At 49.6% G+C, this 57,671-nt stretch carries 56 protein-coding genes and 3 pseudogenes (2 of these 59 cut by a window edge); 44 read left to right on the top strand and 15 right to left on the bottom strand.

All coding sequences use genetic code 11. The features are described from left to right. Together KI215_RS08745 and KI215_RS08740 are read left to right on the top strand one after the other, a co-directional pair. Positions 1–67, top strand: the 3' end of a protein-coding gene (locus tag KI215_RS08745; RefSeq protein WP_212772378.1) for a DUF456 domain-containing protein. The gene continues 434 nt to the left of window position 1, outside the view; 67 of the gene's 501 nt are visible here — the last part of the coding sequence; its start codon lies off the left edge, out of view; its stop codon occupies positions 65–67. A 37-nt stretch (positions 68–104) separates the two neighbouring features. Then, positions 105–1,082, top strand: coding sequence for a LacI family DNA-binding transcriptional regulator (locus KI215_RS08740; protein ID WP_212772377.1), 978 nt, complete (start codon positions 105–107; stop codon positions 1,080–1,082). 143 nt (positions 1,083–1,225) lie between these two features. On the opposite strand, the gene gltP is transcribed toward KI215_RS08740, so the two are convergent. Continuing rightward, the gene (gene gltP, locus KI215_RS08735; protein ID WP_212772376.1) at positions 1,226–2,497 is read right to left on the bottom strand and encodes a glutamate/aspartate:proton symporter GltP; all 1,272 of its coding nucleotides are present in this window, start codon (positions 2,495–2,497) and stop codon (positions 1,226–1,228) included. Positions 2,498–2,787: 290 nt separating this feature from the next. Between gltP and KI215_RS08730 the strand changes: the two genes are divergently transcribed. The 7 genes from KI215_RS08730 (at position 2,788) to KI215_RS16320 (ending at position 8,726) form a co-directional block, all read left to right on the top strand. Next, the gene (locus tag KI215_RS08730) at positions 2,788–3,177 is read left to right on the top strand and encodes a MerR family transcriptional regulator (RefSeq protein ID WP_212772375.1); all 390 of its coding nucleotides are present in this window, start codon (positions 2,788–2,790) and stop codon (positions 3,175–3,177) included. A 53-nt stretch (positions 3,178–3,230) separates the two neighbouring features. Next, positions 3,231–4,568, top strand: a complete 1,338-nt coding sequence (gene glnA, locus KI215_RS08725) for a type I glutamate--ammonia ligase (RefSeq protein ID WP_212772374.1) — start codon at positions 3,231–3,233, stop codon at positions 4,566–4,568. 262 nt (positions 4,569–4,830) lie between these two features. Next, positions 4,831–5,658 carry an ABC transporter ATP-binding protein gene (locus KI215_RS08720; RefSeq protein WP_212772373.1) on the top strand — a complete coding sequence of 276 codons (828 nt, stop codon included), beginning with the start codon at positions 4,831–4,833 and terminating at the stop codon, positions 5,656–5,658. Between the two features lie 66 nt (positions 5,659–5,724). Beyond that, positions 5,725–6,192 carry an acyl-CoA thioesterase gene (locus KI215_RS08715; protein WP_212772372.1) on the top strand — a complete coding sequence of 156 codons (468 nt, stop codon included), beginning with the start codon at positions 5,725–5,727 and terminating at the stop codon, positions 6,190–6,192. 369 nt (positions 6,193–6,561) lie between these two features. Then, positions 6,562–7,473, top strand: a complete 912-nt coding sequence (locus KI215_RS08710; RefSeq protein ID WP_212772371.1) for an aldo/keto reductase — start codon at positions 6,562–6,564, stop codon at positions 7,471–7,473. A gap of 584 nt (positions 7,474–8,057) precedes the next feature. Next, entirely contained in the window at positions 8,058–8,405 is a 348-nt protein-coding gene (locus KI215_RS08705; RefSeq protein WP_338048341.1) for a VOC family protein, read from the top strand. Positions 8,406–8,486: 81 nt separating this feature from the next. Next, positions 8,487–8,726, top strand: coding sequence for a VOC family protein (locus KI215_RS16320; protein ID WP_420830099.1), 240 nt, complete (start codon positions 8,487–8,489; stop codon positions 8,724–8,726). Between the two features lie 730 nt (positions 8,727–9,456). Here the strand turns inward: KI215_RS16320 and KI215_RS08695 are convergent. After that, a complete protein-coding gene (locus KI215_RS08695) occupies positions 9,457–9,807 on the bottom strand; it encodes a hypothetical protein (protein WP_212772369.1) in 351 nt (116 codons plus the stop codon). Continuing rightward, positions 9,804–10,055, bottom strand: a complete 252-nt coding sequence (locus tag KI215_RS08690) for a hypothetical protein (protein ID WP_212772368.1) — start codon at positions 10,053–10,055, stop codon at positions 9,804–9,806. Before KI215_RS08690 ends, KI215_RS08695 begins: the two co-directional genes overlap by 4 nt. A 536-nt stretch (positions 10,056–10,591) precedes the next feature. Between KI215_RS08690 and KI215_RS16110 the strand changes: the two genes are divergently transcribed. From KI215_RS16110 to KI215_RS08655, 7 genes are all read left to right on the top strand, one after another. After that, positions 10,592–10,741 carry a recombinase family protein gene (locus KI215_RS16110; RefSeq protein WP_275956692.1) on the top strand — a complete coding sequence of 50 codons (150 nt, stop codon included), beginning with the start codon at positions 10,592–10,594 and terminating at the stop codon, positions 10,739–10,741. 216 nt (positions 10,742–10,957) lie between these two features. Next, complete coding sequence (locus KI215_RS08680) at positions 10,958–11,491, top strand: hypothetical protein (protein WP_212772366.1); 534 nt, start codon at positions 10,958–10,960, stop codon at positions 11,489–11,491. Positions 11,492–11,813: 322 nt separating this feature from the next. Then, entirely contained in the window at positions 11,814–13,052 is a 1,239-nt protein-coding gene (locus KI215_RS08675) for an ABC transporter substrate-binding protein (protein WP_212775137.1), read from the top strand. A 66-nt stretch (positions 13,053–13,118) separates the two neighbouring features. Further along, the gene (locus tag KI215_RS08670; RefSeq protein WP_212772365.1) at positions 13,119–14,090 is read left to right on the top strand and encodes a carbohydrate ABC transporter permease; all 972 of its coding nucleotides are present in this window, start codon (positions 13,119–13,121) and stop codon (positions 14,088–14,090) included. Beyond that, a complete protein-coding gene (locus KI215_RS08665; protein ID WP_212772364.1) occupies positions 14,087–14,908 on the top strand; it encodes a carbohydrate ABC transporter permease in 822 nt (273 codons plus the stop codon). The genes KI215_RS08670 and KI215_RS08665 overlap by 4 nt, the downstream gene beginning before the upstream one ends. 121 nt (positions 14,909–15,029) lie before the next feature. Beyond that, on the top strand, positions 15,030–15,278 hold the full coding sequence (locus tag KI215_RS08660) for an NUDIX domain-containing protein (protein ID WP_212772363.1): 249 nt from the start codon (positions 15,030–15,032) through the stop codon (positions 15,276–15,278). A 16-nt stretch (positions 15,279–15,294) separates the two neighbouring features. Then, entirely contained in the window at positions 15,295–15,585 is a 291-nt protein-coding gene (locus KI215_RS08655) for a hypothetical protein (RefSeq protein ID WP_212772362.1), read from the top strand. On the opposite strand, the gene KI215_RS08650 is transcribed toward KI215_RS08655, so the two are convergent. After that, positions 15,565–15,795, bottom strand: a complete 231-nt coding sequence (locus KI215_RS08650) for a hypothetical protein (protein WP_212772361.1) — start codon at positions 15,793–15,795, stop codon at positions 15,565–15,567. The two genes, KI215_RS08655 and KI215_RS08650, sit on opposite strands and share 21 nt — an antisense overlap. 9 nt (positions 15,796–15,804) lie before the next feature. Here KI215_RS08650 and KI215_RS16315 point away from each other — a divergent pair, with 9 nt between their 5' ends. The 7 genes and pseudogenes from KI215_RS16315 (at position 15,805) to KI215_RS08615 (ending at position 22,524) form a co-directional block, all read left to right on the top strand. Then, the gene (locus tag KI215_RS16315) at positions 15,805–15,903 is read left to right on the top strand and encodes an LPXTG cell wall anchor domain-containing protein (protein WP_212775136.1); all 99 of its coding nucleotides are present in this window, start codon (positions 15,805–15,807) and stop codon (positions 15,901–15,903) included. Between the two features lie 744 nt (positions 15,904–16,647). Beyond that, positions 16,648–17,073, top strand: a pseudogene (locus KI215_RS08640) (DUF2935 domain-containing protein). Between the two features lie 800 nt (positions 17,074–17,873). Continuing rightward, entirely contained in the window at positions 17,874–19,166 is a 1,293-nt protein-coding gene (asnS, locus tag KI215_RS08635) for an asparagine--tRNA ligase (protein ID WP_212772360.1), read from the top strand. A 72-nt stretch (positions 19,167–19,238) separates the two neighbouring features. Then, complete coding sequence (locus KI215_RS08630) at positions 19,239–19,964, top strand: DnaD domain-containing protein (RefSeq protein WP_212772359.1); 726 nt, start codon at positions 19,239–19,241, stop codon at positions 19,962–19,964. A gap of 216 nt (positions 19,965–20,180) precedes the next feature. Beyond that, complete coding sequence (locus KI215_RS16105; RefSeq protein ID WP_212772358.1) at positions 20,181–20,552, top strand: glycosyltransferase family 4 protein; 372 nt, start codon at positions 20,181–20,183, stop codon at positions 20,550–20,552. Continuing rightward, the gene (locus KI215_RS08620) at positions 20,549–20,953 is read left to right on the top strand and encodes a glycosyltransferase family 4 protein (RefSeq protein ID WP_212772357.1); all 405 of its coding nucleotides are present in this window, start codon (positions 20,549–20,551) and stop codon (positions 20,951–20,953) included. The genes KI215_RS16105 and KI215_RS08620 overlap by 4 nt, the downstream gene beginning before the upstream one ends. A gap of 269 nt (positions 20,954–21,222) precedes the next feature. Then, positions 21,223–22,524, top strand: coding sequence for an ammonium transporter (locus tag KI215_RS08615; protein WP_212772356.1), 1,302 nt, complete (start codon positions 21,223–21,225; stop codon positions 22,522–22,524). 203 nt (positions 22,525–22,727) lie between these two features. On the opposite strand, the gene dhaM is transcribed toward KI215_RS08615, so the two are convergent. From dhaM to dhaK, 3 genes are read right to left on the bottom strand one after another with little or no spacing between them, the layout of a single operon-like run. Continuing rightward, positions 22,728–23,123, bottom strand: coding sequence for a dihydroxyacetone kinase phosphoryl donor subunit DhaM (gene dhaM, locus KI215_RS08610; protein ID WP_212772355.1), 396 nt, complete (start codon positions 23,121–23,123; stop codon positions 22,728–22,730). 16 nt (positions 23,124–23,139) lie between these two features. Further along, the gene (gene dhaL, locus KI215_RS08605; RefSeq protein WP_212775135.1) at positions 23,140–23,742 is read right to left on the bottom strand and encodes a dihydroxyacetone kinase subunit DhaL; all 603 of its coding nucleotides are present in this window, start codon (positions 23,740–23,742) and stop codon (positions 23,140–23,142) included. A 48-nt stretch (positions 23,743–23,790) separates the two neighbouring features. Then, entirely contained in the window at positions 23,791–24,786 is a 996-nt protein-coding gene (gene dhaK / locus KI215_RS08600; protein ID WP_212772354.1) for a dihydroxyacetone kinase subunit DhaK, read from the bottom strand. 330 nt (positions 24,787–25,116) lie between these two features. Here dhaK and KI215_RS08595 point away from each other — a divergent pair, with 330 nt between their 5' ends. The 8 genes from KI215_RS08595 (at position 25,117) to KI215_RS08560 (ending at position 37,339) form a co-directional block, all read left to right on the top strand. After that, entirely contained in the window at positions 25,117–27,663 is a 2,547-nt protein-coding gene (locus KI215_RS08595) for a beta-mannosidase (protein WP_212772353.1), read from the top strand. Between the two features lie 237 nt (positions 27,664–27,900). Further along, on the top strand, positions 27,901–29,364 hold the full coding sequence (locus KI215_RS08590; RefSeq protein WP_212772352.1) for a PTS mannitol transporter subunit IIBC: 1,464 nt from the start codon (positions 27,901–27,903) through the stop codon (positions 29,362–29,364). A gap of 54 nt (positions 29,365–29,418) precedes the next feature. Continuing rightward, positions 29,419–31,566 carry a BglG family transcription antiterminator gene (locus KI215_RS08585; RefSeq protein ID WP_212772351.1) on the top strand — a complete coding sequence of 716 codons (2,148 nt, stop codon included), beginning with the start codon at positions 29,419–29,421 and terminating at the stop codon, positions 31,564–31,566. A gap of 20 nt (positions 31,567–31,586) precedes the next feature. Next, positions 31,587–32,024 carry a PTS mannitol transporter subunit IIA gene (locus tag KI215_RS08580; protein ID WP_212772350.1) on the top strand — a complete coding sequence of 146 codons (438 nt, stop codon included), beginning with the start codon at positions 31,587–31,589 and terminating at the stop codon, positions 32,022–32,024. A 1-nt stretch (position 32,025) separates the two neighbouring features. After that, a complete protein-coding gene (locus tag KI215_RS08575) occupies positions 32,026–33,204 on the top strand; it encodes a mannitol-1-phosphate 5-dehydrogenase (protein WP_212772349.1) in 1,179 nt (392 codons plus the stop codon). Between the two features lie 409 nt (positions 33,205–33,613). After that, complete coding sequence (locus KI215_RS08570; RefSeq protein ID WP_212772348.1) at positions 33,614–35,146, top strand: spore germination protein; 1,533 nt, start codon at positions 33,614–33,616, stop codon at positions 35,144–35,146. After that, the gene (locus KI215_RS08565) at positions 35,127–36,224 is read left to right on the top strand and encodes a GerAB/ArcD/ProY family transporter (RefSeq protein ID WP_212772347.1); all 1,098 of its coding nucleotides are present in this window, start codon (positions 35,127–35,129) and stop codon (positions 36,222–36,224) included. The genes KI215_RS08570 and KI215_RS08565 overlap by 20 nt, the downstream gene beginning before the upstream one ends. Next, the gene (locus KI215_RS08560; protein WP_212772346.1) at positions 36,221–37,339 is read left to right on the top strand and encodes a Ger(x)C family spore germination protein; all 1,119 of its coding nucleotides are present in this window, start codon (positions 36,221–36,223) and stop codon (positions 37,337–37,339) included. Before KI215_RS08565 ends, KI215_RS08560 begins: the two co-directional genes overlap by 4 nt. 36 nt (positions 37,340–37,375) lie before the next feature. On the opposite strand, the gene KI215_RS08555 is transcribed toward KI215_RS08560, so the two are convergent. Beyond that, on the bottom strand, positions 37,376–38,824 hold the full coding sequence (locus KI215_RS08555) for a UDP-N-acetylmuramoyl-tripeptide--D-alanyl-D-alanine ligase (protein WP_212772345.1): 1,449 nt from the start codon (positions 38,822–38,824) through the stop codon (positions 37,376–37,378). A 327-nt stretch (positions 38,825–39,151) separates the two neighbouring features. Between KI215_RS08555 and KI215_RS08550 the strand changes: the two genes are divergently transcribed. The 6 genes from KI215_RS08550 to KI215_RS08525 are packed head-to-tail and all read left to right on the top strand — an operon-like array spanning position 39,152 to position 43,704. Beyond that, a complete protein-coding gene (locus tag KI215_RS08550; protein ID WP_212772344.1) occupies positions 39,152–39,895 on the top strand; it encodes a sugar phosphate nucleotidyltransferase in 744 nt (247 codons plus the stop codon). Next, positions 39,892–40,899 carry a dTDP-glucose 4,6-dehydratase gene (gene rfbB / locus KI215_RS08545; protein ID WP_212772343.1) on the top strand — a complete coding sequence of 336 codons (1,008 nt, stop codon included), beginning with the start codon at positions 39,892–39,894 and terminating at the stop codon, positions 40,897–40,899. The genes KI215_RS08550 and rfbB overlap by 4 nt, the downstream gene beginning before the upstream one ends. After that, positions 40,896–41,753, top strand: coding sequence for a dTDP-4-dehydrorhamnose reductase (gene rfbD / locus KI215_RS08540; protein ID WP_212772342.1), 858 nt, complete (start codon positions 40,896–40,898; stop codon positions 41,751–41,753). Before rfbB ends, rfbD begins: the two co-directional genes overlap by 4 nt. Beyond that, entirely contained in the window at positions 41,750–42,205 is a 456-nt protein-coding gene (locus KI215_RS08535; protein WP_212772341.1) for a dTDP-4-dehydrorhamnose 3,5-epimerase family protein, read from the top strand. The genes rfbD and KI215_RS08535 overlap by 4 nt, the downstream gene beginning before the upstream one ends. Positions 42,206–42,264: 59 nt before the next feature. Next, positions 42,265–43,182: a glycosyltransferase gene (locus KI215_RS08530; protein WP_212772340.1), complete on the top strand. Its 918-nt coding sequence runs from the start codon at positions 42,265–42,267 to the stop codon at positions 43,180–43,182. After that, complete coding sequence (locus KI215_RS08525) at positions 43,183–43,704, top strand: glycosyltransferase family 2 protein (RefSeq protein WP_212772339.1); 522 nt, start codon at positions 43,183–43,185, stop codon at positions 43,702–43,704. A 173-nt stretch (positions 43,705–43,877) separates the two neighbouring features. On the opposite strand, the pseudogene KI215_RS16310 reads toward KI215_RS08525, so the two are convergent. Next, a pseudogene (locus KI215_RS16310) lies at positions 43,878–44,048 on the bottom strand (glutamate ligase domain-containing protein); the annotation flags it as partial. Between the two features lie 364 nt (positions 44,049–44,412). Here KI215_RS16310 and KI215_RS08515 point away from each other — a divergent pair. The 5 genes from KI215_RS08515 (at position 44,413) to KI215_RS08495 (ending at position 52,635) form a co-directional block, all read left to right on the top strand. Then, positions 44,413–44,892, top strand: coding sequence for a hypothetical protein (locus KI215_RS08515; RefSeq protein WP_246512292.1), 480 nt, complete (start codon positions 44,413–44,415; stop codon positions 44,890–44,892). Between the two features lie 458 nt (positions 44,893–45,350). Further along, positions 45,351–46,052, top strand: coding sequence for a DUF4912 domain-containing protein (locus KI215_RS08510; protein ID WP_212772337.1), 702 nt, complete (start codon positions 45,351–45,353; stop codon positions 46,050–46,052). 2 nt (positions 46,053–46,054) lie between these two features. Continuing rightward, positions 46,055–48,889 carry a 1,4-alpha-glucan branching protein domain-containing protein gene (locus KI215_RS08505; protein WP_212772336.1) on the top strand — a complete coding sequence of 945 codons (2,835 nt, stop codon included), beginning with the start codon at positions 46,055–46,057 and terminating at the stop codon, positions 48,887–48,889. A gap of 54 nt (positions 48,890–48,943) precedes the next feature. After that, positions 48,944–51,337, top strand: coding sequence for a sugar phosphate nucleotidyltransferase (locus KI215_RS08500; protein ID WP_212772335.1), 2,394 nt, complete (start codon positions 48,944–48,946; stop codon positions 51,335–51,337). Positions 51,338–51,645: 308 nt separating this feature from the next. Further along, complete coding sequence (locus KI215_RS08495) at positions 51,646–52,635, top strand: glycoside hydrolase family 15 protein (RefSeq protein ID WP_212775134.1); 990 nt, start codon at positions 51,646–51,648, stop codon at positions 52,633–52,635. A 72-nt stretch (positions 52,636–52,707) separates the two neighbouring features. On the opposite strand, the gene KI215_RS15950 is transcribed toward KI215_RS08495, so the two are convergent. The 4 genes and pseudogenes from KI215_RS15950 to KI215_RS08485 all read right to left on the bottom strand — a co-directional run bounded on the left by KI215_RS15950 (position 52,708) and on the right by KI215_RS08485 (position 54,774). Beyond that, positions 52,708–52,953: an ATP-binding protein gene (locus tag KI215_RS15950; protein WP_246512291.1), complete on the bottom strand. Its 246-nt coding sequence runs from the start codon at positions 52,951–52,953 to the stop codon at positions 52,708–52,710. Then, positions 52,866–53,843: a histidine kinase dimerization/phospho-acceptor domain-containing protein gene (locus KI215_RS08490; protein ID WP_246512064.1), complete on the bottom strand. Its 978-nt coding sequence runs from the start codon at positions 53,841–53,843 to the stop codon at positions 52,866–52,868. Before KI215_RS08490 ends, KI215_RS15950 begins: the two co-directional genes overlap by 88 nt. 38 nt (positions 53,844–53,881) lie before the next feature. After that, positions 53,882–54,097 carry a hypothetical protein gene (locus tag KI215_RS15945; protein ID WP_246512063.1) on the bottom strand — a complete coding sequence of 72 codons (216 nt, stop codon included), beginning with the start codon at positions 54,095–54,097 and terminating at the stop codon, positions 53,882–53,884. Next, a pseudogene (locus KI215_RS08485) lies at positions 54,094–54,774 on the bottom strand (response regulator transcription factor). Before KI215_RS08485 ends, KI215_RS15945 begins: the two are co-directional and overlap by 4 nt. A 559-nt stretch (positions 54,775–55,333) precedes the next feature. Between KI215_RS08485 and KI215_RS08480 the strand changes: the two are divergent. Next, positions 55,334–55,621, top strand: a complete 288-nt coding sequence (locus tag KI215_RS08480) for a hypothetical protein (protein ID WP_212772334.1) — start codon at positions 55,334–55,336, stop codon at positions 55,619–55,621. A 399-nt stretch (positions 55,622–56,020) separates the two neighbouring features. Continuing rightward, positions 56,021–56,248: a hypothetical protein gene (locus KI215_RS08475; protein ID WP_212772333.1), complete on the top strand. Its 228-nt coding sequence runs from the start codon at positions 56,021–56,023 to the stop codon at positions 56,246–56,248. Positions 56,249–56,368: 120 nt separating this feature from the next. On the opposite strand, the gene KI215_RS08470 is transcribed toward KI215_RS08475, so the two are convergent. Further along, positions 56,369–57,448 carry a M42 family metallopeptidase gene (locus tag KI215_RS08470; RefSeq protein WP_212772332.1) on the bottom strand — a complete coding sequence of 360 codons (1,080 nt, stop codon included), beginning with the start codon at positions 57,446–57,448 and terminating at the stop codon, positions 56,369–56,371. Between the two features lie 128 nt (positions 57,449–57,576). Further along, positions 57,577–57,671: the 3' end of a transcriptional regulator gene (locus KI215_RS08465; RefSeq protein WP_246512290.1), read on the bottom strand. Its footprint extends 238 nt past the window's final position; only the last 95 of its 333 coding nucleotides appear in the window; its start codon lies off the right edge, out of view; its stop codon occupies positions 57,577–57,579.

Here is a 57,671-nt window from a genome sequence, read left to right as displayed (position 1 = left end):
CGGCATCTTCTTTAAAGGTTTGATCATGGTGGTGATGATCGTCTGGTTCCTGATCTTGGTGTTATGAGGAGGATGTAAGACGTACTTCCGGGGAGTGTGGAAACATGGCCAACATCAAACAGATCGCTGAAATGGCCGGGGTGTCTGTAGCGACGGTATCGCGCGTATTGAACAACCGGCCATATGTGAGCGAGGAAAAGCGAAAAGCCGTGATGAAAGCTGTCCGGGAGTTGAACTATAAACAAAACATTCACGCCATCCATCTCAAAACGGGGAAGACCCAAACAGTTGGTGTGATTCTCCCGTTTGTCAACCATCCCTACTTCGGGGCGATCTTGGAAGGGATTGCAAGTGAAGCGCTGAAGGCGAACCACCGCTTGATCGTGTGTCAAACCAACTATGATCCCGATGAGGAAATCGGGCTGCTGGAATCACTCAAAATGAAGCAGATGGACGGTGTCATCATCTGTTCCAAAGCCGTCGATTGGGATCGCATCGAACCATTTGCGGTTCACGGGCCGATCGTGGCTTGTGAAGATACGGGCAATAGAGCCATCTCATCGGTATACATTGATCATTACGGCGGTTTTATGACGGGGATGCGGTATCTGATTGAGAAAGGGCACCGTCGCATCGGTTACTGTATCGGGCGCGGACATAGCTTCAACAGCCGAAACCGAAAACGGGCCTTTCACGACGCGTTGGAACAAATCGGGGAGGTTCCCCGCCGGGAGTGGATGTTTGAGCAGTGTTTGACGATCGAAGACGGGGTACGGGTTGTCCATGATTTGTCCGAAATGGAGGAACGCCCTTCGGCATTGTTGGTTTCATGCGATCAGGTGGCCGCGGGGATCATCATGGAGGCTCGCCGTCGGGGATGGCGGATTCCGGGAGATTTGGCGGTGATGGGATTTGATAACCATCCGATCGCACAAGTATTAGATTTGACCACGATCGAACACCCCGGACGCCGGATGGGGGAACACGCTTTTCGCTTGTTACTGTCCAGAATCGAGAAAGAACCATCGGAACCCGAGCGCGTCGAACTTCCCTACCGGTTGATCGAGCGAGGAACGGTATGAAGCGCCATCAAAAAGGCCGTTACCGAGCCGGATTACGTCCAGCTGGTAACGGCTTTTGTCTCTGAACGCTCCAATTGGGAAGAACATTGTATAGACAGGCTCAAGGTGAATCGAGATGCTCGTCAATTGAGCTGGCCAGTCGTTCACGCCGCTTGTTTTACTTCCTCCCAATATGCTTCCGCTTGTTTTTCATCGTACTGTTTCTCCCATTTGGACATCACAACGGCCGCCAGCGAATTGCCGCAGACGTTGACTGCCGTCCGGGCCATATCCATCAGTCGGTCGACACCAGCGATGAAGGCCAGCCCTTCCACCGGCAATCCCATCGCACCCAACGTAGCCAAGAGGACGACGAACGAGACGCCCGGTACGCCTGCGATCCCTTTGGAGGTGACCATCAAGGTCAGGAGCAAGGTGATTTGTTCACTCAACGACAGGTGAATGCCGTACATCTGGGCGATGAAGATGGCGGCAATCGCCTGATACAGTGTGGAGCCGTCCAAGTTGAATGAATATCCGGTCGGGATGACGAAGGATGTGATGGCCTTCGGACAACCGAATTTCTCCATTTTCTCCATCAGCTTCGGCAGTACCGTTTCCGAGCTGGCGGTGGAATAGGCCAAGATCAGCTCATCCTTCAGAATACGGATGATCCGGAAAATGCTCGTGCCGGCGATTTTGGCCGTCACGCCCAGTACGACCAAAACGAAGAAAATCATCGATGCGTACACGAGCAACACCAATTTGCTCAGCGGCACCAACGAATCCACGCCGAATTTGGAAACGGTAACCCCGATCAGGGCAAATACGCCGAACGGCGCAAATTTCATCACCTGATTGGTCACGTAGAACATCGCTTCAGCAGTTCCTTGGAAGAACTTCAATACCGGTTTTCCCTTGTCTCCGATGGCTGCCACACCCAATCCGAACAACACGGAAAAGAAAATGATGGACAACATGTGGCCTTCCGCCAGGGAGGTAAACAGGTTTTCCGGTACGATGTTAACGAAGGTATCGACAAACCCGTGATCTTCCACTTCCTTGGTGGTGGTTACATATTTTTGGATGTCTTCCTTATGCAGCGATTTCATATCCACGCCTGCACCGGGTTGGAATACATTTGCAGCAAACAGCCCAATAATCAGCGCGATTGTGGTGATGATTTCGAAATACAAAAGTGTTTTTCCGCCTAATTTTCCTAATTTTTTCATGTCCCCGACACCGGCGACGCCAACGACCAGGCTGGAGATGACGATCGGGATCACGATCATTTTGATCAACCGAATGAAGATGTCACCGATCGGCTTCAGATATTGTTCGACGGCAGGGTTTCCATAAAAAACAGCGCCTACCGTTATACCCAAGATTAATCCGATCAAGATTTGCCACGCGAGCCCCAGTTTCCGTTTTGCCACATTCTCTCCCTCCCGTTTGTCGACATGATCCTCTATTTTTACCGTGGGCAAAAAAATATTGCACACAATATAACATGTTAAATCAATTTTGGCTTTTGATCAAGCGAGGGGTTCTCCATCCCCCTTCCATTCGGGGATCGGCATGTGATAATGTGGGATCACAAGGCAGGAGAACGCTCCGGACAAAAAAGGATCAGTTGATTTTATGTCATTTTTTCTAACACCCATTGACAAATGAAATTGACATTAATACAATAGCAGTAAAGTCATGCAAGAGAGGAGGCGCCCACATGCGAGATGAGATCCGTAGGAACATGCCTCTGTTTCCCATGGGCATCGTGACGAAATTGACGGAACTCACTCCGCGGCAGGTGCGCTACTACGAGCAACAGGGTTTGATCCGACCTGCTCGGACAAAAGGAAATCAACGCCTGTTTTCCTTCAATGACGTTGATCGCTTGTTGCAAATCAAAAGCTTGATGGAAAAAGGCGTAAACGTAGCCGGCGTCAAGGAAGTGCTGTTGAAACAGACGGCGGAATCGACACAGCCTTCCAAAGAGAAACGTCGTCACGACATCACTGATGCCGAATTGCGTAAATTGTTGAAACGGCAACTGACTGAGTTGCGTCCGGGTCAAGCGCATTTGATCCAAGGAGAACTTTCCCGGTTTTTCCACTGATACCAACAAGCCATATGGCTTACCATAAACACATCAACAAAGGAGCGTTCTCTATGCCTCGATTCACACGTGAAGATATTCTGAAGTCTGTAGAAGAGAACAACGTCCAGTACATCCGCCTTCAGTTTACGGATCTGTTGGGCACGATCAAAAACGTGGAAATCCCGCGCAGCCAGCTGGAAAAGGCACTGGACAACAAAATGATGTTCGACGGTTCTTCGATCGAAGGATTTGTGCGGATTGAAGAATCCGATATGTATCTGTATCCGGATTTGGACACGTGGGTGATTTATCCATGGAGCTCGGGGTCTGAAGGGAAAGTGGCCGGACTCATTTGTGATGTTTATCTGCCGGATGGCAATCCGTTCCCGGGAGACCCGCGCGGCATCCTGAAAAAAGTGCTGAAAGAAGCCGAAGAAATGGGCTTCACTTCGTTCAACGTCGGTCCGGAACCGGAGTTCTTCCTCTTCAAAACCAACGAAAAAGGCGAACCGACGATGGACTTGAACGACAACGGCGGCTACTTTGACTTGGCACCCCTGGATCTGGGCGAAAACTGCCGTCGTGACATCGTCGTGACACTGGATAAGATGGGCTTCGAAGTGGAAGCTTCCCACCATGAAGTGGCGCCCGGTCAGCATGAAATCGACTTCAAATATGCCAACGCGGTGCGTGCGGCCGACAATATCCAGATCTTCAAGCTGGTGGTGAAAAACATCGCCCGCCGTTACGGTCTGCACGCAACCTTCATGCCGAAACCGCTGTTCGGTGTGAACGGTTCCGGTATGCACTGCCACCAATCCCTGTTCCGGGGCAATGAAAACGCCTTTTACGATGAAAACGACGAGCTGGGTCTGAGCGAAACCGCACGTCATTTCTTGGCTGGTATCTTGAAACATGCCCGCGCCTTTGCGGCGATCACCAACCCGTTGGTCAACTCCTACAAACGGTTGGTGCCGGGGTATGAAGCTCCTTGCTACGTGGCTTGGTCTCCGAAAAACCGCAGTCCGTTGGTGCGCGTACCGGCATCCCGCGGTTTGAGCACCCGGATCGAAGTGCGCAACCCGGACCCGTCCGCCAACCCGTATCTGGCTTTGGCCGTGATGCTCAAAGCAGGTTTGGACGGCATCAAAAACAAGCTGCCGCTGCCGCCGCAAACCGACCGCAACATCTACGTCATGGATGATGAAGAGCGTCGGGAAGCAGGCATCCAGTCCTTGCCGGCCACGCTGAAAGAAGCGTTGGAAGAGCTGAAAAAAGACCCGGTTATCTGCGAAGCGCTCGGCGAACATGCGCTGGCCCACTTCATCGAAGCCAAAGAGATCGAGTGGGATATGTTCCGCACGCAAGTTCATCCTTGGGAGCGGGAACAATACCTGACCCTGTACTAATCCGACAAAAAAGACACCCCCTGCAGTAAGCAGGAGGTGTCTTTTTTTGATGAGATTCTCCCGAAAATAACTGGACATCGGGAAGGAGTTCGATTAGGATTAAAAGTGTGACCATTTAATGATAATGATTTTCAAATTCATCATGATAGGTGCGGGGGTTGACGCGCAATCCGCTGAAGGTGTTCAGCGTATTGGGCGTTTCCTCCTGCACAATCTCGCATGGCGGGGATATGAGGATTCCCTGATCGAGGAGGGTGTAAATATGAACGAAACGCATTTTGGTGCCCGGGATCTGTCGTTGGCGTACGGAAAAAAACGGATTATTGAAGCACTCAACATCGATATCCCCATCGGTTACATCACGGCGCTGATCGGCCGTAACGGCTCCGGCAAATCGACCCTGCTCAAGGCGATGGCACGGCTCATCCAACCGCATGGAGGAGCTGTCTATATCAATGGCCAATCGATCCATGCGATGCCGACACGGGAAGTATCCCGACGTCTGGCCATTTTACCGCAACATCCCCAATCTCCCGAAGGGTTGACGGTGGAGGAGCTGGTGTGGCACGGACGATTTCCGCACCAGTCAGTTTGGGGAGGTAAGCGCAAGGAAGACCGTCAAATCGTCCAATGGGCGATGGAGATGACGGGTGTGTCGGAATGGGCTGACCGTCCCCTTTCCTCTCTATCCGGCGGTCAGCGGCAACGGGCGTGGATCGCCATGGCACTCGCGCAAAAAACACCGCTGTTGCTGTTGGACGAACCGACAACGTATCTTGATTTGGCCTATCAGATCGAAGTGCTGGATCTTCTGAAACGGTTGAACGAAACGGAAGGAATCACCGTGGTGATGGTTTTACATGATATCAACCAAGCGGCCCGCTATGCCCATCAGCTCATCGCTCTTCGAGACGGCAAAGTGGTGGCACAGGGTACACCGTCATCCGTGATCACCCCGGAAACCCTTGAATCCGTCTTCGGTATTCAGGCTAGAGTGATTGCCGATCCCGTGACTGGTCACCCGATGTGTATTCCCCTCTCTTCTGCATCCAGGAAGAAGATGAAACAACCCGTGGCGCTGGGGCAATAAAGGACGGATTGAATGAAGCGGCAGGAGGGTTGGAATACTTGGGGTGAGGGAGATGACTTGCGATGAGTGGCGAGCGCATCGAGAACGGTGAAAACGCTGTTGGTTCTGCCCAGTGATACCAATTCCTATGGTACCATTTTCGGGAGACAGGTATTGGCGTTGATCGATGAAGTGGCCGCCATTGCAGCGATGAGACATTGCAAACAACTGGTAGTGACTGCGTCGATCGACTCGGTGGATTTCTTAAATACGGCGCGTTTGGGTGACATTTTGACAGTGGAAGCGTTTGTAACCTGGACGGGAAACGCCTCGATGGAAGTATATGCGGAAGTCGTTCCCGAGAATCGGACCGGAGAGAAGAACCTGACCACCACTTCTTTTGTCACCATGGTGGCGATCGACAAAGAAGGAAAACCCGTGGCAGTGCCATCCGTTATACCGGAAACGGACAAAGAAAAGCGTCTTCACCAATCCGCTGTGCAACGCCGGCAACTGCGGGTCGAGCGAAGAAAGAGGCAGGAGGGTTTACATTAGGATTTGTCTGATCCCGACGGAGATTGGTACTTACTGATCGGTGTATTTCCTCTGTTTTCGCCTTACGCTTCCGTTTATACATACAAAGAAACCCGGCCAGGCTCTCACAACCTGGATGGTTTTTTTCATCTTATATCCAGCTTTTTTGGCATCCTCTTCGTTCCAATAGCACCCATTGTTCTATGGAAATCTCTTGATTGCAGTTTATTCGTTCTCTTCGGTCTCATTGTTACCAGCATAAAGCGATAGATTAAATTTTCTCAATTTTCCCCACCTTATTGTCAGAAGTTTGGCATTTCGCTACATTTATACCGTTCACTCTGTTTCACCCTGCCATTTTCATCAAATGGGAGTCTGGAGGGGGAAAATATGAAGAAAGCATTGGAAAAAAGAGAAATTCCGCGGATGGGCACATCGGTTACCTTCTTAGGCTTCGGCGCTTTGGAAATCGGGCGAGACTGGGGACTGGGGGACGGCCGGGAAAGGCAAAGGCCTGATGAAAAACAAGCGGGAAAAGTGCTTCATACCGTTCTGGACTTGGGGATCAATCTCATCGATACGGCCAGTGCTTACCATCGTAGTGAAGAGCGAATCGGCAAATTTTTGTCCTCCCGTCGCCATGAATTCATTCTTGCCACCAAATGTGGAGAACACAGCAATGAACCGGATACGTATTACGATTTTTCTTACCGAGCGGTTAAAGAATCGATCGATCGCAGCTTAAAGCGGCTGCAAACGGATGTGATCGACATCATGCAAATCCACTTTGGGCCTAATTCGGAACAAGTAATCGAAGAAGGGGAAACGCTGGCCGCAATGAAAGATGCGCAAAAGGAAGGGAAAATCCGCTACCTTGGCGCTTCGATCGATGGGGAATTGGCCACCCTCTTGATCGAATCGGGAGAATTTGACGTGATGCAATTGGGATATAACCTGCTAGATCAAACAAATGAAAAAAACATCGCCCTTTGCCTTGAAAAAGGAATCGGCGTATTTATTCGTTCTGGGCTCGCTGCTGGATTGCTATCCTCACGAGTGTTGCCGCATCTGAATGAAGAGTTTACGCACAAGAAAAAAGTGCTCGCCCTTTTGGAACTAGTCGGAGGGGACGGTGACAAATTAACTGCCCTGGCGCTTCAATTCCTGTACCGGAATCCGGGGATTAACTCCGTTTTGGTTGGTACCAAACAGCCGGAACGGATCCAGCAAAACATCGATCTGTTGGAACAGGAGATTTCCGACGATCTGATACAGAAAGCGCTGGAAATTGTAAACGAGTAACCTTCTTGTTGCATATAGCCTACATCTGGCTCTGTAAATAAGATGATTAGGCGTGATCCCAGACGTTACACGGAGTCATCCGCTTAGGTTGGTAATGCGACAGGGCGGGTGACTTCATTTTCGATGATGTGATGATGTACGTTGTCACTCGCGATCAGTTTCATTATGTACGTCGTGGGTACTCCCAGGATCGGCAACCGTCGAAAGACGGGCTTGCCGTTTTTTGCTGTAGCTAACTTGCTGACAGCGTGGTACCGTCTCTCATCATCTTGCTGATTTTTTGCATATCGTCAGGTTTGGCTGCCACGTCGATGACACTTCCTTCAGCTGAGTTTGTCCAAATAATTCTATGCCACCAAGGTGGAGGAGAGCATCAAGGTGGAGAACTCTCCAGATCCGTTGGAGGTGGCCCGGGAGATTATTAAGGCGAAAGGAGAGCCTCCCGGTAGGAAGAGACTGATGGAGATCGCCCAGTGTTCCGAATGGAGGGCTAGGAAAGCGCGGATCGGTTAGTCGTACATTGGGAACAAAGGTGAGGGGAGACTTCACGAAGGCTTGTAGGACCTTTTTTCGCTTCTCCCGAAATCTCTGCTGATTTCGTCATTTTAAGGGTGAATGATTATCGAAAAGCACAACAATGGTATCAAGAGAAATTGGGGCTTACCTCCACTTTTGATGAAAATGAAAAGTATGTCGTATTAGATCTTGCTGGTACGTCTCTTACCTTACATGAGCTTTCTGATCAAGAAAACAAAGTGGGAAAAGAGTGGTCGAGCACTTACCCAATCCTATATACGAATGAGATCGAACAAGCTCATCAATATTTGGGGGAACAACAAGTAGAGGTAGAACCAATCCAGGAAGCAGGTAATGTACGCTTCTTCGGTTTCTACGATCTTGATGCCAATCGGTTAGAAGTCTGCTGTTATTAAACGGTTGTGATCTAAAGGGGTACGTCAACCAAAAGCGATGACGATTGACTCTTCGCGTATGGGCGCTGAGGGGGGTATCTATTGATTTATGAAATGACTGTTCAAGTTCGTGTTACGGACATAAAAGAAGGTCAAAAGTGGTATCAAACATTACTTAATAAAAAACCTGATTTCATACCACACGAAGGATTTGCAGAGTGGGAGCTTATTTCTGGGTGTTGGTTACAAGTGGCTGAAGGAGTACCAACAGAAGGTAGTGGACCAATCCGTTTAGGTGTTACGGATATAGAAGCCGAGCGGGATAGGATAAAAAAGAATTAAATGTCGAGAGCTTTGAAATATATTCAAGAGAAGAAGTTCCTGTTAAATGGGGTACTTTTACTGACCCCTGGGAAAATCGTATTGGTTTCTTTGAATACTTGAGTCAGATAGAAAAAACGAACGGATTAAAACTGTTTTAGGGAAAAATAAAATTTTATAAAAAGATGATGTTTAGTAGGTAAGTCTGCCTTTGAGAATAAACACCCCGGCGTACCTGTAAATGACCTTAATCGTAAACGGTTGTAAGATCAAGCAAAAAGCCATTGAGTCTATGAAGTACTCCTTCGTAGGTTTCAGTGGCTTTTTGTGGGGTCACTGTCACCAAAAAATAAAGAAAAAGATAGGGCTGTACCCCTGACCTATTTAATAGGTTGCGTCAATTTTGTTTTCATCGGCCCTCTTGCACTAAGAAATCGCGGCAGGGTGAGGACATCATGAAGAAATACCCGAACACCCAAGACTAAAGGCCGCCCAGCCTTTTCATTAATACATCATCTCACTTGACTTAAACGGATCAGGATGCCGGCTTTGTCGTCCGATGTTTGAGTCTGGGGACTCGTTTACAGTCCGGATCCTCTGAATTCCAAACTGGAACAGCCTTTCGGCATATGCGTTCAGTCCTTCCCGGGCGATTGCAAGGACGAAATCCTCTGTCATCAAGATGTCTGCAAAACCGAAGTAAAACCCGTCCGATACTAGCAGAAGGGTGGCAAGATTGCTGCGTGCCAACCTACCACTCGAGGTGGTCCATCAGCGCAGGATCTCCGTTAATGCAGCTGTATCCGCCCGGTTTGTTGGCCATCCGCCGGTTTAAGCGGATTTTCTCACGGACTTCTTCAGGCAATTTTCCGTTGGTCCGACTAAAATGGTGCTCCTTCCACAGTTCAATCACTTGGCGGTCATGATCATCCACCGAATCCCGTGTCACCGTCCGCCCGGTTTGGTCCCTGTAGAGGGCATAAATCATGCAGTCGCCGCTTTGCACCCACTCGATGTGGTGTTCTCCGATTTGGACCACGGCATGTGCCGCGGCCCATAGCGCTTCGGTCTTTTGCAGATCAATCCCTTGATCGTGCATCACCTGCCGAAGCCGTTCATTGGCTTGCAGCGTAGCCTGGAACAGGTCAGTTTCCGATCCAGGTTTAGAAAATGTTCAGCCACTGTTTTCGCTACGATCGCCCCGCCCGTAAGACCGTTCTCATCCCTGAAACGGTCCAGACTGGTGTCTCCGTCCGCCACACCGTACAAACCGAGCGACTGATCTATTATGAGCCGATTTTCATTGCAGAAGCCCTGACCCTGTATCCATACCGTTTCAACAGACGGCATCGAGACACTCCATTTCGTTTTGATCCCCTATGAAGCCACTTTTTTCCAGAGTGGCCCCATATTTCGCTTTTGGATCTAAATCCATCCCAATATGATTACCTCCTCCATTCATGAGAAAACTGAATCTTAGATCAAACCATACAACATTGTGGACCTTACGAAGTACAACTGTATAAGCTGGTTTCTTGTGGTTCTAAGCGTATGTGGCACTTATAGAACATGCACAAAAGTTAGGGGGCTTTATTATTTACATTCATCCCCCTGACCGATCCATCAAGCGATTACCGACCGGATTTTGCACCATCTGCAGATGTCCACTCGTTGTGTTTCACTACAGGTTATCTTATAACTTTCGAATATCAGACACCCGTAGGCGACCTCTTTAAGTTCCTTTGTCGTGTTGATGAGATTGATTGAATTAGCGCAAAGTGAATTGGCTAACAGGCCAACTTTAAATCAGCCAATGGGGTTTACACCGCAGTTGTTAGAGTACATGCTTAGAGGATCTGGATACCGTTAACCATATGCGGGAGGATTTGCCAGACGGGGTTGCCGAGCTTGAACGGGAGATTATCCGGGAGAGAACGCAGGCTGGCTTGGCTGCGGCTCGTGCAAGAGGGAAATTGGGCGGACGGCCACGGGTGATGGATGAACGGAAAGTGAAAATGGCTCAATCTCTCTTATGAAGACTCCAATCTTTCCATCCAAGAAATTTGTGAAACGCTTCAGGTGTTCAAGGCGACACTTTACCGGTATCTGAACAAAAATAGTCACACCATGAAAACTGATACACAAAAAGCCACTCTTTTCTAGAGATTATTGACAAAGCTTTGTATCTGTAAGTATATAGAAGATGGATCGATATCTTTAATGAAACAGGTTAATTAAATGGGGTATATCTTGTGAATATTTATGATTATCTTGAGCGAATGCAAAATGAATTGCTTTATGACGATTTATTACAAATTGAACAAAAGTATTACTCTTTATGTTCCCAGTTAGCTGGTGCAGAAGAAGCTAAAAAAATTGAAAAGATAAATCTGGATAAGCTTCAACAACTTTTGGAGATAGGGCTTACTAAATCAATAAAATTAGCTCATGATTATTCGGCGAAAGCCATCTATTATGAATATGACTTAGACAACGAGTGGAGTAGTCATTTTTTTATCTGCACGAATTATCATCCGTTATTAGAGCAGGACGATGATTGGGCTTGCGATTGGGTAGAGGAATTAAAAGGTCCAGATATAGTTGAATTTGCTCATATCTATTCCGAAAATGGTTTTGATAAAACGGAAAAGGCAGTGGGTATTACTCTTTATTTGGTCGCTAGAACAGTAGTTGTTTTTGCAAAGGCTTCACGAAAAGTAAAAAGCAAAATCCCGATATGTATCGCCTTTCACGACCAAGACCCAATCATGAGAATAATAGAATAGATAGGATTACTGCCGTGGTTCAAAACGTCAAAAAACTGGCTTTGCTTCTCTAGAAGAGAGGAAAACAATTGCTTAGGAAGCTGGAGACCCTGGAGGCTACGATCTTTTGATCAGAATAGCTGATATACAAAAGGTCATTCTGTTATATCTTTTCAATAATACAATCTATAATATATACTAAGAATATAAACCTATTTCCCAACTTTCTAACCTTTATTTTCCTGAAAATACTAATCTAAAAAGGTGGGGAGTTTTATTGAAACGCTTTGGTTCGCTTCGTTCGTTTCGTTCGTTTCTGTTTCTGGCGCCCTTGGTCTTCGTCATGGTGGCTTGCAATCAACAAACAGCAACCGCTCCCAAGTCGGATGCCCAAAAGGTAAACCAGGTCGAAATCTTCAGTTGGTGGACGGGTGCCGGAGAAGAAGACGGACTGAAAGCATTGATCAAGCTTTTTAAAGAAAAAAATCCCGACATTGAAGTCATTAACGCTGCCGTGGCCGGCGGCGCCGGTACCAACGCCAAAACGGTGTTGGCCACGAGAATGCAAGGAAACGATCCTCCGGATACCTTCCAAGTGCACGGGGGAGCCGAACTGAATGACAGTTGGGTCGCGGCCGGAAAAATGGAACCCTTAAACGATTTTTACAAACAACAAGGCTGGACAGACAAATTTCCCCCTGCCCTAATCAACCTTGTCAGCAAAGGCGGCAACATCTATTCCGTCCCAGTGGACATCCATCGCGGCAATGTGTTGTGGTACAACAAAAAAATCTTTGACCAATATGGTTTAAAACCCCCCACCACATTTGATGAATTTTTCAAAGTGGCGGATACCTTGAAAGCGAAAGGGATCACTCCTTTGGCACTGGGAGACAAGGAACCTTGGACCGCTACCCAACTCTTTGAAAATATTCTCCTTGGTACCTTGGGTCCCAACGACTACGATAAATTATGGAATGGCCAACTTTCCTTTGAAGACCCACGCATCAAACAAGCGCTTGCCACCTTCAAAAAAATGTTGACTTACGTGAACCAGGACCATGCCGCGCGTAACTGGCAAGATGGCGTTCAATTGGTCGGAAAAGGAGAGGCCGCCATGAACGTCATGGGGGATTGGGCCAAAGGATATTTGACCAATGATCTGAAACTGAAGCCAAAGCAAGATTTTGGCTGGGCTCCCTTCCCGGGCACGAACGGCACCTTTGTCATCATCACTGACACCTTCGGCTTACCCAAAGGGATTAAACACCCCGAGGCAACCAAAAAGTTCTTGGCCGTGCTCGGCTCGGTGGAAGGGCAAGATGCATTCAACCCGCTCAAAGGCTCCATCCCGGCCCGGTTGGATGCCGATCCGAAAAAATATGATGTCTATGGTCAACAAACCATGAAGGATTTCAAAAACTCCAAATTGGTTCCAAGTTTGGCACATGGCTCTGCCGCTCCGGAAGGATTTGTCACTCAATTCAACCAATTGATCAACACCTTTGTCACGCAAGGGAACATCGATCTCGCCATTCAAATGATGAAGCAAGATGCCACGGCCAACCTGGGAGTGAAATAACCATGAAATTCCGATTCAGGTGGCAGGTTTCCTGCTGCCTGATTTTTCTTGAAGGAGGAACTTGTCATGGCTCAAGCATCTCCATTCACGACACCCCAAACCCACCCGAAAAAAAGAAGCGGACGAAATCGCGAAAAGTGGATCGCCTTCCTGTTTCTTTTGCCCTCGATCCTAGCCATCGCCATTTTTGTCTACGGTTTTATCGGTTGGACCGGCTACATTTCTCTGAGCAAATGGAACACCTTTGTCCAAGATCTCACCTTTAGCGGCCTGGGCAACTACCGGTTCCTGTTCAACGACTTCCGTTTTCAGTCAGACCTGCGAAACACGATCATCTTTACCGTTTTGTTCACTCTCCTTTGTATTGGATTGGGGCTGTTTCTCGCTGTTTTGTTGGATCAAAAAATCAAATGGGAAGGTCTGTTTCGCAACATTTTCATTTTCCCGATGGCTTTATCGTTCATCGTGACCGGCGTTGTTTGGCAGTGGATCTTTAATCCGAGCACCGGCATCAACTTGATTTTGAAAAAAATCGGAATCACCGATCCGCCACTTTGGTATGTCCAGACCAGAGTGGTCCTCCCTCTACATATTGGACAAATCCAGTTCGGGGTCCCAATGGCATTGATCGCCGTTGTGATCGCAGCGGTTTGGCAGTTATCCGGCTTCACCATGGCCATGTATCTGTCCGGCCTCCGCTCCATCCCAGATGAATTAAAAGAAGCGGCGCGGGTGGACGGGGCCACTGAATGGCAAACCTTCCGCTATATCCTATTGCCGCAACTCAAACCGATTACGTTTAGCGCCGTCGTCATCTTGGGCCACATTTCACTCAAAATTTTTGACCTGATTTACGCGATGACCGGACCCGGTGCCGCTTTCGTCACCGACATGCCGGGCCTTTACATGGTGGAAACAACGTTTAAAGGGAGCCATTATGCACAAGGGGCTAGCATTGCCATCATCATGTTGCTACTTGTTTCTCTCCTGATCGTTCCCTATCTGATCTTTACCTTCAGAAAGGAGGAAACCGCATGACCCTCTCCCGCACAGGTCAAATCATCCTTTATGCAATCCTCATCATTCTGGCCCTGCTTTTCCTCACGCCCATCTATATTATGGTTATTACCAGTATCAAGCCGATCAATGAAGCTACTTTATCCGGGATGTGGAAGCTTCCCAGCCACGTGGATTTGGAAAGTTACCAGATCGCCTTTGAGAAACTGTCTCCCAACATCCTAAACAGTTTTTATCTGGTCATTCCGGCCACCATCCTTTCCGCGGTTTTGGGTTCACTGAACGGCTATATCCTTTCCAAATGGCGCTTTCCCGGCTCCAATATCCTTTTCACCTTGATTTTGTTTGGCATGTTCATACCATACCAGAGCATCTTGATCCCACTCATCCAGTTTTTGCAAAAAATCCAGCTTTACAATACCATTCCCGGACTGATTCTCGTACACGTCGTTTACGGAATTCCGATCACCACCCTAATTTTCCGCAATTTCTACGCCAACATTCCGACGGAAATGATCGAAGCAGCCAAAATCGACGGCAATGGCATTTGGGGCATCTATCAGCGGATCATCCTGCCCCTGTCGATTCCGGGGTTTGTCGTCGTAGGCATCTGGCAATTCACCCAGATTTGGAATGAATTTTTGTTTGCTGTCACCATCACCAACACCTCGCAACAACCGATCATGGTCGCCTTGCAAAACTTGTCGGGCAGCCAGATCATCCAGTGGAATATCCAGATGGCCGGTGCATTGCTGGCAGCACTCCCGACTTTAATCGTCTACATTTTTCTAGGAAAATATTTCATCCGGGGATTATTGGCCGGATCGCTCAAAGGCTAGAAAGATCCCGACAAAATAAAGAAAGAAAAACAGCTGAACAGGAGAATTAATCCATGAAACAAATTGAAGTCGTCGGCGCCGTCATTTTAAACGGGCAAGGGAAAATTCTCTGCGCCCGGCGATGTCCGCTCCACTTTTGTGGGGGTTTCCCGGTGGAAAAATCAAGCCGGGCGAATCGGCAGAAGAAGCGCTCATCCGGGAAATCAAGGAAGAAATCGGATGCACAATTTTGGTGCATCAATTGGTCGAAGACACTACTAACTTCGCTTCCCATGCCATCATCCGCCTGCGCACCTACCAGGCCCGGATCAGCGACGGAATCCCCCGTTCAATAGATCATGGTGGGTTCCGCAGGTCAACACACCATTAGTATCCGGTTTGCTGGTATGGCAGATGGTAAGGAAGTATTGGCTGAGAAAACGGTGAACGTCACAGTTCCTGGTCTGAAAGTGAATCATGAGGAGAAAAGTGGAAAGCACGAAATCAGTGGGATGATTGAGTACGCCAAACACGCCAAAGGTTCTTGGCACATCGACGTGCGTTATCCGAGAGATTTCAAGGGTTTTGTAGAAGTGAAAATGGACAATGTGGAAGGACACCCTTTCGCTCACATGTTTGACCTGAAACCGGGCGTGTATGTGGGACACGGGACATTTTTATGGAGAGGTGGATGGTGAGTACGTATCTCTCGCTGGCTGGACCCACTTCGAAGTCAAAGCTGATAACAACGGTAAAGGTGGCAATGACAACGGCGGCAACAATGGCGGAAACAACAACGGCAACAACAACGGAAGCAACAATGGCAATAGCGGTGGAACCACCCAGGCGTCCAGCCAGCCGTCCGGGGAATCCGCCAGTGAAACAACCATGGCGGCAATTCCGGTCAAGATGGTAAACTGCCGAAAACGGCTACCACCTACCCGACCGGTACCATGGCCGGTCTTGCGCTCTTAGCTGTCGGTCTGGCTCTGCTGAAAGTTCGCCGCACCGACTGATCGCGGCAAACGAAAAAGAGCCGAACGGGAATGAACCGACGGCTCTTTTTTAATACTAATCATATGAAGGATGAAAATCACTAGACAGTATACGTCCGCAAATGATGATTAGCGGACATTGTAAAACGAAAAACTGTTAGAGTCACTGTGCAACGTGGTGGCCAACGTCTACCAATCGGACGCCGTACAGCGTCATAGTTTCCCCTGCAACTCTTTCCACAGGTTCACCATAAGGACGGAAAAGCCTCTGATGATAAAGTAACCAGCCAAAAATACTCCCGACCATCGTGGTCCAACCGGAACCGGATAAAGCAATACACCCGAACCCATGGCAATGTATAGCAGAGGACCCGCCATCCACCGCCATTTCAGCCAGAGTCGCAGTATCCCCCAATGCCATCGTTCTTGATCCAACCTGCGTGCCACCCCCGATTATAAGTTAACAGATCAACAGTGTGACAACATCAGCTTTTGAGATGAAATGAAACTCTGATCCCTTTTCAAAAGTATACCCCCATAACCCCTGGTCTGCTTTGAGGAAGCCACTCTGCATAAGAGTGATTTTTTCTCGTCTCAAAAACGATCGTTTTTGAGACCTTTCGACGAAGCCCCTTTTCCCCAATTATGACGTCTCGAAGCCTCCACCGCTCCCATACTTATAGCGACCTTCCAATTCATATTTGTCTATCTTTGTAAATACAATTAGTTTAATGGGCAAATATCGAATGGGGCCCAGGTAAGGAAATGCAATATTATTATGGGAATCAAATGCCATTACGTATCTTGGATGAGGCTGAATTTTGGAAGCATCAAGAAGAAGAACAACTGTCGTTATTCGAGAGCTAGTAAAAAACTTGGAAGCACAATATGTCAAGGGGCTAAAAGAATGGGAGAAGGTGATAAATGAAACACATCAGTGTGTAGTAAGGTTCATTCAGACGGTGGTCCGTACTGGTTATGTTGTCACACCCTGCGGTTTATCAAGACGTGTTACAGTTAGTGAAATTTTGTCTCGATCAAAGTGAACAATTTATCAAGATGTGCAGGACAATTAGGGATCAAAGTGAAGCGCTTAAAGACAATTTAACAGCTAAAGCCGTTATTAACCATATTATCCGCGAATCCGAATACTTCATCGGTATCGCACAAACTATTTTATACCAACAATAACTTTCGTCACAGCCAACGAATGGCTTCGCAGTGAGTGCGAGAATTTGCTCCGATCGTTTGTTATATACCATTAAAGCGTTGAAGCGATACCAGGTCTTTTTTTAGGGATAGACACCACATTGTGGATTTTGCCCAGCTTTTTTATTGCTGGGTATATTCTTTTGGTTCGACATTATGTCTGACTACAGTAGACCTTATGAGTCTCAAAAACGTTCGTTTTTAATGGTTCACAGGTCATAGTAATAAGGTAACCAAGAGGCGAAACGGAGAGGAGTGTTTCCAATGAGCTGGGATAAGCGACAGGCCCGTCCTTATCTTAGCACCCGTTCCCTCAAACCGGAAAACCAGGAGACCCCGATCCGTTTTCTGAAAGAGGGGAGATTGGAATCCCTCTTTTTTTTCGGAGAAATCATTTTTCTTATCCCGATTTAGGTACTCAGTTCAGAGGCCTTACGGTAGAGGGTTGTGTCCTTCGCCCTCGGGTGTTTTACCCCGGAGAGCTGTTCATCTGAACCATCACTAAGTTCTGGGCCGTCTTCCACAGTTTTTTCACCCTTTTCTGTAGATCTTTTTTTCGTTGCGAAATGTGCGCAGTGGTTTTTTACAAATTAAATATCATAAACAAGTTTGCTTCACAAACCACAAGATTCGACTCACTCACGCTAGCCGTCACGACGGCAAGAAAATCGAGGGTTACAGATTGTCTTCTTGATTCAATCCGTCCGCATTCGCTTTCATTGACTGTCCCGATTTGATGGTTGTATAATGAACAAAGTCGATGAAATGATGGAGGTTGGCGAATGGTGTTAACCATGATTCGGGATATCGCCGCCCATGTCGGAAAAGAAGTGAAGTTGGGCGGATGGCTTTATAATAAGCGGTCCAGCGGTAAAATTCAGTTTCTGCAGATTCGTGACGGTTCCGGTTTTATTCAAGGCGTTTTGGTAAAAAGCCAAGTCTCCCCGGAAGTGTGGGAGAATGCGAACCGGTTGACACAGGAGAGTTCCTTGTACGTGCGGGGGACGGTTCGCCAAGACGACCGGGCTCCCAGCGGATACGAGTTGGATGTGACCGACATCGAGATCATCCAGGTGGCGGATGAGTATCCGATCGCCCTGAAGGAACACGGAGTCGAATTCCTGATGGACCATCGCCATCTGTGGATTCGCTCTCCGCGGCAACAAGCGATTCTGCGGATTCGTGCGGAAATCATCCGTGCGATTCAGGACTATCTGAACCGCAACGGATTTACACTGGTAGATCCGCCAATCCTGACACCGTCTTCCTGCGAAGGTACGACCACGCTGTTCCACACCAAATATTTCGATGAAGATGCCTATTTGACGCAGAGTGGACAGCTGTACATGGAAGCGGCCGCGATGGCGCTGGGACGGGTGTATTCATTCGGCCCAACATTCCGCGCGGAAAAATCCAAAACACGGCGCCACCTGATTGAGTTTTGGATGATCGAACCGGAAATGGCGTTCGTTGACCACGAAGGGAACATGAAGATCCAGGAGGAGTTGGTTTCCCACGTGGTTCAGCACGTTCTAAACCATTGTCGGCAGGAATTGGAAACCATCGGTCGCGACATCGCGCCTTTGGAAAGAGTGAAACCGCCGTTCCCGAGGATTACTTACGATGAAGCGGTGGAATTGTTAAATAAAGAAGGATTTGAGTTTGAGTGGGGCGAAGATTTCGGAGCGCCCCATGAAACCAAAATCGCCGAGAGTTTCGATCGACCGGTGTTCATCACCCACTATCCCACGGAGATCAAAGCGTTTTACATGAAACCTGATCCCAACCGGCCGGAAGTAGTGCTGGGAGCGGACTTGATCGCACCGGAAGGATATGGGGAAATCATCGGAGGCAGTCAGCGGATCGACGATCCCCAACTGCTGGAACAGCGATTCCAAGAACACAAATTGCCACGTGAGGCGTACCAATGGTACATGGATCTTCGCAAATACGGCACCGTCCCGCATTCGGGATTCGGTCTCGGATTGGAACGGACGGTAGCCTGGATTTGCGGTTTGGATCATGTTCGTGAAACGATTCCATTCCCGCGGATGTTGAACCGATTGTATCCGTAATAACAAGAAATGGCGGTCTGTTGGGCCGCCATTTCGTTTCCCCGGCAGTACTTTATGAGAGGTGGAAGGAACATGGATCGAAAGCGGTCGCCGCACACCGCGCTCGTCCAGATGTTGCAGGAAGGGTCCATTTCTCTACCGGTTGTGTTGTTTACTCAGTACAAGCGGTTGGGCCTTTCCGAAGGGGAAGTAATGCTGCTCATTCACATCATGTTGTATCAGGAAAAGGAAGGGAAGTCCTTCCCAACGGTGAGCGAACTGGAAGAGCGGATGAGTGTGTCGGCAGACCAAGTCGTTCGGTGGCTCCAATCCCTGGTACGCGGTGGCTTTTTATCCATAGACGAAGAAGTGACGGAGAACGGAATTCGCAGTGAACGGTATTCCACGATGCCACTGTTGCAACAATTGGCCGCCGCTTATTTGGAAGGTGAAGTCCCCGATATGACGGAGGAAGAGGGAGAGGAAGACGCTTACGGACGGCTGTTTCAAACGTTTGAGCAAGAGTTCGGGCGTCCGTTGTCACCGATGGAGTGTGAGACATTGTCTCAATGGGTTGACCAAGATGGTTATTCTGTAGACCTGATCTTGGCGGCTTTGCGGGAAGCGGTTTTCAGCAACAAATTGAATTTCCGTTACATTGACCGCATTTTGCTGGAGTGGCAGCGCAATCGTATTCGGACACCCGAAGAAGCAATCGAGTATGCAAAAAAGTTTCACCAAAAGGGAGTTCTGTACCAATCAACGGCTCCTCAAAAAAAGGATGGGTTTTCTTTTTACAACTGGGTGAACCAGAATTAACCTTTACCTAGACAGAAGCTCCATGGCTTCTGTCTATTTTGTTTTGCATAGATGAATGTTTACGTTCCTTTTGCCCGCAGGTGATTCACATCGATAACCGTCCGGCGTATGTCCGACAGGTCCGGTCAGCATGCCCGCATTACGTTGTATCTTCATTCGGAGACGTATGCGACACCGCCGATGATGGGCAAAAATTCATTGCGGTAGAGTATCCAGTTGTCGGACCGGGTGATGACGAACAGCCACTTCATGGCCCAATGGTTGTACCGGCTATTTCCACGATTGGCAGACAAGGTGACGGTTGTGCCGCTGGGCGTCAATCTGGAGCGATTCCCTGCCATCGGTGACCCTGATGTACTGCGCCAACGCATCGAGCACCGAAAAACGATGGGTCTAGAAGAGAAAAAGGTGCTTTTATATGTTGGCAGGGTGATCCAACAAAAAGGTCTGCACTTTTTGCTCCACGCTTTACCGATGATTCGGGAAAAACATCCGGATACCGTATTGGTGATCGTCGGCAGCAGCCGCTATGGCCGTCATGTGGAAACAACCTATGCAAAGAGATTCAGGCACAGATCCGCTCATTGAAAGGGGTTTATTGGATTCCCCATGTCCCGCATACGGAAGTCCCACGATATTATCAGATGGCCGATGTATTGGTCACTCCGTCCATCGGACCGGAAGCGTTTTGTTTGGTCAATGTGGAAGGGATGGCAACCGATTTGCCTGTGGTGTCGGTTAAAACGGGTGGGATTCCAGAGGTGTTGGAGGACGGCGTATCCGGTGTTCTCGTCACCAAAGTTTATCTGATCAAACGTTTGGCCAACGCTTGCATCGATCTGTTTGATGATCCGCAGAGAATGAGGGAATTGGGTCTGGTTGCCCGAATGCACGTAGAAACCTACTACCGATGGGAATTGGTTGCCAAGCGGTTTCACAACGTTTACCAACAACTGATGCGACAAACGACCATCAATGCAACCGGATGAACTGAATATGTCAACAAGGTTGCCACTCCAATTTCCCTCTTAATTTCCGTAACAACAGTGAAAGTCGATCGAAGGGAGATTCGTAACCGCTCCCGAAATCCGCCCCGGGTGGGTCCCGAAAATCCCCTCTACATCGTGGAGGGGATCTTTTTGGTCGTTGTAATGTAAGGAAAATTAACATAAATGTATTGATCTCTGTTTCCATACGTGTTAATATACATAATCAAAGAAGGTTATGTTAGAAAAATTGACACAAGGGGTGGGCGAACATGTCGGTACCTTTGTTGTTGGATACAGTGTGGGTGTTGTTGGCTGCAATCTTGGTTATTTTTATGCAAGTTGGATTTGCGCTGTTAGAGGCAGGTTCTGCTCATTTGAAACATGCGGGGCATATCGCCTGCAAACAATTGATCAGTTTTGCCGTGGCTTCGTTGTTCTTTTGGGCTTTCGGCTATGCAGTGACATTCGGAGCCGGCAATGATTGGTTCGGCACAAGCGGTTGGTTCCTGGCACTGCCTGATGATAAAGGAAAGATCCCCTTGGAGGTTCTTTACCTGTTTCAGCTTTCTTTCGCTGCAGTGTCACTCGCTATCGCATGGGGAGGATTTGCCGAGCGGGCTAAATTGATCGTGTATCTCTTGTTCGGCGCACTTTATACCTCCATCGTTTACCCTGTGGTCGGGCACTGGATTTGGGGCGGCGGTTGGTTGAGCAAGCTCGGGGCACAAGATTTCGCAGGCTCGACGGTGGTTCATCTGCAAGGCGGGATCGCTGCTCTGATCGCCACACTGTTGCTCAAACCGCGGATCGGCAAATACGGGCCGGACGGCAAACCCAAAACGATGCAGGGACACAATCCCGTTTTCATCACGGTGGGAGCCATGATCATCTGGTTGGGTTGGTTTGGTTTCAACGCGGGGAGCACGTTGGGGACGAAAGACGGATTTTTCGGCTATGTGGCTTTGACGACCAACTTGGCGGCCGCTGCGGGGGTTTTGAGCGCTTGGCTCGCAGTCTATACGATGAACAAAAAAGCAGAGATTCCGTCTATCGCCAACGGTGCGTTGGCAGCATTGGTGGCCATCACGGCAGCATGTGCGTTTGTTGAGCCATGGGCGGCCGTGGTGATCGGGGCCGTTGCGGGTGCGATGAGTGTGTGGACGGCGGCTGTGCTCGAGCGGATGGGGGTCGACGATCCGATCGGAGCATTTTCCGTGCACGGTTTGGCTGGAGTCTGGGGCACTCTCTCCACCGGTTTCTTCGCTGCACCACATTTGGTGGAGTACACCGGTATTGGACGTCCGGGGCTGTTTTACGGCGGCGGATGGACCCAATTGGGTGTGCAAGCACTGAGCGTGTTGGTGGCGGCGGTGTACGTGGCTGTGGTCTCCTGGGCGATTATGTGGGTGATGGATAAACTGTTTGGCCTGCGCATCAGCCAGGAAGAGGAAATCAAAGGTTTGGACTGGAGCGAGCACGGCATTGAGCCTGAAGTCGTAACGCAAGATGCACCCACTGCGGGCAAACCTGCTGCAGCGCTCCGGGCTTCCGCAGCTGGGGAGGCGATTTGATCACTGGAGAGCATTGCTCCCTCGCGGATTTACCCGACACTCTATCATACAGAAAATTCAGAGGTCAACACATCGCAGGCACAAATGACCGGCATCCTGTACGCATAAGAACAGGTGCCGGTTGTATCTTTCAAGCCCAACTCATTTTGTTTTCGGGTCGCGATCGATTGGGGGGACTGCATACGGACCCAGGTACCCTTCATTTATATTTTCGTCAGTGATTTCGCCTCAGTTGTTACGTTGATCACTTTTTCCAAGTTACTGCCACATCCAGACTCCACGACTGCCACATAAGCCCCTTCCACCAATGGAGCATCCGCAATATGAACCTTCGTGATGTTATCTTCCGCTAGCCGCTCTAACGCTAATTCGGTATTGATTAAAGCGCTGCCAAGGTCAAAAAAGACAACTACTCCTTTATCGGAGTAAACAGATTGTATTGCGTTTTGGATCTTATCTACACTTGTACCAATTTCAACCTCATCCGTTCCCCCTGCTAAGGCAATCGGAACATGAGGATTCAATTGGGAAAGCAGTTGTTTTAATCCCTTGACTAATTCATGGCTGTGTGAAACAAGGACAATCCCCACATATTCCATTATGAAATCTCCCTTTTTATTCCTTGGTAAGGTTTTCTTCAAGAAGGATCGAGCATAGGGTTTCAAACAATATACAAGATGAAACGGCACCGGGATCTAAATGTCCGATTGATCTTTTCCCTAAAAAGGAAGCACGCCCCTTCTTGGCTTCCAATTCCTTTGTATGTTCCATTTGTTCTCTCGCGTAGGAAATCAATTCTCGTATATTTAGCGTGTTTCCGTTTTGTTGAATATACTTTGTGACTGGCTCCCAAACATCCAGCATGGTTTTGTCGCCAATCTGCGATTTTCCCCTTAGCTTGATACCGTTTACGGACTCTTGAAAGGCTTGACCCAATTCATTGATGGTGATTTCCGGTTTTCCTTTCAATACCTGCCCCGCTTTTATGAAAGCAGTCCCATATAACGGACCGGAAGCGCCTCCAACCTTTGAAACTAACACCATTCCAACATCTTGAAACAGTTTCCCGATATCGTCATAGGTGGTCTGATGTATTTTTTGGATGACTTCTTTAAAACCTCTGGTCATGTTGATTCCGTGATCCCCATCACCGATCGCTTGATCAAGCTGTGTAAGATATTCCTTCTGTTTATCTATTTGGGCATTTACTAATTCCATCCATTTGATGATATGGTCAGATTGAATCAACACGTGAGTACCTCCTCGTTAATTCTTCCAAGCGATCGTATCAGCAGGTGCTTCAAGCAACTCAATCAGTTGATCATCCAGTTTTAAGAGCGTGATAGAACATCCAGCCATCTCAATTGCTGTCATATATTCACCTACATAAGTATTGTAAACGGAAATATCCTTGTTTTTTAAAATTTGGGAAACCTTTTTATTCAAAATGTATAGTTCCATCAACGGGGTTCCTCCAAGACCGTTGATCATGACCGCTACTTGATCCCCAGGGGATAATTTCATATCGTCCAGTATACGGGATAAGAGGATATCTGCGATCTCATCGGCTGAAGCCATGGCGGTTCGGTGAGTACCAGGTTCCCCATGGATTCCGATTCCAATTTCCATTTCTGTTTCTCCAATTTCAAAACTGGGTTTTCCAGCGGCGGGAACGGTACAAGGAGTGAAGGCTACTCCCATGCTTCGAACATGCTGAATCACCTTGTTCGCCACCTGTTCGACTTCTTCTAAAGAAGCACCTTTTTCAGCAAGGGCCCCCGCTATTTTGTGAACAAAAACGGTTCCCGCTATCCCCCTGCGTCCCGTTGTATATGTACTATTCTCAACGGCAACATCATCATTGACGACGACTTTGGCGACTTGAATCCCTTCAGCCTCTGCCAGCTCAGCAGCCATCTCAAAATTCATTAAATCCCCTGAGTAGTTTTTAATGATTAACAGCACGCCATTTCCGGTATCAACGGCTTTGATTGCTTCAAGAATCTGATCCGGTGTGGGGGAGGTAAAGACTTCTCCTGCTACAGCTGCATCAAGCATTCCTACTCCAACATATCCGGCATGAGACGGTTCATGTCCGCTTCCACCCCCGCTGACTAAAGCAACCTTGCCTTGAACCGGAGCATGAGCACGAATCATAACATTTGTTCCCGGCAGGTTTTTTAGTTTGTCGGGATGGGCTAACACCATTCCATCAATCATGTCCCGTACCACTTGTTCGGGGTTGTTAATCAATTTCTTCAAGAAAATCATCCCCTTGTCCTGAACGATTTAAAAATTTTTTCAGATCAACACCTGTACGACTCCCATGGACTTCTTGTGAAATAGATGTAGTAAGGTGTTATATAATAAATTTAGTGTCATATATTCCTCCTTACTGGAACACTGTTGATAAAATAGTTATTTTTCAATATATTATTATATCATACAATATTTTAAGGTCAAATATTCCGAATGCTGATATTCTGAAAATGGATTATATTGTTAATCTATACAGAAGACCTGCGGATGAAAGGAGGGATGGGCGGTTCCTCCCACGACTAAAGCTGTGGGTTTCCGCCGCCTGATCTTTCTATGAAAATCAATGAAAACTGGAAGATTCAATGGTTTGAACCAGGGCAGGACAATGTACTTGAGGTCGCGGATCCCGATTATATCGACCACTTTTGGATTTCTGCCAAGGTCCCCGGAGATGTCCATTCGACGCTCATCGAAAAAAAGATCATCGACGATCCTTTCGTCGGTCATAACGACATAAAATGTCGCTGGGTCGAAGAGAAAGTCTGGTGGTATCGTACCGAATTTCACTTTGCTGAGAAAATCGAACCAGAGGAGCGCCTGTATCTGATTTTTGAGGGTCTGGATACGTTCGCGACGATCTATTTGAACGGGATTGAACTGGGGAGCACGGAAAACATGTTCATCGCCCATACATTTGACGTGACGCGGGAGATCCGCCAGGGGCGTAACGTAATCGCCGTCAAGTTCGATCCCGTTTCCCTTCGAGTGAAAGGGAAACGACAGGATTTTTGGTCGGGCTTCAGCAAAGAACGGATCTGGGTGAGGAAAGCGCAGATGAATTTCGGCTGGGATTGGGGACCGCGTCTCGTTACCGTTGGCATTTGGCAAGACGTACGCTTGGAGAAGAAACGTTACGCCAAGCTGGAAAGCGTGTTTGCGCGCACACTGGCGATCGGGGAAAACGAAGCAACTGTCGCGGTCGATGTGGAAGTGGACTTTTTTGGACCGCACGGTGCGTTCGAGGTCGAGGTGAGCCTGACTTATGACGATGGTCGGGGAGTACATGAAGTGGGACGGAATGAACGTGTTGTACAAAGAACCGGATTGAATGGAACGTCTGCTCACCTGATCCTCGAGGTGAAAGAGCCCAGATTGTGGTGGACGCACGATCTGGGAACGTCTCATCTCTACCGCTTGGAAGTGACTTTGTTCAAGGACGGTAAAGCGATCGACCGCTATGAGCAAGATTTCGGCATCCGCATGCTTGAGGTGCGGCGTACTGATGAACAAGGAAACGCCCGATTTACGTTCGTTTTGAATGGTGTTGAACTGTTTGCCAAAGGGGCGAACTGGATCCCGGTGGACAATTTTATCGGTGCGGCCCCCGATTCCCGGTACGTTCATTTGATCCGGCTTGCGCGAAAAGCGAATATGAATATGTTGCGTGTGTGGGGTGGCGGAATCTACGAGAAGGATGTCTTTTACCGCGAATGTGACCGCCAAGGAATCCTTGTCTGGCAGGACTTTATGTTCGCCTGCGCGTTGTATCCCGATTTCAACCGCAATTTCATGGCAAACGTGCGCGAAGAGGTAATCCAGGTCGTCAAACGGTTACGCAACTATGCCTGTGTCGCCCTCTGGTGCGGTAACAACGAGAACGACTGGATCTACGAACAGATGAAGTCGTCGGGGGAAATTACGACCCCGTTCTATGGGGAAAAAATTTATCATGAACTGATCCCGCAAATTTTGGCGGAACTCGATCCGACGCGCCTGTATTGGCCGAGCTCCCCGTACGGCGGAAATGACCACAACGCTGCTGAGGAAGGGGATCGCCACAATTGGCAAGTGTGGCACGGCAAGGTCGAGCCGCGCAGGTTCGGGGAAATCCCGCGCGTGGATTACAGTGTGGAAGGCGTTTCGTTCAAGAACTTCAAAAAAGATACAGCGAAATTCGTCAGCGAATTCGGCATGCATGCCGCAGCGAACCGCTACACGCTGGAGCGCAATATCCCCCAAGGGAAGTTTTTCTGGGGAAGCGACGAGATGGCGTACCGCAACAAGGACTACCATCACCAAAAAGGGATCTTGTTGATGGAAGGGTACACCGATGTGCCTCACAACCTTGAGGAGTACTTGAATTTTTCCATGTTAACTCAGGCGGAGGGGTTGAAATACGGGATTGAACATTACCGAAGGAACAAACCTTCGACGAGTGGCGCTTTGTTCTGGCAACTGAACGATTGCTGGCCGGGGACGAGCTGGTCTGTCATCGACTATTATCTTCTGCCGAAGGCAGCTTACTATTACGCGAAAAAATTTTTCCATCCCGTGCTGTATTCTTTGGATCACGAGCCGGGAGAAGTGTTGAACGTGTGGGTCGTCAACGATCAGTTGGAAGATGTGGAGGATACCGTTTTGCTGCACGTGTACGACTTTGACGGGAAGCCGGTATTTTTCCGTGAGATTCCTGTTAAGGTTTCTGCGAACGTTTCTGTGAGGGTTGCCAGGTTGACGGAGGAAGAAATTCTGCAAGGTCGTTCCGCAAACCAGATGGTCGTTTGCTTGCGCTCAGCGAAGGGAGTGGCACCGGACAACTTCTATTACTTGCGCGATCAGAAGGAACTCGGGCTGCCGGAGACGATGCTTCGTGTAGAGGCGGATGAGGAACGGCAATGTGTGACGGTCTTTGCGGAACGGCTGGCCCGTTTCGTCAAAATCGAGCTTCCCGGGGAAATGCTGACGTTCAGCGACAATTATTTTGATCTGTTACCGGGAACGTCCCGGACGATTCAGATTGGACATCTGGAAGGGAAAAAAGTGGCTTTCGACGGGTTGAGGGTTTCCGCGCTGAATGCGTCGCGCACGGAGTATGTTTGAGACGTCGATATCCTTTCAAATGATCAGGCACGCGAGATGCGTGCCTTTTGTCATCTGGCATATTTAAAAGATGTCAATAACAAAGATGACAAATTCATATCAAGAGTTTGTTGCGATGGGTATTGAAAGCGCTTTAAAATACAGGTGAAAAGACAAGGTGAAAAGACAATCTGGTCAAGCATTCATTTTAAAATTGTCAATAACTAATGCTTTGTCGTGGTATGGAGGGGAATTGTCATGAATAGCAACGAAAATACGTTCCCGACCCAGGCTTCTGCTGGTGAGGACGATAAATCGCTAAAAGTGAAGGTTCAGCGGTTCGGCAGTTACTTGAGCGGTATGATCATGCCGAATATCGGTGCATTCATCGCCTGGGGATTGATCACCGCCTTATTTATCCCCACCGGATGGTTGCCGAATGAGCATTTGGCGAAGCTCGTCGGTCCGATGATCACGTATCTGTTGCCCTTGTTGATCGGCTTCACCGGTGGAAGAATGATCTACGATGTTCGCGGCGGTGTCGTCGGTGCTACCGCGACGATGGGGGTGATCGTCGGAACGGATATTCCCATGTTCTTGGGCGCGATGATCATGGGCCCCCTCGGCGGATTTGCCATCAAAAAATTTGACGAGCTGATCCGCGGAAAGGTCCGTTCCGGTTTCGAAATGCTCATCAATAATTTTTCTGCCGGCATCATCGCCGGGATTTTGACACTTCTCGCTTACCAAGCGATCGGACCCATCGTTCTGGCATTGAACAAATCGCTTGCCGCCGGAGTAGAAGCCATCGTCAACGCCGGACTTTTGCCTTTGGCGAACATTTTCATCGAACCGGGGAAGGTTCTCTTTTTGAACAATGCGATCAACCACGGGATTTTGAGCCCACTTGGGGTTGAACAAGCGGCGAAAACGGGAAAATCGATCCTCTTTTTGCTTGAAACGAACCCAGGGCCGGGTCTCGGCGTTTTGCTCGCGTACTGGCTGTTTGGCAGAGGGATGGCGAAGCAATCCGCGCCTGGAGCAGTTGTCATCCATTTCTTTGGGGGCATTCACGAGATCTATTTCCCGTATATCCTGATGAAACCCTTGTTGATCCTGGCCGTCATCACGGGCGGTGTGAGCGCAGTATTCACCTTCACATTATTTGATGCCGGTCTGGTGGCCGTGCCTTCACCCGGAAGTATTTTTGCCTTGTTGGCGATGACGCCGAAAGGGAACTATCTGGGTGTCTTGGCGGGTGTTATCATCGGTGCACTCGTCTCGTTCCTCATCTCTTCCCTCATTCTGAAACGGAGCAAAGGGGACGAAAATGAGGAAGACTTGAAGAAAGCGACGGAGAAGATGGAAGAATGGAAAGGGAAGAAAAGTAAAGCCGCCGAAGCTTTGGTGGGCGCTATCGCGAAAGAGCAAGTAAAAAAAGTTGTCTTTGCCTGTGATGCGGGAATGGGTTCCAGCGCGATGGGAGCTTCGATCTTGCGTAATAAGATGCAGAAGGCCGGTCTGGATATCGAGGTAACGAACACTTCGATCAATGAGTTGCCGCAAGACGCCGACATCGTGATCACCCACAAGGATCTGACAGAGCGGGCGAAAGCAAAATTGCCGCAGGCAACCCACATTTCCGTGGAAAACTTCTTGAACAGCCCGAAATACGATGAACTGGTGGAACGCTTGAAAAATAACACTGATCAAACATCATGAGAAGCAAGACTGCGAGCGGTCCCCGTGCGGGACCGCCCATTGGAGTGATCTGTCATGTACGTATCAGCGAGAGAGCGGCAAATCCTGCAACTGTTGCTCAACCAAGAAGAAGAAATGACGGTCAAAGAGATCGCGGCTGAGGTTCAGGTGAGCGAAAGAACAGTTCACCGGGATCTGAAAAATGTGGAAGACATATTAGCCACGTTCGGTCTCTCGCTGAATAAAAGAACGGGAATCGGGATCAAAATAAACGGTCCTACCGAAAAAAAGAAAGAACTGAAACTTTCTCTCTACAATGAATCGCATCCCGAGTTTACGCCAGAAGAAAGGCAGAAGATCATTTTATGTTCGCTGTTGGCTTCGGAAGAACCAGTCAAGCTCGTCGCCTTGGCGAATGAATTAAACGTGACGGTAGCCACGGTCAGCCACGACTTGACGAAAGTGAACGATTGGTTGGCATCGTTTCACCTTTCGCTCATTCGAAAGCGGGGCTACGGCGTGCAAGTCTCCGGTTCAGAGATGGATAAACGCCGGGCAATCAGCAGCCTGATCATGGAAAATATGACTGAGGTGGACTTGCTGGCTTACCTCCGCGATCAAATTCAAAGAAAATCAGCCCAGCAAGTGAAAACAGTTTCCGAACGTTTGCTCGGGTTCGTGGAAAAAGAAAATCTCATGATCGCGGAGAAAGCGGTGGAGGAAATCAGAAGCGAATTGCCGTATGCCCTGTCGGACAGTGCGTATATCGGTCTTGTCGTCCACCTCGCGCTCGCTCTCGAGCGGCTGCGGAAAAACGAGAAGATCGATATGGACTCGCATTCTCTCGAGGCCTTGAAGAAAACGGGAGAATATCAAGTCGCGTCAGGAATCATTGACAAGTTGCGCAAAGCATTGGATCTGGAGATCCCCGAAGCGGAAATTGGCTATATCGCCATGCATTTGAAAGGGGCGAAACTGAGAAACGTTCTGGATCTTGATCTGGAAGAAGTCAATTTTCTCCACGCTTTGCGAGCCCGGGACCTGATCGAATACGTGAGCAAACGAACAAATGTCGACTTGCAGTCTGATCCATCCTTATTCCAAGGATTGGTCACCCATCTGCAGCCGGCGATTTATCGGGTTAAGAAGCAGTTGGGTATTTACAACCCGCTGCTGGAAAAAATCAAGCAGGATTACGGTGAATTGTTCGCGATCGTCAGTGCGGGTGTGAAAGAAATTTTCCCTGCTTTGTCCATCCCAGAAGCGGAGATCGGATATCTCGTATTGCATTTCGCTGCCAGCCTTGAACGACTGAACGAACTGAAGGAAACTCACGCTTTGATCCTCTGTTCCAGTGGCATCGGCTCTTCGAAGATGCTGGCGACAAGGATCAAAAAGGAGCTTCCGGAAATCAAGCGGTTGCACTACGCGTCCGTCTTTGACTTGACATCCATCAACTTGGACGATTATGACGTTATCATTTCTACGATCCCCTTGGAGGGTTTTGCAAAGGAGTATGTCTTGGTCAACCCGATTCTGACGGAGAACGATGTGAAAAACATCCGTGCTTGGATTGAAAACAAACGGACGGAACGGTGCAAAAACAATACATCGATCCACAAGACTTCCGTTCGTGCAGAGAAAGCGTCTAACGGGGGGGCAGGCGAGGGGAATCGGAAATATCACATTCCTTTCCAGGACATTCATGAATATTCCGGAACCATTAGCATCGTCCTGGAAGGCTTTCGGCTGACGATCTGTGAGAATCCGCATAACATCGAGGAGGTTCTGCGGAGCGCCTGTTGTGAGTTGCAGCAACAGGGAATCATCGAGCACCCGGAGGCCGTGGCCGAAGCTTTGCTGGAACGACAAAGGATGAGGGGACTCGGTATTCCGGGTTCTTCCCTGGCTTTGTTCCATGCAAGAAGCCCGTATGTGCACAAGCCGTCTTTTACGATCTGGGGATGGACGACTCCTCTGGCCGTCCGGGCAATGGATGATACAGAGACGTGGACAAAAAATCTATTGCTCATGCTCGCACCGGAAAAAACGTCGAAAAAAGCGTTGGAAGTGTTGAGTCACATCAGTGCGTTGATCATCGAAAGCGAAGAGAGCATCGCATTATTCGAGTCGCAAGACCAAGAAGCGATCGCCTCGTACCTCAGTGAAAGATTTCAACAGTTTTTAAGGGATCAATTCGAGAAGAGAGGAGAAGAAGGATGATTTTTGGGAGAAAACAAACGATGACGAAACCAGTCCTTTCCGAAGATACGATCATCCTGAACGCAAGGGTGGATGACAAGGAAAGCGCGATTAGACTTGCCGGCCAATTGCTGGTGGACAATGGTTTTGTTGAGGAAGCATATATCGAGAAGATGCTGGAACGGGAAGCGCTGACGTCCACATATATCGGCAATCACGTGGCGATTCCCCACGGCACGGAAGATGCGAAAAAGGCGGTGAAAGCTTCCGGGATATCGATCGTACAAATCCCGGAAGGGGTGGATTTTGGCGGGAACAATGTAGCGAAACTTGTCATCGGGATCGCCGGAAAAGATAACGAACATTTAGATATTCTTTCGAAAATTGCTATTGTATGTTCTGAACCGGAAAATGTGGAAAAAATAGTAAACTCTAAAACGAAGGAAGAACTTCTTTCGTTTTTTGCCGAGGTGAACTGAGATGCTGGCCGTGCAATTTGGAGCAGGCAATATCGGGAGAGGGTTTATCGGTGCCTTGCTGGCACAGTCCGGATACGAAGTATGTTTCATCGATATAAACGATAAGCTGGTCGAAGCGTTAAATCAGAAGCGGTCGTATCGCGTCGTACAGGTGGGAGAGAAGAGAGAAGAGCTAGAGATCGAGCGCGTCTGGGCGATCAATAGTCGGACGGAAAGAGAAAAGGTCGTGGCGACGATTGCGCGCGCTGATCTCGTGACGACGGCCGTGGGACCAAACGTGCTGCCCCTGATCGCGGATCTCATCGCTGAAGGGTTGCGAAAAAGAATCAGTGAGACGGAAAAACCGCTGAACATTATCGCATGCGAAAATATGATTGCCGGCAGTTCTCTACTGCGGGAACACGTGTACAAACACGTGACGGAACAAGAAAAAGAGCTGTTTTCGCGACGTTTCGGTTTTCCTGATGCCGCCGTCGACTGTATCGTTCCCAACCAGACGCATGACGATCCCCTCACCGTCGCTGTCGAGCCTTATCACGAATGGATTGTCGATGGCACGAAGATCAAAGGAGAACAGCCGGCTGTGCGGGGCATGACCTGCGTAGACGATCTAACCCCCTATCTGGAAAGAAAATTATACACCGTGAATACGGGGCATGCCATCACCGCGTACCTGGGGTATGCTTGCGGGTATTCCACGATCAAAGAAGCGATCGATGATCCGTATATCAGGGAGATCGTGCAAAAGGCTCTCGGCGAAACGGGATCGTTACTCATCGATAAATATGGCTTTGACCCCGAAGCGCATGCCGCTTATATCACTAAGATAATTGGGCGCTTCCAAAATCCGAATATCTCCGATGATGTGACGCGCGTTGCTCGCTCGCCAATTCGTAAACTCGGAGCGAACGATCGTTTGGTCGGTCCTGCACGCCAGCTGCTTGCTCAGGGGAAAAAACCGGAGAACCTGGCGCTCGGCATTGCTGCCGCCCTCGCTTACAACTATGAAGGTGACGAAGAGGCGGTGCGCTTGCAGCAGACGATCGCCCGTACAGGAATCGATGGTGCGCTTTGTGAATACGCGGGACTTTCTCGGGATGAGGAACTTGTGCAGCTGGTCTTAGAACAGAGACGCCGGTTAAAGGAAGTTCTAGCTTCTTGTCGTTCACACACCCATTGAGCCGAAAGGGTATGAAGCTTATTCGTTTGCATGGGAACATGACTGTCCAGATGTCGCTCACCTGGCCGACCCGGAGGACATGACGCGAACAAAGGCGCTTCGCTTAGAAGAAATCCGCTTACCTGGTCTTCGCTCGGCCGGGCTAAGGCATCTGCTTCCTTGCGCTTATACCGGGAACGCCCTGACAGAGATGACTGAAAGGCTGTTACCTCACGTTAATCCAGTGAGGTAACAGCCTGTTTTTTTGGATATCATCTATTACATAAACAAGTTTGCAACACAAACATCCGAAACGGAGAAAACATTCCATCTGTCCAGAAGATGGAATCAACCACTGAAATCAGGTTTGATTGCATGTTTTTGGAACGATTGGGCACGCTGAAAAAGAATAGCCGAGGAGGGACAGACGATGCTTTTTTTTCGGTCGGGCAAAAACAGAAGACGTCGTAAGAAACAGTTACCGAAACGGGAAAAGCAACCCGTCTTTCCAATGCTGGAGGAGAACCTCAGATTTATTCAAGAGATGTTGTTTCATACCAACGATCTGAGGCATCGGACCATCACGTTTCAAGGAAAACAGATGATGATTTTGTATTTGGAATCATTGGCCGATACGGACCGCATCGAAAAAGAGATACTCTTCCCGATCGTTCGTGAAAAGGAAGGAGATGTTCAGGATGTAATCACTTCCGCACATGTCGAAAAACAAGAAGATTTGAGGACCGCCGTCGACAAGCTGGTACAAGGACAAACCGTCATGATCATGGAGGGTGATGCGGTTTGTTATGTGATGGATACCCGTAGCTTACACAAGCGCGATATGAAGGAGCCGGACAACGAACGGGTGGTACGCGGTCCGCATAATGGATTTGTCGAGAATTTAACGGTCAATTTGTATCAGCTGCGCACGCGGATCGAAAATCGCCATCTCGTCGTACGATACTACAACGTCGGAAAAGAAACGAAAACAAAAATCGCGATCGTTTATATGGAAAACTTGGTCAACCCTGATTTGATCAAAGAAGTGGATAAACGAATCCGCTCGATCTCCACCGACACCATATTGAACCCGGGATATATCCAGGAATTCATGGAAGATGATCCGTGGTCTCCGTTTCCGCAAAGCTTGAACACGGAACGTCCCGACCGGGCCATGGCTCATTTGATGGAAGGGCGTGTGGTGCTGTTGTCCGAGGGGGACCCAACAGCGCTGATCATGCCCGTGACATTGTTCGCGTTTTACCAATCACCTGATGATTTCCACAGCCGGTGGTGGGTTGGATCGTTTGTGCGGATGATCCGCTTTGCCAGTTTTTTGGTAGCATTTCAATTACCGGCGATCTATATCGCGGTGGTTTCGTTTCACGCGGAAGTGTTGCCGGTGGACCTGGTGTACACACTCAAAGCGACATTGGACAGAGTCCCGTATCCACCCATATTGGAAGCGCTTTTGATGGAGTTGTCACTGGAGCTGATTCGCGAAGCGGGGATTCGCCTGCCAAGTCCCGTCGGTCAGACGATCGGTATCGTGGGTGGTTTGGTGATGGGGGACGCCGTTGTTCGTGCGGGATTGGTTTCCTACACTATGGTCATTGTCGTGGCGCTGACCGCCATTTCGTCTTTTGTGGTACCGTCCAACGAAATGAGCACGTCCATAAGGATCCTTCGATTTCCAATGATGATCGCAGCGTCAATGTTCGGGTTTGTTGGGATCGTTTTCGGGACGATGGCGGTTTTAATCCATCTCACCAAACTGGTGTCGTTTGGCACGCCTTATTTTTCTCCGGTCGCTCCCATGCGTTTGAAGGATATGCAAGACACGATTTTGCGCATGCCTATTTGGAAGATGAACCAACGGCCGCATGATCCGCACCCGCAACGGATGAAACGGGAAGACGACAGCTCCAGAAGGTGGAAAAAGGATGATCAAGGAAAGCAGTAGGATTACCCAAGGACAATTATTTTTTTACATCATCCAGGCTCAAATCGGAGTCGGCATTTTGTCGTTGCCCCATGACGTGCACGCTGTGGCCAAAGGTGGTGCTTGGATTTCCGTATTGATCGGTGGGGTTGTTGTTCAGTTGACCATATTGATCATGTGGGCCTTGTGCAGGCGGTTTCCCAATCTGACGATGTTTGAGTATTTGCCCAAGATTTTCGGGAAGTGGATCGGCGGTTTCTTCAATTTCGCCTATATTTTTTTCTTCATTTTGATGGCCACGTTAATACTCGTGTTATTCGAGAGCTTAATTCAAAAATGGATTTTCTCCTTGACACCAAGGTGGGCGACGCTATCCCTCATCGTGTTTACCAGCGTGTATTTGGTCATCGAAAGTTTGCGGACGATCACACGGTTTTATGTCTTAGTCTCCGTCTTGATTGTGTTTATTGTGTTGATCGCGTTGAATGCTTTTACCATCGCCAACTTCACTTACATCTTCCCAATTACCGAAGCGGGTTGGGGAAAAATTTTTCTCGGTGCCAACAAAGTGAGTGTTTCTCTGCTGGGATTTGAGTTGCTGTTGGTTGTTTATCCTTTCGTGGAGGGAAAAGCGGACGGAAAGTTGAAAGCGGCTTCCGCGGGCAATGCATTTACCACTTTGTTATACAGTCTTCTGGTATTTATCGCAATTATCGTGTTCAGTCCCATGGAATTGGCGATGATTCCAGAACCCATCCCGTATATGCTGAAATCCTTTTCATACAGGGTGGTGGAACGGTTGGATTTGCTTTTTTTGTCTATCTGGGTTGTGATAGTAGCCACGTCGTACATGAATTATTTGTTTTTAGCCTCCAAAGGTTTTGGTTATTATTTTCATCGCGGCAAACACCGCATGGCCGTTTATTATACGGCAATCATCAGTTACATCCTGGCGCTGATCCCTCAAAAGCCGGATGATATCGAACTCCTTACCCAAATCGCGTCCTGGGCAAGTTATGCCTTTGTCTACGGGTTGCCTGTGCTGTTCTTATTGATTTCCTTGGTCTTTCGAAAACGGGAAAAGGGGAAGACGGCATGAATAAGCGGCGGAACACCATCGTGTTGTTGATTGTTTTGCTGTTGATTCTTCCCGGTTGTTGGGATATGGAATTCATTAAAGATGCCCGGTTGATCTACGCTACCGGTTTTGATTTGATGCCCGACGGGAAATTGATGTTCACAGTTACGATACGCGATGTGATCGAATCCGGGGGTGGAGCCCAGCAACACAATACGGTTATGAAATCGGTCGCTCGTACCACGCGGGAGAGCCGTGACATGATTCAATCAATGGTTGCGGGGAAACTCAGTGCATACAAAATCCGTGTGCATGTTTTGGGGGAAAGTGTTGCCAAGAAAAATATCTTCCCTTTCATGGACGTGTTGTACCGAGATCCCAAAAGCGCTTTGAATGCGCGGGTCTGCGTTGCGGAGGGAAAAGCCGGTGAGATACTTCAGTTAAATAAAGTGGGAGTCACCTTTATCGGAGAAACTGTGAATGAAATGATCTCGAGCGAAGAGCAAATGACCGTCGTTCCGAAAGAGAATGTCAATTCGATCGCCCCCGTGATGTGGGATCACGGACAGGATTTCACGCTCCCTATAGTCAAAAAGGTGGAGAAAAACGTGAAGGTGACAGGCTCGGCATTGTTCCACGGCCACCATATGACGGGAAAGCTAAACCGTCAGGAATCGACGTTGATGTTATTGATGGCTGGTCGAAAAGCCAAATTGGCCAGGTTGACGATACCGGTGGATCAAAAACAGAACCCTCAGTTGGCCAATTACATCACGTTTGAGGTCAAAAAGGCCGAACCTAAAATGAAGGTGACAGTCAAACCGGGAAACCGGATCGATGTGGATTTTCCCATGAAGCTAACCGTGTCGGCCGTGGAATACCCATTGGGCGAACTGTCGCAAAAAACCGTTGTCCAAAGATTGAACAAACAGTTATCCGCTATTCTTACCGCCCGTTCACAGCAAGTCATTCAAAAGATGCAACGGGCCAATTGCGACGTGTTCGGTGTGGGTCGGCAGTTGATTGCGTTTCACCATGATACGTGGAAGCAACTACATTGGAAGACGGATTACCGCAAGGTGCGTTTTCACCCGCGTGTTCAGGTGGAGGTCACCGGGAGCGGAATTTTGAATTGAAAAGCACACCCGTTTGGGCGGGTGTGCTTTTTTGTATCAACCAGACTTCATCTTCCGAATGACTTTTTCCAAGTGCATCTTTCTGGACGCTTTGAAGTAGACGACGGCACCGGCGGGCAATTGTTTCAGATGGCGAAACAGCGAAGCAGTCGAGTGATAATGGAACACTCGTTTGGGGTCCATCCCTTTATCAATGGCGGATTGGGAGATGATCCTGCCGTAATTCCCCACTGTGATCAGCTGAGTCAAAGGAAGATGAGCCACGACCCGTCCGACTTGCTGATGGGCGGATCGGGTCAAATGCCCCAGTTCCAACATATTCCCCAGCACCGCGACATGCGGCCGGCTTTTTCCCCATTCACAAAACGATTTCAATCCGGATACCATCGCCGAAGGATTGGCATTCCAAGCATCATTGATCAACCATCGGTCTCGCGCTCCCTTCAGTATTTGCATGCGCATTCGGGGTGGTTTAAACAGCGCCAGTCCTTTGCGGATCTGCTCGATGGAAATGCCGAGAGATATGGCGATCCCGATCGCCGCCAGTGCGTTGTATACGTTATGTTTACCGATCGTCGGAATGAAGATAGGAACGCTTCTCCCTCCGAAACAAGCAGTGAAGACAATGCCGTTGGTGCGTTGCTCGATGTTTTTGGCCCGGATGTGGGCGGGGTTGTTGATACCGAACATGTACACTTTTCCTGAATAGTTTCGTGTGCTCAGTTTGCGTGAACGTTCGTTATCGGCATTAAGCCACAGGATTCCCTGGGAATTCATGCCGTCGATCAGTTCTTGTTTGGCACGAACGATGGTGTCGAGACTCCCCAAACTGCCCACGTGTGCTTCCCCCACATTGGTGACGACACCGATATCGGGACGAACAATGCGGCATTGCCGGGCGATGTTGTTGAGCGATTTCATGCCCATTTCCAGTACCAGGTATTCATCTTTTGGGGAAAGGCGGGTCAAATAGGAGGGGAGATACGTAAAAGTGTTGAGATTGTTCATCGTTTTGACGAGTGATTTCTTCTGCGACAAGATGGCAGTCACCATTTCCGTGGTGGTGGATTTGCCCGCACTTCCGGTAATACCGATCACTTTGACGGCTACTTGCTTCCAGTTCCACATTGCCAACCGCCAAAAGGCCAGATATGGGTCTTTTACCCTGACAACAGCGGAAGACAGAGGAATGGAAGTTGCGGATACCGATGAGGGAATGACCACAGCTCTGGGGCCGACTCGGCGAATCGCGTCCAATTGGTCGGTCCACGATTTTTTGGTTGAAAAGAAATACAGGTGCTTGGTACGAAGATATTTGTGTTTACCGTAATTGGCCGAAGACAACAACAGAGTTTTCTTACCGCGAACCAGCGTGCCGCCGACGATGTTCAGCAATTGACCCAACGTAATCGATTTCGTCGTTAATCCCTCCCCTTGGGGACGGTGTTCTACGGATAGGCGCGTGTCTTTCCAAATCGACCGCACCGCCTTCCCGGCTCACTCAACCTGCGTCCCTTAAAAGAAGCAACCCAAGGCCGCTTCGAACCGAGGGCGCTGGCCGCGGGCAAAGTACGCTTCGCCTCCAGGATTCAACAGACACGCCCTGGCTGAATCGTTTCCACCCTACTGAGTGCTCTATATTTTATTCCCGTCCGGACGATTGGCGAACAGCAGATACCCATTTTTCACACCAGGCGGAAATGATGGACACAATTGGGCTTTTGCCTGTACCGGGCACCTTTTGAGCGAATACCATGGGAGAGAGAAAGCAGGTGTTCGTGGTGATCACGATCCGGGGAGGGATGGAATGGCATGAAAGGAATTGTGTTGGCAGGCGGTACGGGTTCCTGTTTGTTTCCGTTGACCAAGGTAACAAACAAGCACCTGCTGCCGGTCGGACAATATCCGATGATCTATCATCCGATCTCCAAAATGGTCCAGTGTGGCATCCGTGATTTGTTGATCGTGACGGTTGTTGAGCACATGGGGGATGTGGTGCGCCTGTTGGGCAGCGGTACCGAATGGGGGGGACAGTTCATATACAAGGTGCAGGATCGACCCGGTGGAATCGCACAAGCGCTGGGGATGGCCGAAGAATTCGTCGATGGGGATCAGATGCTGGTCCTTTTGGCGGACAACATTTTCGAAGACGATTTGTCCCCTTATGTTCGCGCTTTCGAACACCAACCAGCAGGAGCCAAACTGCTGCTCAAAGAATTGGCCCACCCGGAGAGGTTTGGTGTGGCCGAGCTGAGCGGGGAGCGCATTATGTCCATCGAGGAGAAGCCGCGTGTTCCCAAAAGCCCTTATTGTGTGACAGGTATTTACCTGTATGATGCTCAGGTATTCGACTTCATCCGGGGTTTGTCCCCTTCCGCCCGAGGAGAATTGGAAATCACGGATGTGAACAACCTCTACATCCAACACAGTATCCTCACGTACGACATCCTGTGCGGATGGTGGACCGACGCTGGTATGCCCGCATCACTTTTGAGAGCCAACCAACTGTCCCAAGCAATCCAGTTGGATACTTGGTCCAAGGGGGACGGAACATGAGTCGAACCATATTGGTGACTGGAGGAGCTGGGTTTATCGGGAGTCATTATGTCCGTTATCTGATCCAGTATCACCCGGATGTGGAAGTGATCAACGCCGATGCATTACGTTACTCTGCCAACTTGCTCAATTTGGCGGAGGTTGCGAATCATCCCCGTTACCGGTTCGTTCATGTGGATTTGGCAGACCAAGCGGCGGTGGAGTGGCTGTTTCAGCGCAAAATCGACGAAGTGATTCATTTTGCTGCAGAATCGCATGTTGATCGCAGCATCGAAGGAGCGGAGGTGTTTATCCGGTCCAATATCATCGGTACGTACCACCTGTTGGAAGCGGTCAGAAAGGCCGGGGTTGAAAAAATGGTGCACATTTCCACTGACGAGGTGTATGGCAGTTTCCCTACAGGACGGGCACATGAACATTCCCCGCTTGTTCCCAGCAACCCGTATTCCGCCACCAAGGCCTCATCCGATCTCCTGTGTCAGTCTTATGTGAACACTCATGGATTGCCGGTGGTCATCACACGTTGCACCAACAATTACGGCCCCAACCAGCATCCCGAGAAACTGATCCCGTGCTTGATCCTATACGCCCTTGAGAACCGACCGCTCCCGATTTACGGCGACGGTTCCCAAGAACGCGACTGGATTCATGTGTGGGATCACTGTGTGGCCATCGATCGGGTCAGGCGGTACGGAAAAGCAGGGAAGGTGTATCACATTGGCGCCGAACACACCATCACCAATCTGGAGGTGGCCAGACAGATCTGTACCCTGCTCCGTAAACCTTATTCCTTGATCCAACATGTGAACGACCGACCCGGACACGATACCCGCTATTCGCTGGATACGTCAAAAACCCGTGAGGAGCTGGGATGGCAGCCGATGATCCCGTTTGATCGGGGGCTCAAAGAGACAGTTGATTGGTACCGCAGACGGCAGGATTGGTGGGAAGCTGTCCGTTCCAAGGCATATCGCCGTCCGATGGAAGGAGGGGAGTGGCGATGAACATCCTGGTAACGGGTGCGGGCGGACAATTGGGGCGTGATGTGGTCCGTGTATTGAGAGCACAGCATGAGGTGAAGGGATACAACCGCGCACAATGGGATGTGACCGATGAGGCCGTTACCTGGAAAATCCTCACGAGTACCCGGCCGGATATCGTGGTTCATTGTGCGGCCTATACCGATGTGGACCGCAGTCAGACTGATACGGTGGAGGCGCATCGGGTCAACGGACGAGCCACGAGGCAGCTGGCATCCGCTTGCGGCATCCTGGGAGCTCGTCTGGTGTATATCAGTACGGATTATGTGTTTGACGGCACGAAAAAGGACGGATACACGGAAATGGATCGTCCCCGTCCCATCAATGTATATGGTCGCACCAAACGGTTGGGTGAACGGTGGGTGCAAAGATGTTGTCCCCGGCACATGATCCTGCGCACCTCCTGGTTGTACGGAATGCATGGGCGCAACTTCGTGTCCGCCATTCTCTCCAAAGCAAAGGAGGGTGGACCGCTTCATGTGGTGAACGACCAACGGGGCTGTCCGACCTACACAAGACATTTGGCCCAAATGATCGAGCGGCTGATCCGCTTACAGGCGCAAGGGATCTTCCACACAGCTCATACGGGTTCCTGCACCTGGTACCAGCTGGCTGCAGCGATCCTGCAACACGCCGGGTATACCGACATTAACCTGCATCCCATCTCAACCGCATCATTGGGTCGTCCCGCTCCCCGTCCCGCGGTGTCCGTTTTGCACTCCGAACGCATTCTCAAACTGGGGCTTCCGCTTATGCCACATTGGCGAGAGGGATTGGCGGCTTATTTCCGGGATCGCAAGGAGGGGGAAGAGGCATGATCGACGGTGTGGTTTTTCAAAAGCTGGAAAAATATTGCGATGACCGCGGCACGTTTATGGAGATCGTGCGGGAAGACCAGCATTTGTTACGCCGGTTCGGGCAAATGTCGGTGTCGATGTCCTATCCGGGGGTGATCAAGGCGTTTCACTACCATCGAGAGCAGGACGACTTGTGGTATTTCGTCTCAGGCAATGCCCAGGTGGTGCTGCATGATCTTCGAGAATCGTCTTCTACCTATCGGGAGACGGATGTCTATTACATGGGAGAGGAGAATCCTTCCGTCCTGTTGATCCCCAAAGGCGTGGCCCACGGCTACCGCTTGCTGGGAATCCGACCGGCGGTGATCGTGTATTTGACGACCCATACTTACAATCGGGAACGACCGGATGAGGAGCGTTTACCCTGGAACGATCCTGACATCGGATTTGATTGGTCGACCCGTTTTCGGTAGGGCGTTGGCAAAGTATCCGCTTGATGGATAGAGCGTACACGCCTAAAGGAGGTGTTGCAATGGAGATTTGGATACTCCCCGATGCATCGTGGATGAACCGGGATGCTCTCCCGGCATTTCCCCCCGTCGGTCGAGATCGGGACGCTGTGCGCGTGACGCTGAAGGCGCTGGATGATTGGTTGCAAAAGGATCAACCGCCGGACACGGTTAACACCGCGCCGGTTCGCATCCATGTCCCTTACCGTCTGTGGGATCATCGGTTGATCCGGCGTTTGCGCAAGCGGCAACCACAGGCCGATTTCGTGTTTTACACGGCGGAACTGTCGAAGCACTTGCCGTTGCAGGAAATAGGCGACTGCTTGTGCGTTCCGTCTATTTATCTGCGCAACCAATACCGGAAACGACATGAACTTTCCAATCACGCGATTCGGATTTGTTATCCGGCCGTCTCCGCGGAGACTCCGCACCGCTGGAGTGAGGATGGCAGGGGTGTGAGGACGGCTATGCGCCATGAGCGAAGATGGCAGAAGCGGAACGTACTGTTAGTGGATGTCTCCCAAGCCACCAAAATGCAACGTTCGCTTCTGGAGAAGGAATTATCGGTTTCCCGCAATCAGCACCCATCGTTGGTGGTGCTTACATGGTTTCGCCCGCTGCCATTTGAAAAACGATGTCCGCTGTATCTCGCCGCCGATTGGTTATTGACCGTATCCTCATCCGCCCGGTCCCTGTCCCCGATGCATGCCGAGGCGATGGTAACCGGTCTGCCCGTTGTGACATTTGACCTGGGCGATCACGGGGAATGGGTCCGTCATGCGCACAACGGCTTGGTGCTGCATCTGGCACACTGGCGCACCGAATGGCGTCGGTATCTTGCCGAACTGTTGAGGGATCCGGGATGGTCCAGAGATCTCGGGAAAAATGCCCGTGCGATCGCTGAGCGGTATTTGATGCCGAAAACGGAAGGTGGGGCGTAAGTGGAACAAACACCGACTGCCACCATCATTATCCCTTCCCGCAACCAGCGGTATACCACGCTCCAATGTTTGCAATGCATTCGGCGGTACACCACATCCCCATTGGAGATCATCGTCGTGGACAACGGTTCGACAGACGGGCCGGTGGAAGCACTGGCCCGCATGCCGGGAGTTCGACTGATCCGCAACGATCACAACTGCGGTTTTGCGGCCGCGGCCAATCAAGGCATCCGATCCGCCAACGGCACCTATGGCACCTATATTGTATTGCTCAACAATGATACGTTACCTTCCCATCGATGGTTGGCAAACCTATTGACCGTTTTGCGGACCGATGCGCGAATCGGTTTGGTTGGTCCGTTGTCCAACCGGGTCATCCCGGAACAAAAGGTACGCATCCGGTTTCCCACAGCCAAAGCGATGCATGCGTTTTCCGGAAATTTCATCACAGAAGCAATCCGGCCAAATGGCGAACCTCCCTGCGATTGTCCGGTTTTTGCTTGGCGTTTCTTACCAGGTTGACAGAGCGAATCGGGTTGTTGGATGAACGGTTCGGTGTGGGCACATATGAAGATGACGATTATTGCTATCGAGCGCGACTGGCCGGTTATCGATGCGTCATCGCGGGAGATACGTCCGATGGTGATCAGGCGGTTGGGCTTCAGGGCAGCGACGGCTTGGCTCACTCTCTGGGATACACTCAATATGCCCAGCTCAGACATGTTCCCCAATACGGCCACGGTGGGTCGACTCCCACCGATCTCCTTCAGTACGCGCAATACCGCGATCATGGCGTTCGAATTGGCATTGTACGCATCGTTGATCAGCAGGTAGTCCCGGATGCCCCGTAGCCGCTGCAGCCGCATATACGGATGGCAGGGAAAGAATGGGGAATTCCAGTGGTATGGAACATCCAGGAAGTGATTCCGCAAAGCAACTCGACGAGGTCCAGCATCAACATCGTCAACACCTATGCCGACTGGATCCTCGGTTTATCGCAAACGGCACTGCGGCCTTTTCGGCAAGGAGGGGATGGTTTTCGGAAAACCGGTTGTTGCATTTGATTCCGGCGGATTACGGGAAATGATGGTCCAAACACACAATGAGTCCTTCTTGTTCCCAAGGAGGATGTGGCCGGGCTGACGCAAAAGGTGATCCGATTGCTAGACCACCCCGCTTGGTGCGATAACGTAGGCAAACAAAATCGCAAGAAGATCGAACGCTTTTTTGGTGCGGAACGATACCGCCAACAACTGGAAACGGTCTTTAGGTGTGACGGTGGGATTTCTGGTTCTCAGCATCATTGCGGCAACAACGGGTGATGGAAATGTGTTAAAAGCTTGTTATACGAGTATGCACATGCTGGCTAAAACGAGTGTCAGAGCTTCTACCATCGGCACAGTGGTAACGGGTATTCTTCTTTCTGTATTGACAAATTGGGGATTATTTCGTTTCCGATGGATTATTGTCAAAGAGTTATTAACCATTCTGTCGATCGGACTGGGCGTAGTGGGCATGTATTTCTGGACTTTAAAAGCCGCCTCTTTAACATCGACTGAAGGCTTGAATGCACTGCAAAATCCGACCTTTACCGTGAATAATTTTCAGCTTTGGATTGGGATCATCCTGCAAATCATTTCCTTGGCGGCGATGCTTGTCATCTCCATATTTAAACCATGGGGACCAAGGAAACAGCGAACAAAAGCGTAACCGATCACCGTCAAATTCAAATAGAAAATGATAATCGGGGGCGGGGGACCATTTCCGCCCCCGATCCTGCAATCGGAAAACGGTCACCCATCGCCAGATCCCGTAGAGGCCCAGTTCGCGCCGAAGGCCGCCCGGACCCTCGACATGATTGTAAAGCGAGGGGGTACGCACACCCAAGCGCACAGCCAGAGCTTCCAGCGATACTTGATGGAAGTCAAAGCGAATCGGCCAGTTCCGCCGCCACACATACTACTGCCGTCCGATCCAATCCGGCTTTCGACCCCACGGCTTGAGTGGAAATGGGCGGAAAAACCGATTGTATTGTACGATGATCTTGGTGATGATAATTAACAAACCATTTAAATAGTATTTAAATTAGTATCATTGTTTAATATTAAAATAAGTGTTATAATAAGGAATGTCAGATAATATGACATCATAGATAAGGAGAGCGAAGCGTGGAAGATACCGATTTTTGGTTACAGATCATTCGACGATTGGATCAAGGAGAAAGTCAAGCGTCCATTGCTCAATCATTGGGATGGACACGCGGACAGCTTCGTTATCGCTTAAGTCGCTTTCGAGAAAGCTACCAAGGAAGTTTGGAAGCGGCATCCGCTCCTGAAACGATTACTGCCCTTGAGAGGAAACATGTTCGTTTCTGGATGGATGAGTCTTGGACCCGGGATGGATTGCCCAATCGGGTCGTATTGATGGTCAAGGACCCCTGGACAGTATTTGCCTACTGGACAGTGGCACAGTGGCGAAAAGATTTAGTAAGTCGTCATTTTGAAAAGAGCTGGAGTCATCTCCCCCTGTTTCTCCGATTACATGATGTGACGGATCTCATATTCGATGGTGAGCATGCTCACTCCCGCCAGGAAATACAGGTTCATCCGGACGCTGATCACTGGTATTTTCGCAATGTTATACCAGGTCGTCGATATTTACTGGATTTCGGTACATACACTGACGAAGGCGTCTTTTTTACCATCTTGCGTTCCAATGTAGCAGGAACCCCTTCGCGTGATGTCCATCATGCCTTTCAACGTTTTGGGACGGTAAAGGTGCTGCATGCGGGGAGCCAAGGAGTGAAAGAACCGAAATGGGTGAATCGGTTTACGGGATATTCTTTGGTGGAAGAGGGGGAGGAAAAGTAGAGATGGCACAAGGGGTATTGGCGTTGATCCTGCATGCACATCTGCCGTATGTCCGTCATCCGGAGCGGGAAGATGCTTTGGAGGAGCGTTGGCTGTTTGAAGCGATAACGGAATCCTATATTCCCCTGTTGTCGATGTTTCAGCGATTGGCAAAAGAGAAAGTAGCCTTTCAATTAACCCTCTCACTCAGTCCCACCCTGTTGTCCATGTTATCAGATCCTCTGCTTCAAAAGCGCGCATTGCAACATCTGGATCGGTTGGTGGAGTTGGCGGATAAAGAGATGGTGCGCACTCGCAATCTGCCGGATTTCCATCGTCTCGCCAAAGCCTATCAAAAGCGATTTCAGGAAGTACGAGATTTTTACCTGCGGTATCGAGGTGACCTCATTCAGGCTTTCCGGGAATTGCGGGATTCGGGACATATTGAATTGATCACAACAGCGGCCACTCATGCCTTTCTTCCTCTGGTACTGACGGAGGAAGGGGTACGGGCACAAGTGCTGACGGGAATCCGGGAGTTTGAACGCCATTTTGGCGAGCGGCCACGCGGCATGTGGCTTCCGGAGTGCGGTTATTTTCCCGGACTGGACCGGTTGTTGGCAGAACAGGGGATCGGTTGGTTTGTCGTTGACTCCCATGGTGTGCAGCATGCGCATCCCCATCCGGATTTTGGGAGCTTTTCCCCAGTGGTTTTGCCGACGGGAGTAGCCGCCTTTTCCAGGGACACGGCCTGTTCCGAACAGGTATGGAGTTCCAAGACGGGCTACCCGGGAGATGTGGATTACCGGGAGTATTATCGCGATATCGGTTTTGATCTGGATCTGGAAACGATTGGACCATATATTCACCCGACGGGCATTCGACACAACACCGGAATCAAATATTATCGCATCACCGGAAAAGGTGATCACAAAGAACCGTACAATCCGCAGTGGGCACGGGAGAAAACCGCCGCGCATGCCGGGCATTTCCTTCATTTGTTGACCCAGCGGATCTGGGAAGGATCGGGTAGAACGGGACGTCAACCGATCATCACGGTTCCATTTGACGCCGAGTTGTTTGGACATTGGTGGTATGAAGGGCCTTTGTGGCTTGAGATGTTGCTGAAAAAGATGCACTACGATCAGGTTGTGGTAAAGACCACGACTCCTTCCGAATATTTATCCCTTTACACGGATTATCCGGAATGTCAGATGGACATGAGTACCTGGGGGCGCCACGGATATGCAGATGTATGGCTGCGGGAGGAAAATGACTGGATTTACCCGGCTTTGCACAAGGCGGAAGTTCGGATGAGTGAGCTGGCCAGCCGTTGGGCGGGGGAACAAGATCAGCTCATCCAGCGGGTGTTGAAGCAGGCGGTACGGGAACTGATGCTGGCGCAAAGCAGTGACTGGGCTTTTATCATGGACGGCAAAACCACCGTGAACTATGCGGTACAACGGACCAAGCATCATATTAACCGTTTTTGGAGCCTGGAGGAGATGTTGACATCCAATCAGGTGGACGAATCATTGTTGGAAACAGTGGAATCGTTGGATTCGCTGTTTCCGGACGTCGATATCGCCGCCTATCGGTATCGTCAGTCGCCTTCCGGGCAAGAGAGTAACAGAAATACCCCTCGGGTGTTGATGTTGTCATGGGAGTTTCCTCCGATGACGGTTGGCGGTTTGTCGCGTCACGTATATGATCTCTCACGCTATATGGTGAGATGTGGTTGGGAAGTACATGTCATTACCACGGAAGTGGAGGGAGCTCCCCATGAGGAGATCGTGGATGGAGTACATGTGCATCGGGTACATGTGGTACGTCCCTTTGGAGAAGGCTTTATCCATTGGGTTGCCCAACTGAACCTGATGATGGTGGATGCGGTGGAGCTCCTGATCAAAAGCGGTTATACCTTTGATGTGGTCCATGCCCATGATTGGCTGGTGGAGGAAGCGGCCACCACGATCAAACACCGCTGGGGAATTCCCATGATTGCCACCATCCATGCGACCGAGCATGGCCGCAACCACGGTATTCATACGGATTTGCAGCATAAAATCCATCATCGGGAATGGCGTCTCACTTATGAAGCACAACGGGTGATTGTATGCAGCCGTTATATGAAACAGGAAGTGGAGACGCTGTTCCAATTGCCGCAAGACAAATTGGATGTGATCCCCAACGGAGTCGACCCTGAGCAACTGGCACCGCCGAATTGGGGTGACGAAACCTTGGAACCTTTTGCGTTACCACATGAACGCGTGGTGCTGTTTATCGGACGACTGGTTCGAGAAAAAGGTGTGGATACACTGTTGACCGCAGCGGAAGATATATTGGCCCGCCACCCCGATGTCAAGTTTGTCATCGCCGGAAAAGGACCGATGATGGAGGAGTGGAAAAATAAAGCGCAACGGTTGGGTTACGGGGATAAGGTCTTGTTTGCCGGTTTTGTCTCAGACGAAGATCGCAACCGTTTGTTGCGGAACGCGGCAGTCACCGTTTTTCCCAGTCTGTATGAACCCTTTGGTATTGTCGCTTTGGAGGCGATGACTGCGGGGTCACCAGTCGTAGTGTCTGATGTGGGCGGTTTGGCGGATGTGGTGGAACACGGACAAAACGGTCTCAAGATGTATGCAGGAGATGCCCGGTCCTTGGCGACACAAGTGAACGTGCTGCTGGATGATCCGGTATGGGCGCAACAGTTGGCGGAAGCGGGACGGCAATCCGTAAAACAATATGATTGGAGCCGGATTGCCCAACAGACGATAACGGTATATCAACGTGTTCTCGGGAAAATGTCCCATCATGATCATACAGAGGAGATCCTGGTCCCCAGTCTTACGAAGTAGGTTCACGCTTCTGCTTCAACAGAGAAAAAAGGGTCAAGAGAGGAGAAAACATCCGTGAAAGCAGTCATTATGGCCGGAGGAAAAGGAACCCGATTGCGTCCGTTAACGAGTCGTTTACCCAAACCGATGGTACCACTCCTGAGCAAACCCTGTATGGAATATATCATTGAATTGCTCAAACGATATGGTATCACTGAGATAGCAGTCACAGTCCAATATTTACCCCAGGTGATTCAGTGTTATTTTGGCGATGGCTCAGACTATGGAGTGCAACTCCATTATTATGAAGAAACTTTGCCGTTGGGGACGGCCGGCAGCGTAAAAAATGCCGCTGACTTTTTGGATGATACATTTATTGTGATCAGCGGAGATGCACTGACGGACTTCAATCTGGATCAAGCCATTTCCTTTCATCAACAAAAGGGTGGACTGGGTACCCTTGTATTGCATCAAGTAGACAATCCTTTGGAGTTTGGCGTCGTGATGACCGACGAAACAGGCCGGATCATCCGCTTTTTGGAGAAGCCGAGTTGGAGCGAGGTTTTCAGTGATACCGTCAATACAGGGATTTACGTCTTGGAGCCGGAAATTTTGTCCTTTTTTGATCATGGGCAGGTCTTTGACTTCAGTAAGGACTTGTTTCCCATGGTGATGGAAAGAGGGCATAGCCTGTACGGTTACGTGGCGGAAGGGTATTGGTCGGATATCGGCAATCTGGCTCAATATCGTAAAACACAGCTGGATATACTGGCAGGTCAGGTTCAGGTTCAAATTCCCGGCAGAGAAGTACAACCGGGGATTTGGATGGGGAACGGATGTCAGGTGTCTCCCACCGCCAAACTGGAGGCGCCGGTATTTCTCGGTGATGGAAGTGTCATTGAATCCCATGCTCAGGTAGGTCCTTATACTGTTATCGGAAAGTACAACCGGGTGGGAAAAAGTGCGGAAGTGGTACGTTCGGTAGTATGGAACCGGACGCATATCGATCAAGCTGTTGCGATGACAGATGCCACCGTCACACATGATGTCCGAATTGGGGCAGGTGCTCAGTTGGCAGAGGATGTGGTGGTGGGAGAAAAAAGCCGGATCGGTGAAAAAGCCTGGCTGCGGAGCGGAGTGAAGGTATGGCCGGAGAAACAGGTGGCCCCCGCTGCAATTCTGGACTCCTCTCTGATCCGGGAATCTGAGGTGCGGGCTTCCTTGTTTGGATCGGATGGCGTGAGCGGAATTGCCAATGTGGAAATGACACCGGAAAAAGTAACGAAAATCATCACCGCTTATGCTTCGTTATTAAAGCCGGGGAGCCACGTATTTTTGGCTTGGGATGGGGATCCTTACGCCGAAATTTTGGCCCGTGGGGTGACGGCAAGCTTGTTGGCCTCAGGCCATTGTGTACAAGATGCGGGATGTGTCCCTGCTCCTGTAGCCCGCTATGGAGTGAGAAGATTGGGTTGTGCAGGAGGAGTATACCTCCATCGAAGTGGCTTGGGGACGGAAGGCCGGATGGTGCTCCAGTTTTTTGATGGCGATGGACTCCCTCTCGATAAGGGGTGGGAGCGGAAAATCGAGAATGCTTGGATGCTAGAAGAAGCTTTGCGTCCAGCCCCGGAAGGTTGTGGCTCATGGGAAACGCAACCCCATTTGGTTGAGCTATACCAACGCGAAGCATTGCAAGGCATCGACACAACTGATATCCGGAAACGCGGTTTCAAAGTGGTACTCGATGTGGCCAATCCGATGTTGTTCTCGGTGGTACATCCATTGCTGACTGCATTGGGATGCCGTGTGCTGACGGTAATTGGCGGTAACGGTCAGCTTCAGCAGGAAGTAAAAGACAACCGGGCCGATTTGGGCATACACATAGAGGGAGACGGGCAAAACTTTGTTCTGTATACGGAAGAAGGAACTCCTCTTTCGCAGGCGGAATCCATGCTGTTGCAAATGATGGCTGCCATCAATCGCCAGTCGACGATTCCTGTTCCGGTAAACACTCCTTCGGTATGGGAGCAGTGGTTGGAACAAATAGGCGTACAAACGGTTCGCACCACAACCTCACCTCGTTCCCTGTTGGCGGCGGGCCAAGGGCAAAGTCTGCAAGTCTTCTGTGATGCTGTCTATACGTTGGTCACGTTGCTGGAAGTTTGTGCGGTGCAGAAGAAATCGCTGCATCAGCTTCTGGATGAATTGCCTCCCGTTCATTTGCGCAAGGAGCAAGTTCCTTGTCCCGTTGCAGCCAAAGGAAAAGTCATGCGCCGACTGATGGAGGAAATAAAGGAACGGCCTCTGGAGTTGATCGATGGGATCAAAGTATTGATGGAAAACGGCTGGGCCTTGATTCTACCTGATGAAACCCAGGCCCATTTTCAAGTGATGGCACAAGGGAATACGGAACAGGACGCTCAAGATCTTATCACGATGTATAAAGACAAGATTTCGTCTCATAAATAAGCGAGCTGGATGAAAGCGAGTATGGGACGTGGGAGGGCTTCAGCCCTCCCACAATTTTGAGAAGCCCACGAGACCAGAGGGAGTGTCTATGGTGCTTTAGCCGTGAAGCCAGTCACCAAAGTGAGGTCGCTGATCCTGAGCAGCGGCCTTTTCTTTTTTACACAGTCGGAATGGGTGACTTGGTTGTGACAGGTTTTCATTGGGGGACGTAATATTAAGTAAACGGTTTCATCTTACGACGACATGTCCATAATGGAGGGGGAAGAGAGGTGTCCAAGTTGAAACGGTTGCATCAAGTACTCGACACCATGCGGCTGCCCAACGGCGCCTATATCGCCAGCCCTTCCGATGATTACTCCTATGTGTGGATCCGGGATGTAGGGTATACTGTGTTACCCTATTTGACTACCCCCTGTAACCGTTACGAGAAAGCCATGCACGCCCTGCTGGATCTTTTTCGGAGATATGAATGGAAAATCGACATTCATACGCAGCGCAAGCCTGTTCATCTTTATGAATATATTCACGCCAGGTATGACAAGGATTTGACGGAAATCAAGGAACCTTGGGGTCATGCTCAAAATGATGCCATCGGTTTGTTTATATGGAATATAGCACAAGGAATACGTCACAGAAAGGCCGTCTTGCGGGATGAAAAGGATCGCGAGATATTACAGAAGTTGGTTTGGTATTTAGCCTGTGTCGAATATTGGGATCACCCGGATAACGGCATGTGGGAAGAAAATAGGGAGGTGCATGCTTCCAGTGTCGGAGCGGTCGTGGCCGGGTTACAAGCGATTCGCTTGCTGGTCGATGTACCGGAGGACTTGATTCGAAAGGGTCAGCAAACGTTGTCCTTGATATTGCCAAGGGAAAGTATCACAAAGGAAACAGATCTGGCCCTCCTTTCTCTCATCTACCCGTATCAAGTGGTAGAAAGGGGGATGGCACAGCGCATCTTGAAAAATGTGACAACCAAGTTGGAACGGACGTATGGGTGCATCCGATATGAAGGAGACCAGTACTACAACCACGGTAAAGAGGCTGAGTGGTGTTTTGGTTTTCCGTGGCTAGGGTTGTGTCATGCGGTTCTGGGTAACCGGCAGCAAGCGCAAGAATACTGGCAAAAGACGTTGTATCTGTTGCCGGATGACGGGCGTATGCCGGAGCTGTACATCGGTGGGACCAACCGACCCAACGGAAACACTCCTTTAGCTTGGGCAGTGGCGATGGTCTTGTTGCTGAAGCAACATATGTCAGCTGCAGGAGAGGAATCCTCCGAAGCAGCAGCGGGCTGAGCTGATGTATCTGCGTATGTTTCATAACGGAGAATATGAACAGAGGATAACCAAGACAAAAAACCTGTCCTTTCAAGGCAGGTTTTTGTCTTGGTACCAGTAATGGGTTGTCCGCCTGATTTTCAGGTACCCTTTATAAAGGTAATTTGACGATGAAGGTTGTCCCCTGACCTGGGCAGCTTCAATTGTTCCGTTGTGGGCCAACACGAATTCCTTGGCAAACGCGAGTCCTAGTCCCATTCCGCCGCGGTTACGTGTACGTGCTTCATCCGTCCGATAAAAACGGTCAAAGAGGAATGGGAGATGTTCAGGTTCGATTCCGATTCCGGTGTCGGTAATCGTAATCCGCAGAAAACCGCTCTCACCATTTCGCGCTGTTTCCTCCTCACGGTTCCGCCCGAGGGGGTATAGCGTACGGCATTGACGATCAAGTTGAGGAAAACTTGTGTCATTCGATTCGGGTCGACATGGATCGTGGGCGTGTCGGTAGAGCAAGTAAGCGTGATTTCAATTCCTTTCCGCTCGGCGTCGGGGTTGATTCGGTCTATGATCCGTCGCAGCAGAGCAGGAATATGCATCGGTTTTCCTTCGAGCGGCAGTTTTTTCGCCTCAGCGAGCGATAATTGGTGAAGATCGTCTACGAGGCGGGTTAAGCGGATCAGTTCATCCTGCAGCGGAAGCAAGCTCTCTGGCTCAATAGGCCGACCGCTCTGTTGGACAAGATCCAGTTTGCCCCGAATGATCGTTAACGGTGTCCGCAGTTCATGCGCAACATCCGCCACCAGATTTCTCCGGACATTCTCGGCAAGTTGCAGCTGTTCGGACATCTCGTTGAACGCTTTCGCGACTTTTCCGTATTCATCCTTGGTCACGACAGGAGCTTGAATCCCGAATTCACCTTTTCCCAATCGATCAATAGCGGGAATCAACATCCTGAGCGGTGCAGTCAACCGCTTGGATAACCAATAGGCGATCAGGAGTGAGAGCAGGATGAAAACGGTCGCACCTGCGAGCAGCAAGAACGTCACCGAATCGAGGATCCCAGTCCGCAATCTTGAGATGTAGGCGACTTCCGGGTCGTAATAGTACAAGAAAGCGACTGTTTCCCCACCCATCCGCACGTTGCTTCTGATGCCAAACATGGTGACCGATCGATAGCTGGCATTACCGGCGACACACAACAGCCTTTGTTCCCTGGACAATAACACGAAACTCGTATCCCGATGGCTGTTCCAAAATTGTTTGCTCACATGGACTTGCGTACACCGTCCCAAGAACGGTTATTTTTTTCGTAGTAGCCGGCAAACAGGTGGGTCAACCCCTCTATTTCTTTTCTTCTGGTTGTCTCCACCATCAGTTCAAGAGAATCCCTTACAACAATTTGAGTTACGAAGGCGTATATCAAACTCATCGCCACAATAAATGATGCCATGGTAACAAACAACTTGCGACTGACGCTCATAACCGGTCACCGAACCGATAGCCGAATCCATAGACGGTTTGTATGTAGACGGGGTCCGACGGATCGTCTTCAATTTTTTTACGTATACGGCTGATATGGGCATCCACCGTGCGCTCGTCATTCAGTATACCGTCTTCCAATGTCTCCAAAAGCTGCAGCCGGCTGTATACAACACCTGGTTTAGCGGCCAATGTCAGCAGGAGTTTGAACTCTGTCGGCGTAAGCGGAATCTTGCCCTCGTTTCCATACACGGCACTGTGATTCGGAAATCAAAAGTTCACCGCGCTGTATCTGATGCTCAGCAATTTCTTGCCCTTCAATACGGCGTAGTACGGAGCGGATCCGGGCTACCAGTTCACGCAAGGAAAAGGTTTCGTGATGTAGTCGTCCGCGCCGACTTCCAGTCCGATGATTTTGTCGGTTTCATCCGTTCTTGCCGTCACCATAATAATGCCCATACGGCTCATCTTGCGAAGTTCCCGGCATACTTCAATGCCGCTCATCTCCGGGAGCATCCAGTCAAGTACGACAAGAGAGGGGTTCTTCTCTTTAGCTTTCTGCAGGGCGTCTTTTCCCGTTTTTGCTGTTATAATTTGAAACCCTTCCTGGCGCAGAAATGGCTCCATAAATTCGAGCACTTTTTCTTCGTCATCCACCAGAAGCAATGTGTGTGCCATCATCTTTCACTCCCTTCACACAGTCCGCTCTCTCAAATTATAACGCTGTCTCCGTTTGTTTCCGCAAACGTTCATCGGACCCGTAACAGTTCGTCATAAGTTCACAACATCATGCTGTTAGTATGTGCATAGGTCGTGTGGTGGGAGAGAGGCGATCAGAATGAAGGCGATCATTCGTACTTACCCTGAATGTTTGATCGTGTCATTGTGATTTGGGACCTCCCGCTGATATCCGCATTCGTGTGCGCAGGATATGGGTATCTGACGCTGATCGAGATAGTCATTACATCCTTGAAAGACGAGCTATAAACAAAAAAACGAGGAGGTAAACTATGAAGAAACAACAAATTGCGTTTGCGTCAGTCTGACGAACTTATGGGTGTTGATGATCTTTTTTGGCGCCATTTTGTTCGAGACATTGATCATATATCCTGATATTTTCCATGATGTCCCTCGTTCACTCCAAACCGCGAAGGCGTTCATGGTGATCAGAGGTCCACATGACTTTTTCCTGCCCGTCGGTATGCTTGCGATGCTTACAGGCATTGGATCCTTGATCTTGAATTGGCGTGTGAAGTCTTCTCGCTACTGGATCTTGGGCAGTTTGATGATCATTTTTGCAGGGGAATTCCTGTTTTCGATGGCTTTTTTCTGGCCTAGAAACACGATCATGTTTGAAGAGGGGACAGCGGTCCATTCCGTTGCTTATCTCAAGCAGACTGCTCAATCGTTTCAGATGGGACATTGGTTGAGGGTTACCCTGAGCGCAGCAGATTCAGCATTGTCATTCATGGGGTTCTTGAAGATCTACTATCACAGAATCACGTCTCGGGATGCAAGCAAGTGACGGAAGCGGATCCCCGCAACACGTCGCAAGATTACTCGGAGTTGCGGTCAGAGATGGGATACGTTCTTGTGCCTTGATACGGTCATAAGGATCTTTTCGCCGAAGGCAATCAAGTCAAAACTATGGGGGGAAATGTGCTATGGCATATAGATTAAGTTTAAGGAAAAAACAGCTATTGGTTTCGATTCATGTTTTTTCTGTGGTGGCTTGGTTTGGCGGGGCAATGTGTATGTTGTTACTGGGGCTCTACATGAAACATGCCGACAATGGGGAACAACTCTATTATACTTTAACCAATATGCATCTCATTGACATCACTTTGATCAGGTATCCGGCTATCATGGTCTTCGTTACTGGTATAATGTTATCCATATGGACACAATGGGGGCTTATAAAGCATTGTTCACCATCTTGATCATTTTCATGGGGATTATGTATTTGAGTGACTGGTTATCCTTCCTGCTCAAGACAGCTGAGCATGATGGAATTGTTGCGCTGCAAAACGATGCTTTTCAAACGACCAGTGTATCCCTTATTTCTGCTTCTATATTCAATATTTTTGCCATGATCATGATGACATGTGTGACCTATTTTAAGCCTTTTGGGAAGATAAAAAAGAAACGGTAACGTGTATGGTCCCAGGATCTTCGGAATCATGCATCTAAGTTCTGCAAGGAGATCCCAGAAACCCTGGGATTGATGAAAAAACAAAAAGCCGATTCCCGCTCAGGGGATCGGCTTTGTAACCTAATATTGGTGGAGTCGCTCCACAGTCGTGCGATCCAGTTTTTTCACAAGCGCGGTCAACAATTGAACCAGTTGTTCCAAGTCGTCTTCATGAATAATAGAAGTATGGCTGTGGATATACCGTGACGGAATGCCTACGGAAATCGTCGGTACACCTTGATGGTGCAAATGAATACGGCCGGCATCGGTCGCGCCGCGATCGATACTCTCATACTGCAATGGGATATCAAGCTCTTTTGCCGTATCCCTGAGTAGCTGAAGCAAACCACGGTGTGCGATGTGCAGCGCATCGTAAATGACGACCAACGGCCCTTTTCCCAAATGACAGGGAGCCTGATCCGGTGAGGTGCCTGGTATGTCTCCTCCCAACCCCACATCGATCACGATCGCAACGTCAGGGTCCACTACAGCCGCGGACGTTCCGGCGCCACGAATGCCCACTTCCTCCATGACCGTTCCCACAGCATACAGCGTGCCGGGTAAACTCTTTTGATCCAACCTGCGCATCACTTCTACGGCCACGGCACATCCCATTCGGTTGTCCATCGCTTTGGCCAACCAATACTTCGGATTGGCCATCACCGTGAACGGGGAGTGGGGAACAATCGGATCACCGGGGCGAACCCCCATGGCTTCAGCTTCTTTCCGGTCTGCCACACCGATGTCTATAAAGAGATCCTTGAGATCTACCGCTTCCTTTCGTTTGGCGGGTGGAAGCACATGGGGAGGCTGGGAGCCGATCACCCCCAGCAATGTACCTTGATGAGTCCGGATTTCTACCCGTTGGGCCGGTAACACTTGACTCCACCATCCGCCCAACGGTTGAAACTTCAAATACCCCTCATCGGTGATCCGGGTAACCATCCAACCCACTTCATCCAAATGACCGGCCAACATCACCCGTGGTCGATCCTGCTCACCTCGTTTTGCGGCAATCAGGGAACCGAGGTTGTCGGTGGTGATGTCATCGGCATGGGGTTCGACCCACTTTCGCATCACTTCACGCACCGGTTGCTCGTATCCAGATGGACCGAATGCTTCTGTCATTTCCTTCAACATGACTTTCAATGATGGTTGCATGTTCGGCTTCTCCTTTATACAGATTGTCATCATCAATATATGCGTCTGCTTTCGGCACAAGGATTCCATCGTGGGTGGTGTGATGATTCCATCATATCCTGTCAAAGACGGTTGGACAACCGCAGCTGTTAACGAGTGGTTTCCACAGGACGCCATTGTTGGATCACCGAGCGGATGTCGTCCACCTTCTTCCAATACGCTTCCATCGTCGACCGGCCTTTTG

It is taken from the genome of Polycladomyces abyssicola, assembly GCF_018326425.1.
GTDB lineage: Bacteria > Bacillota > Bacilli > Thermoactinomycetales > JIR-001 > Polycladomyces > Polycladomyces abyssicola.
This window is presented reverse-complemented; position numbering and strand designations above follow the sequence as displayed.

Bases quoted from the DNA above. Each gene is read 5' to 3' on its own strand.
- KI215_RS08670 (WP_212772365.1), top strand. From the start codon at position 13,119: ATGGCTCAAGCATCTCCATTCACGACACCCCAAACCCACCCGAAAAAA.
- KI215_RS08665 (WP_212772364.1), top strand. From the start codon at position 14,087: ATGACCCTCTCCCGCACAGGTCAAATCATCCTTTATGCAATCCTCATC.
- KI215_RS08495 (WP_212775134.1), top strand. From the start codon at position 51,646: ATGCGGCTGCCCAACGGCGCCTATATCGCCAGCCCTTCCGATGATTAC.
- KI215_RS08590 (WP_212772352.1), top strand. From the start codon at position 27,901: ATGAATAGCAACGAAAATACGTTCCCGACCCAGGCTTCTGCTGGTGAG.
- asnS (WP_212772360.1), top strand. From the start codon at position 17,874: ATGGTGTTAACCATGATTCGGGATATCGCCGCCCATGTCGGAAAAGAA.
- KI215_RS08530 (WP_212772340.1), top strand. From the start codon at position 42,265: ATGGAGATTTGGATACTCCCCGATGCATCGTGGATGAACCGGGATGCT.
- KI215_RS08580 (WP_212772350.1), top strand. From the start codon at position 31,587: ATGACGAAACCAGTCCTTTCCGAAGATACGATCATCCTGAACGCAAGG.
- KI215_RS08660 (WP_212772363.1), top strand. From the start codon at position 15,030: ATGTCCGCTCCACTTTTGTGGGGGTTTCCCGGTGGAAAAATCAAGCCG.
- KI215_RS08470 (WP_212772332.1), bottom strand. From the start codon at position 57,448: ATGCAACCATCATTGAAAGTCATGTTGAAGGAAATGACAGAAGCATTC.
- KI215_RS15945 (WP_246512063.1), bottom strand. From the start codon at position 54,097: ATGAGCGTCAGTCGCAAGTTGTTTGTTACCATGGCATCATTTATTGTG.
- KI215_RS08560 (WP_212772346.1), top strand. From the start codon at position 36,221: ATGAATAAGCGGCGGAACACCATCGTGTTGTTGATTGTTTTGCTGTTG.
- KI215_RS08730 (WP_212772375.1), top strand. From the start codon at position 2,788: ATGCGAGATGAGATCCGTAGGAACATGCCTCTGTTTCCCATGGGCATC.
- KI215_RS08585 (WP_212772351.1), top strand. From the start codon at position 29,419: ATGTACGTATCAGCGAGAGAGCGGCAAATCCTGCAACTGTTGCTCAAC.
- rfbD (WP_212772342.1), top strand. From the start codon at position 40,896: ATGAACATCCTGGTAACGGGTGCGGGCGGACAATTGGGGCGTGATGTG.
- KI215_RS08740 (WP_212772377.1), top strand. From the start codon at position 105: ATGGCCAACATCAAACAGATCGCTGAAATGGCCGGGGTGTCTGTAGCG.
- KI215_RS08575 (WP_212772349.1), top strand. From the start codon at position 32,026: ATGCTGGCCGTGCAATTTGGAGCAGGCAATATCGGGAGAGGGTTTATC.
- KI215_RS08675 (WP_212775137.1), top strand. From the start codon at position 11,814: ATGGTGGCTTGCAATCAACAAACAGCAACCGCTCCCAAGTCGGATGCC.
- rfbB (WP_212772343.1), top strand. From the start codon at position 39,892: ATGAGTCGAACCATATTGGTGACTGGAGGAGCTGGGTTTATCGGGAGT.
- dhaL (WP_212775135.1), bottom strand. From the start codon at position 23,742: ATGGAATTAGTAAATGCCCAAATAGATAAACAGAAGGAATATCTTACA.
- KI215_RS08550 (WP_212772344.1), top strand. From the start codon at position 39,152: ATGAAAGGAATTGTGTTGGCAGGCGGTACGGGTTCCTGTTTGTTTCCG.
- KI215_RS08565 (WP_212772347.1), top strand. From the start codon at position 35,127: ATGATCAAGGAAAGCAGTAGGATTACCCAAGGACAATTATTTTTTTAC.
- KI215_RS08655 (WP_212772362.1), top strand. From the start codon at position 15,295: ATGGCAGATGGTAAGGAAGTATTGGCTGAGAAAACGGTGAACGTCACA.
- KI215_RS08710 (WP_212772371.1), top strand. From the start codon at position 6,562: ATGAAGAAAGCATTGGAAAAAAGAGAAATTCCGCGGATGGGCACATCG.
- KI215_RS08720 (WP_212772373.1), top strand. From the start codon at position 4,831: ATGAACGAAACGCATTTTGGTGCCCGGGATCTGTCGTTGGCGTACGGA.
- glnA (WP_212772374.1), top strand. From the start codon at position 3,231: ATGCCTCGATTCACACGTGAAGATATTCTGAAGTCTGTAGAAGAGAAC.
- KI215_RS08535 (WP_212772341.1), top strand. From the start codon at position 41,750: ATGATCGACGGTGTGGTTTTTCAAAAGCTGGAAAAATATTGCGATGAC.
- KI215_RS08630 (WP_212772359.1), top strand. From the start codon at position 19,239: ATGGATCGAAAGCGGTCGCCGCACACCGCGCTCGTCCAGATGTTGCAG.
- KI215_RS08505 (WP_212772336.1), top strand. From the start codon at position 46,055: ATGGCACAAGGGGTATTGGCGTTGATCCTGCATGCACATCTGCCGTAT.
- KI215_RS08595 (WP_212772353.1), top strand. From the start codon at position 25,117: ATGAAAATCAATGAAAACTGGAAGATTCAATGGTTTGAACCAGGGCAG.
- KI215_RS08570 (WP_212772348.1), top strand. From the start codon at position 33,614: ATGCTTTTTTTTCGGTCGGGCAAAAACAGAAGACGTCGTAAGAAACAG.
- KI215_RS08690 (WP_212772368.1), bottom strand. From the start codon at position 10,055: ATGCCGTCTGTTGAAACGGTATGGATACAGGGTCAGGGCTTCTGCAAT.
- KI215_RS08615 (WP_212772356.1), top strand. From the start codon at position 21,223: ATGTCGGTACCTTTGTTGTTGGATACAGTGTGGGTGTTGTTGGCTGCA.
- dhaM (WP_212772355.1), bottom strand. From the start codon at position 23,123: ATGGAATATGTGGGGATTGTCCTTGTTTCACACAGCCATGAATTAGTC.